53 protein-coding genes and 1 tRNA gene (2 of these 54 running past the window's edge) are annotated in these 55,648 nt (G+C 64.6%); 29 read left to right on the forward strand and 25 right to left on the reverse strand.

Annotation, left to right across the window (positions count from 1 at the left end):
* On the reverse strand, window positions 1-1,239 hold the 5' portion of the coding sequence (pdxR, locus tag P0X85_RS03315; RefSeq protein ID WP_275808405.1) for a MocR-like pyridoxine biosynthesis transcription factor PdxR. 258 nt of this gene lie to the left of the window's left edge; the window shows 1,239 of its 1,497 coding nt (coding positions 1-1,239); the start codon lies at window positions 1,237-1,239; its stop codon lies beyond the left edge, outside the window.
* A 122-nt stretch (window positions 1,240-1,361) separates the two neighbouring features.
* On the opposite strand from pdxR, the gene P0X85_RS03320 reads away from it, so the two are divergent.
* The 9 genes from P0X85_RS03320 to pta all read left to right on the forward strand — a co-directional run bounded on the left by P0X85_RS03320 (window position 1,362) and on the right by pta (window position 10,624).
* Window positions 1,362-2,372, forward strand: coding sequence for a TRAP transporter substrate-binding protein (locus tag P0X85_RS03320; RefSeq protein WP_275808408.1), 1,011 nt, complete (start codon window positions 1,362-1,364; stop codon window positions 2,370-2,372).
* A gap of 63 nt (window positions 2,373-2,435) precedes the next feature.
* Window positions 2,436-2,972: a TRAP transporter small permease gene (locus P0X85_RS03325; RefSeq protein ID WP_275808411.1), complete on the forward strand. Its 537-nt coding sequence runs from the start codon at window positions 2,436-2,438 to the stop codon at window positions 2,970-2,972.
* Window positions 2,972-4,312, forward strand: coding sequence for a TRAP transporter large permease (locus P0X85_RS03330; RefSeq protein WP_338030513.1), 1,341 nt, complete (start codon window positions 2,972-2,974; stop codon window positions 4,310-4,312). Before P0X85_RS03325 ends, P0X85_RS03330 begins: the two co-directional genes overlap by 1 nt.
* A gap of 10 nt (window positions 4,313-4,322) precedes the next feature.
* On the forward strand, window positions 4,323-4,814 hold the full coding sequence (locus P0X85_RS03335) for a universal stress protein (RefSeq protein ID WP_275808417.1): 492 nt from the start codon (window positions 4,323-4,325) through the stop codon (window positions 4,812-4,814).
* Between the two features lie 17 nt (window positions 4,815-4,831).
* Window positions 4,832-5,221 (forward strand): nuclear transport factor 2 family protein, encoded by a 390-nt coding sequence (locus P0X85_RS03340; protein WP_275808420.1) that lies wholly within the window; start codon window positions 4,832-4,834, stop codon window positions 5,219-5,221.
* 29 nt (window positions 5,222-5,250) lie between these two features.
* Window positions 5,251-6,648, forward strand: coding sequence for an NAD(P)/FAD-dependent oxidoreductase (locus P0X85_RS03345; RefSeq protein WP_275808423.1), 1,398 nt, complete (start codon window positions 5,251-5,253; stop codon window positions 6,646-6,648).
* A 25-nt stretch (window positions 6,649-6,673) separates the two neighbouring features.
* On the forward strand, window positions 6,674-8,455 hold the full coding sequence (xsc, locus tag P0X85_RS03350; RefSeq protein WP_275808426.1) for a sulfoacetaldehyde acetyltransferase: 1,782 nt from the start codon (window positions 6,674-6,676) through the stop codon (window positions 8,453-8,455).
* A gap of 108 nt (window positions 8,456-8,563) precedes the next feature.
* Window positions 8,564-9,577, forward strand: a complete 1,014-nt coding sequence (locus tag P0X85_RS03355) for a YeiH family protein (protein WP_275808429.1) — start codon at window positions 8,564-8,566, stop codon at window positions 9,575-9,577.
* A gap of 3 nt (window positions 9,578-9,580) precedes the next feature.
* A complete protein-coding gene (gene pta, locus P0X85_RS03360; protein ID WP_275808432.1) occupies window positions 9,581-10,624 on the forward strand; it encodes a phosphate acetyltransferase in 1,044 nt (347 codons plus the stop codon).
* 21 nt (window positions 10,625-10,645) lie between these two features.
* Here the strand turns inward: pta and P0X85_RS03365 are convergent, their stop codons facing one another.
* From P0X85_RS03365 to P0X85_RS03390, 6 genes are all read right to left on the reverse strand, one after another.
* The gene (locus P0X85_RS03365; protein ID WP_275808435.1) at window positions 10,646-11,149 is read right to left on the reverse strand and encodes a DUF2478 domain-containing protein; all 504 of its coding nucleotides are present in this window, start codon (window positions 11,147-11,149) and stop codon (window positions 10,646-10,648) included.
* Window positions 11,146-11,637, reverse strand: a complete 492-nt coding sequence (gene moaC / locus P0X85_RS03370) for a cyclic pyranopterin monophosphate synthase MoaC (RefSeq protein ID WP_275808438.1) — start codon at window positions 11,635-11,637, stop codon at window positions 11,146-11,148. Before moaC ends, P0X85_RS03365 begins: the two co-directional genes overlap by 4 nt.
* Complete coding sequence (locus P0X85_RS03375) at window positions 11,634-12,422, reverse strand: HesA/MoeB/ThiF family protein (protein ID WP_275808441.1); 789 nt, start codon at window positions 12,420-12,422, stop codon at window positions 11,634-11,636. The genes moaC and P0X85_RS03375 overlap by 4 nt, the downstream gene beginning before the upstream one ends.
* Before the next feature lies 1 nt (window position 12,423).
* Window positions 12,424-12,678, reverse strand: a complete 255-nt coding sequence (moaD, locus tag P0X85_RS03380; protein WP_275808444.1) for a molybdopterin converting factor subunit 1 — start codon at window positions 12,676-12,678, stop codon at window positions 12,424-12,426.
* A gap of 7 nt (window positions 12,679-12,685) precedes the next feature.
* Window positions 12,686-13,735 (reverse strand): GTP 3',8-cyclase MoaA, encoded by a 1,050-nt coding sequence (gene moaA / locus P0X85_RS03385; RefSeq protein WP_275808447.1) that lies wholly within the window; start codon window positions 13,733-13,735, stop codon window positions 12,686-12,688.
* A 92-nt stretch (window positions 13,736-13,827) separates the two neighbouring features.
* A complete protein-coding gene (locus P0X85_RS03390; protein ID WP_275808450.1) occupies window positions 13,828-16,512 on the reverse strand; it encodes a molybdopterin-dependent oxidoreductase in 2,685 nt (894 codons plus the stop codon).
* Between the two features lie 113 nt (window positions 16,513-16,625).
* Between P0X85_RS03390 and P0X85_RS03395 the strand changes: the two genes are divergently transcribed.
* On the forward strand, window positions 16,626-17,330 hold the full coding sequence (locus tag P0X85_RS03395) for a response regulator (protein ID WP_275808453.1): 705 nt from the start codon (window positions 16,626-16,628) through the stop codon (window positions 17,328-17,330).
* Here the strand turns inward: P0X85_RS03395 and P0X85_RS03400 are convergent.
* Complete coding sequence (locus tag P0X85_RS03400) at window positions 17,300-20,101, reverse strand: ATP-binding protein (protein WP_275808457.1); 2,802 nt, start codon at window positions 20,099-20,101, stop codon at window positions 17,300-17,302. The two genes, P0X85_RS03395 and P0X85_RS03400, sit on opposite strands and share 31 nt — an antisense overlap.
* Between P0X85_RS03400 and torT the strand changes: the two genes are divergently transcribed.
* From torT to P0X85_RS03415, 3 genes are all read left to right on the forward strand, one after another.
* Window positions 20,100-21,095: a TMAO reductase system periplasmic protein TorT gene (torT, locus tag P0X85_RS03405; protein WP_275808460.1), complete on the forward strand. Its 996-nt coding sequence runs from the start codon at window positions 20,100-20,102 to the stop codon at window positions 21,093-21,095. The genes P0X85_RS03400 and torT overlap by 2 nt on opposite strands.
* A 324-nt stretch (window positions 21,096-21,419) precedes the next feature.
* On the forward strand, window positions 21,420-22,211 hold the full coding sequence (locus tag P0X85_RS03410) for an IclR family transcriptional regulator (RefSeq protein WP_275808463.1): 792 nt from the start codon (window positions 21,420-21,422) through the stop codon (window positions 22,209-22,211).
* A 10-nt stretch (window positions 22,212-22,221) separates the two neighbouring features.
* Window positions 22,222-23,400: an acyl-CoA dehydrogenase family protein gene (locus P0X85_RS03415; protein WP_275808466.1), complete on the forward strand. Its 1,179-nt coding sequence runs from the start codon at window positions 22,222-22,224 to the stop codon at window positions 23,398-23,400.
* Window positions 23,401-23,435: 35 nt separating this feature from the next.
* Here the strand turns inward: P0X85_RS03415 and P0X85_RS03420 are convergent, their stop codons facing one another.
* The 5 genes from P0X85_RS03420 to P0X85_RS03440 form a co-directional block, all read right to left on the reverse strand.
* Complete coding sequence (locus P0X85_RS03420; RefSeq protein WP_275808469.1) at window positions 23,436-25,268, reverse strand: bifunctional sugar phosphate isomerase/epimerase/4-hydroxyphenylpyruvate dioxygenase family protein; 1,833 nt, start codon at window positions 25,266-25,268, stop codon at window positions 23,436-23,438.
* A gap of 200 nt (window positions 25,269-25,468) precedes the next feature.
* On the reverse strand, window positions 25,469-27,265 hold the full coding sequence (locus P0X85_RS03425; RefSeq protein ID WP_275808472.1) for a thiamine pyrophosphate-binding protein: 1,797 nt from the start codon (window positions 27,263-27,265) through the stop codon (window positions 25,469-25,471).
* Window positions 27,265-28,821 carry an aldehyde dehydrogenase family protein gene (locus tag P0X85_RS03430; protein WP_338030512.1) on the reverse strand — a complete coding sequence of 519 codons (1,557 nt, stop codon included), beginning with the start codon at window positions 28,819-28,821 and terminating at the stop codon, window positions 27,265-27,267. Before P0X85_RS03430 ends, P0X85_RS03425 begins: the two co-directional genes overlap by 1 nt.
* On the reverse strand, window positions 28,706-29,548 hold the full coding sequence (locus tag P0X85_RS03435; protein WP_275808478.1) for a sugar phosphate isomerase/epimerase family protein: 843 nt from the start codon (window positions 29,546-29,548) through the stop codon (window positions 28,706-28,708). The genes P0X85_RS03430 and P0X85_RS03435 overlap by 116 nt, the downstream gene beginning before the upstream one ends.
* Window positions 29,545-30,483: a hydroxymethylglutaryl-CoA lyase gene (locus P0X85_RS03440; RefSeq protein WP_275808481.1), complete on the reverse strand. Its 939-nt coding sequence runs from the start codon at window positions 30,481-30,483 to the stop codon at window positions 29,545-29,547. Before P0X85_RS03440 ends, P0X85_RS03435 begins: the two co-directional genes overlap by 4 nt.
* Window positions 30,484-30,599: 116 nt before the next feature.
* Between P0X85_RS03440 and P0X85_RS03445 the strand changes: the two genes are divergently transcribed.
* The 3 genes from P0X85_RS03445 to P0X85_RS03455 all read left to right on the forward strand — a co-directional run bounded on the left by P0X85_RS03445 (window position 30,600) and on the right by P0X85_RS03455 (window position 33,951).
* Entirely contained in the window at window positions 30,600-31,535 is a 936-nt protein-coding gene (locus P0X85_RS03445) for a LysR family transcriptional regulator (RefSeq protein ID WP_275808484.1), read from the forward strand.
* Between the two features lie 18 nt (window positions 31,536-31,553).
* Entirely contained in the window at window positions 31,554-32,615 is a 1,062-nt protein-coding gene (locus P0X85_RS03450) for a LacI family DNA-binding transcriptional regulator (RefSeq protein WP_275808487.1), read from the forward strand.
* 130 nt (window positions 32,616-32,745) lie between these two features.
* Window positions 32,746-33,951: a CaiB/BaiF CoA transferase family protein gene (locus tag P0X85_RS03455; RefSeq protein WP_275808490.1), complete on the forward strand. Its 1,206-nt coding sequence runs from the start codon at window positions 32,746-32,748 to the stop codon at window positions 33,949-33,951.
* A gap of 5 nt (window positions 33,952-33,956) precedes the next feature.
* On the opposite strand, the gene P0X85_RS03460 is transcribed toward P0X85_RS03455, so the two are convergent.
* The 4 genes from P0X85_RS03460 to aroQ are packed head-to-tail and all read right to left on the reverse strand — an operon-like array spanning window position 33,957 to window position 37,146.
* On the reverse strand, window positions 33,957-34,889 hold the full coding sequence (locus P0X85_RS03460; RefSeq protein WP_275808493.1) for an AEC family transporter: 933 nt from the start codon (window positions 34,887-34,889) through the stop codon (window positions 33,957-33,959).
* Between the two features lies 1 nt (window position 34,890).
* Complete coding sequence (locus tag P0X85_RS03465; protein WP_275808496.1) at window positions 34,891-35,661, reverse strand: HpcH/HpaI aldolase family protein; 771 nt, start codon at window positions 35,659-35,661, stop codon at window positions 34,891-34,893.
* Between the two features lie 4 nt (window positions 35,662-35,665).
* A complete protein-coding gene (locus tag P0X85_RS03470) occupies window positions 35,666-36,703 on the reverse strand; it encodes a Gfo/Idh/MocA family protein (RefSeq protein ID WP_275808499.1) in 1,038 nt (345 codons plus the stop codon).
* A complete protein-coding gene (gene aroQ, locus P0X85_RS03475) occupies window positions 36,700-37,146 on the reverse strand; it encodes a type II 3-dehydroquinate dehydratase (RefSeq protein ID WP_275808502.1) in 447 nt (148 codons plus the stop codon). Before aroQ ends, P0X85_RS03470 begins: the two co-directional genes overlap by 4 nt.
* Window positions 37,147-37,418: 272 nt before the next feature.
* Here aroQ and dctP point away from each other — a divergent pair, with 272 nt between their 5' ends.
* The 4 genes from dctP to P0X85_RS03495 are packed head-to-tail and all read left to right on the forward strand — an operon-like array spanning window position 37,419 to window position 41,113.
* Window positions 37,419-38,417, forward strand: coding sequence for a TRAP transporter substrate-binding protein DctP (dctP, locus tag P0X85_RS03480; protein WP_275808505.1), 999 nt, complete (start codon window positions 37,419-37,421; stop codon window positions 38,415-38,417).
* A gap of 3 nt (window positions 38,418-38,420) precedes the next feature.
* The gene (locus tag P0X85_RS03485) at window positions 38,421-38,936 is read left to right on the forward strand and encodes a TRAP transporter small permease (protein ID WP_275808508.1); all 516 of its coding nucleotides are present in this window, start codon (window positions 38,421-38,423) and stop codon (window positions 38,934-38,936) included.
* 15 nt (window positions 38,937-38,951) lie between these two features.
* Window positions 38,952-40,247, forward strand: coding sequence for a TRAP transporter large permease (locus tag P0X85_RS03490; RefSeq protein ID WP_275808511.1), 1,296 nt, complete (start codon window positions 38,952-38,954; stop codon window positions 40,245-40,247).
* Window positions 40,244-41,113, forward strand: coding sequence for a shikimate dehydrogenase family protein (locus P0X85_RS03495; protein ID WP_275808514.1), 870 nt, complete (start codon window positions 40,244-40,246; stop codon window positions 41,111-41,113). The genes P0X85_RS03490 and P0X85_RS03495 overlap by 4 nt, the downstream gene beginning before the upstream one ends.
* A 21-nt stretch (window positions 41,114-41,134) precedes the next feature.
* Here P0X85_RS03495 and P0X85_RS03500 read toward each other — a convergent pair whose 3' ends face one another.
* Window positions 41,135-41,803, reverse strand: coding sequence for a GntR family transcriptional regulator (locus P0X85_RS03500; protein ID WP_275808517.1), 669 nt, complete (start codon window positions 41,801-41,803; stop codon window positions 41,135-41,137).
* Window positions 41,804-41,952: 149 nt separating this feature from the next.
* On the opposite strand from P0X85_RS03500, the gene P0X85_RS03505 reads away from it, so the two are divergent.
* Entirely contained in the window at window positions 41,953-42,615 is a 663-nt protein-coding gene (locus P0X85_RS03505; RefSeq protein WP_275808520.1) for a GntR family transcriptional regulator, read from the forward strand.
* On the opposite strand, the gene P0X85_RS03510 is transcribed toward P0X85_RS03505, so the two are convergent.
* The 3 genes from P0X85_RS03510 to P0X85_RS03520 form a co-directional block, all read right to left on the reverse strand.
* Window positions 42,612-44,114 (reverse strand): tripartite tricarboxylate transporter permease, encoded by a 1,503-nt coding sequence (locus P0X85_RS03510; protein WP_275808522.1) that lies wholly within the window; start codon window positions 44,112-44,114, stop codon window positions 42,612-42,614. The genes P0X85_RS03505 and P0X85_RS03510 overlap by 4 nt on opposite strands.
* Window positions 44,114-44,626 carry a tripartite tricarboxylate transporter TctB family protein gene (locus tag P0X85_RS03515; RefSeq protein WP_275808525.1) on the reverse strand — a complete coding sequence of 171 codons (513 nt, stop codon included), beginning with the start codon at window positions 44,624-44,626 and terminating at the stop codon, window positions 44,114-44,116. The genes P0X85_RS03510 and P0X85_RS03515 overlap by 1 nt, the downstream gene beginning before the upstream one ends.
* 65 nt (window positions 44,627-44,691) lie before the next feature.
* Window positions 44,692-45,684, reverse strand: a complete 993-nt coding sequence (locus P0X85_RS03520) for a tripartite tricarboxylate transporter substrate binding protein (protein WP_275808529.1) — start codon at window positions 45,682-45,684, stop codon at window positions 44,692-44,694.
* A 320-nt stretch (window positions 45,685-46,004) separates the two neighbouring features.
* Between P0X85_RS03520 and P0X85_RS03525 the strand changes: the two genes are divergently transcribed.
* Complete coding sequence (locus tag P0X85_RS03525) at window positions 46,005-46,157, forward strand: hypothetical protein (RefSeq protein ID WP_275808532.1); 153 nt, start codon at window positions 46,005-46,007, stop codon at window positions 46,155-46,157.
* 127 nt (window positions 46,158-46,284) lie between these two features.
* On the opposite strand, the gene P0X85_RS03530 is transcribed toward P0X85_RS03525, so the two are convergent.
* Window positions 46,285-46,374 (reverse strand) — tRNA-Ser (locus P0X85_RS03530).
* 226 nt (window positions 46,375-46,600) lie between these two features.
* On the opposite strand from P0X85_RS03530, the gene P0X85_RS03535 reads away from it, so the two are divergent.
* Genes P0X85_RS03535 through P0X85_RS03565 form a run of 7 tightly spaced genes read left to right on the forward strand, consistent with a single transcriptional unit; the run spans window position 46,601 to window position 52,990 of the window.
* Complete coding sequence (locus tag P0X85_RS03535) at window positions 46,601-47,503, forward strand: SPOR domain-containing protein (RefSeq protein ID WP_275808535.1); 903 nt, start codon at window positions 46,601-46,603, stop codon at window positions 47,501-47,503.
* Window positions 47,504-47,521: 18 nt separating this feature from the next.
* Window positions 47,522-48,685 (forward strand): D-alanyl-D-alanine carboxypeptidase family protein, encoded by a 1,164-nt coding sequence (locus P0X85_RS03540; protein WP_275808538.1) that lies wholly within the window; start codon window positions 47,522-47,524, stop codon window positions 48,683-48,685.
* A gap of 4 nt (window positions 48,686-48,689) precedes the next feature.
* A complete protein-coding gene (gene tmk, locus P0X85_RS03545) occupies window positions 48,690-49,313 on the forward strand; it encodes a dTMP kinase (protein ID WP_275808542.1) in 624 nt (207 codons plus the stop codon).
* The gene (locus P0X85_RS03550) at window positions 49,310-50,431 is read left to right on the forward strand and encodes a DNA polymerase III subunit delta' (protein WP_275808545.1); all 1,122 of its coding nucleotides are present in this window, start codon (window positions 49,310-49,312) and stop codon (window positions 50,429-50,431) included. Before tmk ends, P0X85_RS03550 begins: the two co-directional genes overlap by 4 nt.
* Window positions 50,432-50,445: 14 nt before the next feature.
* Window positions 50,446-51,249 (forward strand): TatD family hydrolase, encoded by an 804-nt coding sequence (locus P0X85_RS03555; protein ID WP_275808548.1) that lies wholly within the window; start codon window positions 50,446-50,448, stop codon window positions 51,247-51,249.
* Window positions 51,246-52,046, forward strand: a complete 801-nt coding sequence (locus P0X85_RS03560; RefSeq protein WP_275808551.1) for an MBL fold metallo-hydrolase — start codon at window positions 51,246-51,248, stop codon at window positions 52,044-52,046. Before P0X85_RS03555 ends, P0X85_RS03560 begins: the two co-directional genes overlap by 4 nt.
* On the forward strand, window positions 52,043-52,990 hold the full coding sequence (locus tag P0X85_RS03565; RefSeq protein WP_275808555.1) for an AEC family transporter: 948 nt from the start codon (window positions 52,043-52,045) through the stop codon (window positions 52,988-52,990). The genes P0X85_RS03560 and P0X85_RS03565 overlap by 4 nt, the downstream gene beginning before the upstream one ends.
* Window positions 52,991-53,178: 188 nt before the next feature.
* On the opposite strand, the gene P0X85_RS03570 is transcribed toward P0X85_RS03565, so the two are convergent.
* The 3 genes from P0X85_RS03570 to P0X85_RS03580 form a co-directional block, all read right to left on the reverse strand.
* Window positions 53,179-54,090, reverse strand: a complete 912-nt coding sequence (locus P0X85_RS03570) for an ABC transporter permease (RefSeq protein ID WP_275808558.1) — start codon at window positions 54,088-54,090, stop codon at window positions 53,179-53,181.
* An 11-nt stretch (window positions 54,091-54,101) separates the two neighbouring features.
* The gene (locus tag P0X85_RS03575) at window positions 54,102-55,355 is read right to left on the reverse strand and encodes an ABC transporter permease (RefSeq protein WP_275808561.1); all 1,254 of its coding nucleotides are present in this window, start codon (window positions 55,353-55,355) and stop codon (window positions 54,102-54,104) included.
* A gap of 140 nt (window positions 55,356-55,495) precedes the next feature.
* Window positions 55,496-55,648: the 3' end of an ABC transporter substrate-binding protein gene (locus P0X85_RS03580; protein WP_275808565.1), read on the reverse strand. 921 nt of this gene lie beyond the right edge of the window; only the last 153 of its 1,074 coding nucleotides appear in the window; the start codon falls outside the window, past its right edge — the gene reads right to left on this strand; the stop codon is at window positions 55,496-55,498.

The raw sequence follows: 55,648 nt of genomic DNA on the forward strand, positions 1-55,648 counted from the left end.
AAAATCGGTGTCTTGCAACGCGGCCACCAGAACCTCGCGCCGGCGGCGGAACGCCTCGCGCTGGCGGACCACATGCGCGTCGTAATGTCCAAGGGCAAGAAAATACCCGGTCACCCGCTGCATATGTCCCGGTGCATGGCGCAGCATCATCGCGCGCAGCGAACGCGCCTCACGGATGAACGGCTCCGGCGCGACCATGTAGCCGATACGCAAACCCGGAAAGAGCGATTTCGAGAAGCTGCCGACATAGATCACCCGCCCCGACCCATCGAGCGATTTCAACGCCGGAGAAGGCGCTTCGAGGAAGCTCATCTCGTATTCGTAATCATCCTCGACGATCAGGAAATCGCGCGCATTGGCCAGATCCAGAAGCGCCCGGCGGCGGTCAACGGGCAGCGTCGTGCCCTCGGGAATGTTGTGACTGGGCGTCGCCATCACCAGACCGACATCCTCGGGCAACTGCGCCGGATCGAGCCCGCGCGCATCGGTCGGCATGTAACGGATCGGCATCCGGGCGTAATCGAGAGCGGCGGCGAAATCGGGGAAGCCCGGCTCCTCGATCACTGCGCAGCGGTCCGGCCGCGCCAAGAGTTGCACAGCGATCCAGAGCGCATTTTGCGCGCCCAGCGTGATCAGGATTTCCTCGGGGCGCGCCGAAATCCCGCGTCGGGGAAGCGTGTTCTTGCGGATATAATCGAGCAGCAGCGGGTCATCCTGTGCCAGCTGATCGTCGGCCAGGCCGGTGAACTCCCGCACGCTCAAGGCCCGGCGCGCGCAGTCGCGCCACGCAGCATGATCGAACAGGCCCGGATCGACCTGACCGTAGATGAACGGATAGCGATAGCTTCGCCAATCGCGCGGCTTGCGGATCTGACGCCGCGCGCTCAGATCGCGCGGCAACCACTCGCCCCAGTCGATCGGCCGGTCCCCGGTGACCGGCGTCTGAGCCGGACCGATTCGACGCTGCGGAACGCTTGTGGACACCCGCACACCCGACCGCGGCAGGGCCTCGAGATACCCTTGGGCAACTAGGTCCTGATAGACCAGCGTCACCGTCAGACGCGACAGACCCAGATGCTCGGCCAGCTTGCGGCTCGAAGGCAGGCGCGTGCCGGGCTGCGCGCGGGTATCGAGGATCATCGAGATGATCGAAGTCGCCAGTTGCATCTGCAACGACCGCCGGTCCTGACGGTCGATGAAGAACATCTCCGGCGTCATCCGTCCCGTGATGCTCCCCATCCGCGCACAGCCTCCATCTGGACTTAGATCTGATCCAAACTGGATATAACACGGCGAATTTCTCTCTGACAATGTGTCGCAGCGGCGAGGGGAAGAAGAGCGCCGCACACAGGGAGAAAAGCATGAAAATCACCTTCAAGGCGCTCAAGGGCGTCGCCGTCGCCGCATTGCTTGCAACCACCGCTCTTTCGGCCAATGCCAAGGAGTTCCGCATCGCCGTGGGCGATGGCGCGGGCGGCACGCAAGAGGCCCTTGGCCTCGCCTTCATCGAAGCGCTCGAGGCTCAGACCGGCGGCGCGCATACTGCCAAGCTGTTTCTCAACGGTCAGCTCGGCGACGAGCAGGACACCGTCACGGCAGCCGCGACCGGCACGCTGGATTTCTCGATCCTCGCGATCAACAACATCACCCCCTTCTCGCCCTCGGTCGGCACGCTGACCCTGCCCTACGTGATCCTGTCGCTCGAAGAAGCAGAGCAAATCACCCAAGGCGAGATCGGCCAGCGCATGATCGACAAGACGATCGAGGATGCGGGCGTTCGGATCATTGGCTGGGCCTATTCGGGCTTCCGCGTGCTGACCAACTCGAAGCACCCGGTCACCACCGTCGCTGACCTGCAAGACCTCGTCGTGCGCGTTCCAAAGAACGAGATCATGATCGAGACCTACAAGTCCTGGGGCATCAACCCGACCCCGATGGCATGGTCGGAAACCTTCGCGGCGCTTCAGCAGAAGGTCGTTGACGGTCAGGACAACCCCTACATGACCGTCTACGCGATGAAGTTCGACGAGGTGCAAAAATATGTCACCAACATCCGCTACATCTTCTCGATCGAGCCGCTGATCGTATCGGAATCACTGTTCCAGTCGCTCTCCGCCGAAGAACAGGCGCAGGTTCTGGCCGCCGGCAAGGACGCCACGCTCGCCTCGGGCGCGTTCCTGCGCGCCCAGGAAGCCTCGATCAAGGAAGAGCTGGCCTCGCGCGGGATGGAGATTTCGGACCCCGCCGATGGCGAGCAAGAATTCATCGACCTCGCAACCGCTGCGGTCTGGCCGAAATTCTACGACATGATCGGCGGCAAGGAGTCGCTCAACGAGGTGCTGACCGCTCTGGGTCGCCCCGCCGTCGAGTAATGCACGATGGGGGCCGGCCCGATCCGGCACGGCCCCCGACACCCCGAACCCCAAGGAAAAGCCATGTCTTCGTTCTGGCGGCATCTTGACCGGCTGGAGAGCTATGTCTGCCGAGTGCTTCTGGCGCTGTTCGTGTGCCTGCTCTTCGTGCAGATCGTCTCGCGGCAAGTGTTTGGCACCTCGATCACCTGGATCGAGGAACTGTCGGTGATTCTCTTCGTCTGGTTCGCCTATTTTGGCGCGAGCTACGCGGCCCGGATGGCAGCGCATAACCGGATTTCGTTTCACCTGAACCGGATGAACCGCCGGCGCGCGCGTCTGATCGAAGCCTTGGGCGATGCGTTCTGGGTGGCGTTCAACGCGATCTTCATCTGGCAGTCGATCAGCTTCATCTCGATGCTCAAACCCTTCGTGAAGGCGCAGACGCTCGGCTGGCAGATGCGTTGGGTCTATCTGGTGCTGCCGATCGCCTTCACGCTCATGACGATCCGCATCCTCCAGGTCAATTACATGAAACTCGTGCAAGGGCGCGACCCGCGCGACCCCGACAAGGTCGATGTCGTGGCGATGGACGCAGGCCCCGCCGGAGGGTCCAAATGATGGACAGCATTCTCATTGAAATCCTGTTCGGTTGCTTTGCCTTCCTGATGCTGATCGGCGCGCCGATCACGGTGGCCCTCGGGGTTTCCGCGCTGGCGGCGATGTTCTACCTCGGCGACAACCCGATCAAGATGGTGCAGATGGCGTGGTCCTCGGTGGGTTCCTTCCCGCTGATGGCGCTGCCCTCCTTCATCCTCGCCGGCGCCCTGATGGAGGCCGCGGGCCTTTCGCGCAGGCTGATCGCCGTTGCCGAGACGCTGGCTGGCCCCTTCACGGGCGGCATTTCGGCGGCAACCGTGGTGGCCTGCCTGTTCTTCGGCGCGATCTCGGGCTCGGGCCCGGCGACGACAGCGGCGGTGGGAATGCTGATGATCCCGGCCATGGCGCGGGCTGGCTATGCGCGGGGCTATGCCGCCTCGATCACGGCCGCTTCCGGCGGACTCGGCATCATCATCCCGCCCTCGATCCCGATGGTGATCTTCGGCATCTCGGCCATGGGCATGCAGCCCCCCGTCGAAGCCGTCGAGGCCCATGGCGCCTTCCAGACCGTCTCGATCTCCAAGCTCTTCATCGCCGGTTTCTTCCCGGGCTGCCTGATGGCGGGGGCGCTTTTGATCAACAACTACCTGCGCTGCCGCGCGGCGGGCTATCGTGGCTCGGCAGAGTCGCTCTCGCTGCCCAAGATCCTGAACGCAACCTTCAAGGGCTTCTGGGCGCTGATGGCCCCGATCGTGATCCTTGGCGGCATCTATACCGGGCTCTTCACCCCCACCGAGGCCGCCATCGTCGCCATCTTCTACACGCTCTTCGTCGGCATCGTGATCTACCGCGAACTGAGCTTCAAGGCGCTCTTCGACGCGCTCGAGACCACCACCTGGCTGTCGGGCCGCGTGCTGCTCGTCCTGTTCACCGCAACGGTCTTTGGCCGCATCCTCGTCGAGAACGGCGTGCCGGCGGTGATCGCGGACGGGATGCTCTCGCTCACCGATAACCTCTACCTGATCTGGGTGCTGGTGATCGCCTTCCTGCTGGTCGTGGGCATGTTCATGGAGACCCTCGCCGCGATCATGATCCTCGTGCCCGTGATGCTTCCGGTCGCCTACCAGATGGGTATCGACCCGATCCATTTCGGCATCGTGATGATCTGCACGCTTTCGATCGGGTTCCAGACCCCACCGCTGGGCGAGAACCTGTTCATCGCCGCCGGCATCTCGAACGTCTCCATCGAGGAAATCTCGATGCGCGCCCTGCCCTTCGCCCTGACCGGTGCGGCTGCGGTCTACCTGATCGCCTGCTTCCCCGAGATCGCGCTCTGGCTGCCGCGTGTGGTTGGCTACTGAGGAGGCTGAAATGATCAAGGAAATCAAAACGATCCTCTACGCAACCGACCTGAGCAACACCTCGGTTCATGCGTTCCGCTACGGGCTGTGCATGGCCAAGGGTCTGGGCGCGCGACTGCACATGCTCCATGTGATCGAGCCGATGAACGAGGAGGCGCGGATGACGCTGCAACTGTTCATCTCGGACCCCGCGCAACGCAATGCCGCGCTCAACCGCCGCCGCGAGACCGCGCTGGAATTGCTCCGCGAGCGTCAGGAGGCGTTCTGGGCGCAGATCCCCGGCGACGAGCAGGCGCTGCGCGAAAGCGTAGACGAGATCGAGGTGGCCGAAGGCTTCGCCGCCGAAGCCATCCTCAAGCGCGCCGAGAGCCTGCCCGCCGACATGATCCTGATGGGCAGCCACGCGCACGGGATCTCACACACCTTCCTCGGAACGGTCGCCAAACGGGTCCTGCGCCGCGCGCGCATCCCTACGCTGATCGTCCCCTATGCCGAAGATTGACTGAAAGGACCAAGACCATGACCAAGACCCTGACCGCAGATGACCTCAAGGCCACGTTCGACGCGTTCAACCGCCATGATGTGGCGGCGGTGATGACCCATTTCGCCGATGACTGCACCTTCACCACGGTGGGCGGCGCCGAGGAGTTCGGCACCCGCATCGACGGCGCCGAGGCCATCGCCAAAGCCTTTGCCGGGGTTTGGGCCGCGATGCCCGATGCCGAATGGGCCGATCACCGCCACTTCGTCTGCGGCGACCGCGCCGTCTCGGAATGGACCTTCAAGGGCACCGACGCCCAGGGCCAGCGGATCGAGGCGCAAGGCGTCGACCTGTTCACGCTGCGCGACGGGCTGATCGTCGAGAAGCAGGCCTTCCGCAAGCAACGCCCGCCCTTCGCTGCGAAATAACCCCCACCTTTCATTTCGGGATCACGTCGATGCAAGTCACGGCACCACGGCGCAACAGCGCGCCCTACAACCCAAAATACGACCCGATCCGGGACCGCTCGATCGGGCATGGCAGCGCCTATGCGCCGACCTATTGGATCGGCACCGCCGGAACGCCGCCCGAGGATGACGGCCCGGTCCGGCAGGACATGGATGTCGATGTCGTGGTGATTGGCTCGGGCTATACCGGCCTCTCCTGCGCCCTGCATCTGGCCAAGGAATTCGGCATCAAGGCCCATGTTCTCGAAGCCAACGGCGTCGCCTATGGCTGCTCGACCCGCAATGGCGGGCAGGCGCAGATTTCCTCGGGTCGGCTCAAGCGCTCGCAATGGATCGAGCGGTGGGGGCTCGACATCGCCAAGGGCATGCATGCCGAGGTGACCGAGGCCTTCGCCCTGTTTCGCGGCCTGATCGCAGATCACAATATCGACTGCGACCCGCAGGATGGCGGCCACTATTACATCGCCCACAAGCCGTGGATGATGCCCGCGCTCGAAAAGGAAACCGCGCTCCTGCGCGAGACCTTCGGCTATGGCGCCAAGCTGCTCAGCCGTGGCGATGTGCATGACCGCGTCGCCCGTGATGCCGAAGCGCAGGGCGCGATGTGGGAGCCCGATGGCGTCGGCATCCACGCCGCCAAGCTGGCCTTTGGCTACATGCGGGCCGCGCGCGAACTCGGCGCGAAGATCCATGTCGACAGCCCCGTCGAAGGCTGGGAGACCAAGAACGGCATCCACCACCTGCGCACGCCGGGCGGCACGGTGCGCGCCCGCGCCGTGGCTGTGGCCACCGCAGGCTATGCGCCGCGCAGCCTGCATCCCCGCCTGCGCGACCGGATCATGCCGATCATGTCGAACTCGATCACCACGCGGGTGCTGACGGCCTCGGAACTGGAGGCCTGCGGCTTCCAGACCCGCTCGCCGCTGACCGATACGCGCACGCTGCGCCACTATTACCGCCTGCTGCCCGACAACCGGGTGCAGATCGGCTCGCGCGCGGCGATCACAGGCTCGGACGCGGATAACCCGAAACACCTCGCCAGTCTGCGCGAGGGGCTCGCGCGGAAGTTCCCGGCGCTGCGCGGCATCCCGCTGGATTACAGTTGGTGGGGCTGGGTCGATGTCAGCCACGACATGATGCCCCGCATCACCGCGATGCCGGGCACGCCCAACGCCTATTACGCGATGGGCTACGGCGGCAACGGCGTGATGTATGCGGCGCAGGCCGGACGGCGCATGGCGCAGCTCGTGGCCGGGCGCGCCGCCGACATCCCCAAGCTGCCGATCTTTGGCGACGAACTCCCCCATGAGGGCTGGAAAACACCGTTCCGGCGGCTCGGCCAATGGGGCCTCTACAAACTCTATCACTATCGGGACGAACGCGGCTGACCCCGCGCCACAAGGAGAAACGCACATGAAAATGACCACTGAAGAAGCCTTCGTGAAGGTCCTGCAAATGCATGGGATCGATCAGGCATTCGGGATTATCGGCTCTGCGATGATGCCGGTCTCGGACCTGTTCCCCAAGGCGGGCATCAACTTCTGGGACTGCGCCCATGAGACCAATGGCGGGCTGATGTGCGATGGCTACATCCGCTCGACCGGCAAGATGGCCATGGCCATCGCCCAGAACGGCCCCGGCGTGACCGGCTTCGTGACCGCCGTCAAGACCGCCTACTGGAACCATACGCCGATGCTCTTGGTGACCCCGCAGGCCGCCAACAAGACCATCGGTCAGGGCGGCTTCCAGGAGATGGAACAGATGCGGCTCTTCGCAGACAGCGTCTGCTATCAAGAAGAAGTCCGCGATGCGACCCGCATCCCCGAAGTCCTCAACCGCGTCATCATGAAGGCATGGCGCTCCTCGGCCCCCGCGCAGATCAACATCCCGCGCGATATGTGGACCCAAGTGATCGACGTGGACCTGCCGCAGATCGTGAAATTCGAGCGTCCCGCAGGCGGCGAAGAAGCCGTGGCCGAGGCGGCCAAGCTGCTCTCGGACGCGCGCTTCCCGGTGATCCTGTCGGGCGCGGGCGTGGTGCTCTCGGGCGCGATCCCGGATCTGGTCAAGCTGGCCGAGCGTCTGGATGCCCCGGTCTGCTCGAACTACCAGCACAATGACAGCTTCCCCGGTTCGCACCCGCTGGCCATGGGCCCGCTGGGCTATAACGGTTCCAAAGCTGGCATGGAGCTGATCGCCAAGGCGGATGTCGTGCTCGCACTCGGCACGCGCCTCAACCCGTTCTCGACCCTGCCGGGCTACGGTATCGACTACTGGCCGAAAGAGGCCAAGATCATTCAGGTCGATATCAATGCCGACCGGATCGGCCTCACCAAGAAAGTGTCCGTGGGCATCGAGGGCGACGCGGCCAAGGTGGCGCGCGGCATCCTCGCGCAGCTCTCGGGCACTGCGGGGGACGAAGGCCGCGAGGCACGCCGCGCGCTGATCGCACAGACCAAATCCCGCTGGGCGCAAGAGCTGTCGAGCCTCGATCACGAAGATGACGATCCGGGCACCGTGTGGAACGAAGAGGCCCGCGCGCGCGACAACGATCTGATGAGCCCGCGTCAGGCATGGCGCGCGATTCAGGCGGCGATGCCCGAGGATGCGATCATCTCCTCGGATATCGGCAACAACTGCGCGATCGGCAACGCCTACCCGACCTTCGAAAAGGGCCGGAAATACCTCGCCCCCGGTCTCTTCGGCCCCTGTGGCTACGGGTTCCCGGCGATCCTCGGCGCCAAGATCGGCTGCCCCGACGTCCCCGTGATCGGCTTTGCCGGCGACGGCGCCTTCGGGATCTCGATGAACGAGATGACCGCTTGCGGCCGCGACGACTGGCCGGCGATCACCATGGTGATCTTCCGCAACTACCAATGGGGTGCGGAAAAGCGCAACACGACGCTGTGGTATGATAACAACTTCGTCGGCACAGAACTCGACCGCGACACCACCTATGCCGGGATCGCCCGGGCCTGTGGCGCGCATGGCGTTCAGGTGCGCACGACCGAAGAGCTCACCACGGCACTGCGCGAGGCGGTCGAACGCCAGATGTCGGCGAAGGAAACCACCTTCATCGAGGTCCTGCTCAACCAGGAACTTGGCGAGCCCTTCCGCCGCGACGCGATGAAGAAACCGGTCGTGGTGGCCGGGATCGACGCCGCTGACATGCGCCCGCAAAAAGGCGCGCTCTGAGTCCTCCGGCGGGCGGCCATGCCCAAGGTCGCCCGCCGCCCCGGACCCCCGCCCGCTTCCGACCCTGGCGGGGGTCCACCCTTTTACCGACACCCCCGGAGCCCTGCCATGATCGCAGTCACATCCGCCCCCAGCCAACTGCGGGTGCTTTTCCCCGGCTTTCTCGTCTCAGCCCTCGTGGCCGCGACCGCGCAATTCCTGTCCGAGCATTACGGCGCCCCCGCGATGCTGATGGCTCTGCTGCTGGGACTGGCGCTGAACTTCCTCGCCGAAGAGGGCACCCCAACCGCCCCGGGGATCGCGGTCACCTCACGCACCGTGCTGCGGCTTGGCGTGGCGCTTCTGGGGGCGCGGATCTCGGTCGATATGCTCGCCGGGCTTGGCGCGGACCTGATCGCGCTCGTGGTCGGCGGGGTTGTCGCAACTATCGGTTTTGGCCTCTTGATCGGGCGGTTCTTCGGGCGCAAATGGCGTTTTGCACTGCTGACCGGCGGCTCGGTCGCGATCTGCGGGGCTTCGGCCGCGATGGCGATTGCCGCGATCCTGCCCCGCCATGACAAGGCCGAACGCGACCTTGCCTTCACGGTCATGTCGGTCACGGTGCTCTCCACCGCCGCGATGGTGCTCTACCCGATGCTCTCGGGGCTGCTGGGCTTTGATGCCCGCGCGGGGGGCGTGTTCCTTGGCGGCACGATCCACGATGTCGCGCAGGTCGTCGGCGCAGGCTTTTCGGTCAGCACCGAAACCGGCGAGACCGCGACCCTCGTCAAGCTGATCCGCGTGGCGATGCTGGCGCCGGTGGTGCTCACCGCCTCGGTGCTGATCCGTACCTTCGCCGCCGCTGACGCCGGAAGCGGTCCGCGCCCGCCGCTCCTGCCCGGCTTCGTGGTCGGCTTCCTCGTGCTCGCCGCACTCAATTCCTTTGGCGTGGTGCCTGCCATCGTCGCGGAATGGGCGGGGGTGATTTCCCGCTGGGCTCTGCTGATCTCGATCGCAGCCGTGGGGATCAAAACCTCGCTCGCGAAGATGCTTCAGGTCGGCGGCAGCGCCATCGCCCTGATCGTCGTCGAAACCATCTTCATCGGCGGCTGGGTGCTCGCCGGCCTGCATTTCCTGGAGTAAGCGATGAAAGCCCTCGATCACATCTTCGAACGCGCGCGCCAGAACGCGGGGACCATCATCCTGCCCGAAGGCGAGGACCCTCGGGTTCAAGCGGCAGGCTTGCGCGCCCAGCGTGACGGTCTGGCCGAGATCATTCTCTTGGGCGACCCGGCTCAAATCAACCCGGCCCTGACCGCGCTTGGTGCCCGCCCCGGCGAAATCCGCGTCGAGACCCCCGCGGATTATCCCCGGATCGGCGCGCTGGCCTCTGTGTTCCACGCTTTGCGCGCGCATAAGGGGATGACCCCCGAAAAGGCCCATGAGCTTGTGCGCCAACCGCATCTGCATGCCGCGATGCGCGTCTTCACCGGCGATGCCATCGGCACTGTGGGCGGCGCGGTCGCTACCACGGCGGACACGGTGCGCGTCGCCCTGCAGACCATCGGCACAGAGCCGGGCCTTTCCACCGTTTCAAGCTTCTTCCTGATGCTCTCCTGCGCGCCCGGATCGAAGCTCAAGGGCGGGATGATCTTCTCCGATTGCGGTCTGGTCATCGACCCGAACGCGGAAGAACTGGCCGCCATCGCCCGTGCCTCCGCCCGCTCTTGCCGCCAGCTTCTCGACGAAGAACCCCGCGTCGCGCTGTTGTCCTTTTCAACCGCCGGCTCCGCCGAGCACGAAAGCCTGCACAAGATCCGCGAGGCGCTGGCTATCGTGCGCGCCGCAGAACCCGAGCTTCAGATCGACGGAGAAATCCAGTTCGACGCAGCCCTCGATCATGAATTGCGCGCCCGAAAAGCGCCGGGCAGCCGCCTCGAGGGGCGCCCGAACGTCTTCATCTTTCCCAATCTCGCGGCTGGCAATATCGGCTACAAGATCGCGGAACGGCTCGCCGGGATGCAGGCCATCGGCCCCGTCCTGCAAGGCTTGCGTCGCCCCGCCAACGATCTTTCGCGCGGCTGTTCGGTCGAGGATATCGTCGCCACGATCGCCGTGACCGTCGTTCAGGCCATCGACTGCCCCGAGGCACCGAACCGCTTTGCCGCGGGGCATGGCGGCTATACGTGAAAGACCGCTCTTGCGTTCGGCTTAACCGGTTTCGGGCCGGTCGAGCCATGCCATCACCGCGTCCGGGTCCGGGTCGATGGCTTCGGCCAAGCCGCCAGAAAACGCGTCGAAAGCGTCACGGTTGAGCCGGTTCACACCGACCAGAACCGGCAGGTCCCGTTCCAGCGCGGCTGCGATCACCGGCGCAAACCCCCGCCCGCCGGACTCGTGCTTGCCGAACTTGTTGACGATCACCAACTGCGCATCGGCGAGCCGCGCCTCGACCAGCGCCACCGCCGCCTCAAGCGCCCCGCCATCGAGACGGCAGCCACGCGCCAGATCACCACGATCCTCGCTGATCCGAAACACCGGGCCATCGGGCAGCAGTGCCAGATCCATGTCGCATTTCGAGCGCCCGGCCCGCTCCGGATTGAACTGCACGGTGCCGGCCAATCGCAGCCCCCGCGCCCGCGCCAGCTCTGCCACCTCGGCGATAAGCGCATCCGTCCGCGCCCGCCCCTCAACGGTCACATAGCCAAGTTTCATCCGTTCTCACCTCTTGCCCCGGCCTCGTAGAGACCCGATTTGCCACCGTCTTTGCGCAGCAGGCGGATGCCGTCGATCCGCATCCCCTTCTCCGCCGCCTTGAGCATGTCATAGATGGTCAGCGCCGCGACCGATACTGCCGTCAGCGCCTCCATCTCGACACCCGTCGTCCCCCGCGTGGCAACGGTCGCGCGCAGCCGCACGCCGGGCAAGCCCATGTCCACCTCCATCTCGATCGACACATGCGTCAGGGCCAGCGGATGACACAGCGGGATCAGATCAGCGCAGCGCTTCGCGGCCATGATCCCGGCCACACGGGCCACCCCCAGAACATCCCCCTTCTGCGCGGTCCCCGCCTGCACATGGGCCAAGGTCTCGGCCCGCATCATGACACGGCCCTCTGCGACGGCCCGGCGTTCGGTCGGACGCTTGTCGCCCAGATCGACCATATGGGCCTGACCTTGGTCATCGAAATGCGTCAGCGTCATCCTGTCTCTCCGTGAACTGGCCCGCAGACCGGGCAATGGGCGTCCCGGCGCACCGCGATCTCGCGGCTCTCACCCCAGAGCGCATCGTGGATATGCAGCCGACCCCGCAGACCACGCCCGGCGCCTGCAATCTCCTTGATCGCCTCCGCCGCCATGATCGCGCCCAGAATGCCGGGCAAAGCCCCCATAACGCCAGCCTCGGCGCAATCGGGCGCCAGCCCCGGCGCGGGGATCACCGGAAACAGGCAGGCGAAGCACGGGGCACCCCGCGCCGGATCATAGAGCGTCACCTGCCCCTCCCATTGCGAAATCGCCCCGGACAGGAGCGGCACGCCTTGGGCGGTGCAGGCCGCGTTCAGCACATGGCGGGTCTCGAGATTGTCGCAGGCGTCAATCACCAGATCATGCCCGGTCACAAGCCGCGCCGCAGAGCCCGCATCGAGCCGCTGCGGAACCGGCTCCACCGCCACATAGGGGTTCAATCCCGCCAACCCGATCCGGGCCGAGTCAACCTTGGCCAGCCCGACGCGATCCTCGGCATGCACCACTTGACGCTGGAGATTGGAGCGCGACACCAGATCGTCATCGACGATCGTCAACCGCCCGACCCCGGCCGCCGCCAGATACATCAGCACCGGCGAGCCAAGGCCCCCGGCACCGACGACCAGAACCCGCGCACGCTTGAGACGCGCCTGCCCCGGTCCGCCAATCTCGCGCAGCGCAATGTGACGGGCATAACGCGGAAGCTCGTCCTCGGCAAAGAGCGGCGCAGGTATCTTGGTCATCTCAGCCTCCGGTCATCGGCGGGAAGAACGCGATTTCACGCCCCCCGGCCAAGGGGGCATCCATCCCCACCAGATCCTGATCGAGCGCGACCCGCACCGCCGCGAGATCGGCAAAGGCGGCCGCATGGCGCGGGCTTCGGGCGCGCAGCTCGGCCACCAGATCGGCGACGGTCACAGCGGCGCTCTCGACCTGCTCGCGCGGGGTGGCGATGCGCTCGCGCAGCCACGCGAAATAGAGGATGTCATAGCGTGCCATCATCGTGTCAGCCTCCGGTATGGTTCATGCGGCGCGACAGAGCGCCCGAAACGGTGCGGCGCGTATAGTCAAAGTCATGCCCCGCCGGTTTCAGCCCGATCCCCGCGCGGATCGCCGCCTCAAGCGCCGCCGGATCATCGCCCGCCCGCAGCACAGAACGCAGATCGCTGGCGCCCTCCTGCCCCAGACAGGTGAACAGCTCGCCGGTGCAGCTCAGCCGAACGCGGTTGCAGCTTTCGCAGAAATTATGGCTCAGGGGCGTGATCAGGCCGATTTTCTGACCGGTCTGTTCGACCCGCATGTAGCGCGCCGGACCGCCGGTGGTCTCGGCCAGATCAGTGAGCGTAAACCGCTCGGCCAGCCGTGCCCGCAGATCGCCCAGCGGCCAGAACTGATCGAGCCGCTCCTCGACCGGGCTCTCGCCCATCGGCATCACCTCGATGAAGGTCAGATCATGGCCCTCGGCGCCGCACCACCCCACCAGATCGAACAGCTCGTCTTCGTTGAAACCCTTCAGCGCGACGGTATTGATCTTGACCCGCAACCCGGCGCGCCGCGCGGCGGCAATGCCGTCAAGCACCGGGGCAAGCTGACCACGCCGGGTGAGAGCGGCGAATTTTTCGGGGTTGAGCGTATCAAGCGACACATTCACTCGGCGCACGCCCAGCGCGGCCAGATCGGCGGCATGGCGCGCAAGCTGGCTGCCATTGGTGGTGAGCGTCAGCTCGTGCAGCGCGCCGGTGTCCAGATGGCGGCTCATGGCGCGGAAAAACTGCATCACATCGCGGCGTACCAGCGGCTCGCCCCCGGTCACACGCAGCTTGCGCACGCCAAGCTCCACGAAGCCGGAACACAGCCGATCCAGTTCTTCGAGCGAGAGCAAATCGCGGCGCGGCAGGAAGTGCATCCGCTCGGCCATGCAATAGGTGCAGCGAAAATCACAGCGGTCGGTCACCGAAACCCGCAGGTAGCTGACCGTGCGGCAAAAGCGATCGATGAGCGGCTGACAGGCGGGGGCCCCGGACCGGGGCGTGAAGCTGCGCTGGTTCTGGATCATCTTGCGCCTCATCAAAAAGCTGCGCGGGCCCGAAGGGACATTGGGCCCGCGCGTGATGCGGCAGCCGGGAGGTTCGGCTGCCGCGGGGGGCCTCAGTTCGCGCCGGCATCCGATGCGTTGCGCATCAGGAAGTCAGTCACGAGCGCCATCTCGGCCTCTTCAAGCCCGGCACGGGGGAACATCGAGGGCAGGATGCCCTTCCACTGAAGCTGGGTGAAGCCAGCCGGATCACGCGGACCGTGGCAGACCGTGCAGCGTTCGTAGAAGATCTTCTCGCCCGGCTCCATGTTGGCATAAAGCGCCGCCACCAGATCGTAGAGCCGGTCCAGACCAAGCTTGTCATCGTCGATCGCGGCGATCTCGACATCCTCAAGGATCGGCGGCTTGTCATAGGCCATGTTCGGACCTTCCGGGTCCTCGCATTTGCGCAGGCTGACAAGGCAGGTATTGGCCGTGGTCGCCTGGCTCAGGCCCGAGGCACGCTGCGTCGAGGTGATGAAATTCACCAGACCCGAGTTGCACCGCCCCTTGCTGTCAAGCTGCGGCCAGCCGCCCTCGTAGATCGAGACCACGCCCGGCATGATGTCGTCGCTGACAACCGCCCCGGCGATCACCGTGCCACGGTCGTTATACAGCTCGACCAGATCGCCATCCGCAATCCCGCGCGCTTCGGCGTCCTGCGCATTGATGCGCACCGGCTCGCGGCCCTGCACCATGTAGAGATCGCGCAGCCGTTCCGAGTTGCCCATCTGGCTGTGCAGACGGAACCACGGGTGCGGGCTGACGACATGGAGCTGCCCTTCCTTGGCATTGCCCAGATATTCATGCGGCTCCTGCCAGACGGGCATGCCGGGCATATCGTCAATGCCAAGCTTGGCGATGCTTTCGCAATACATCTCGATCTTGCCGGATTCGGTATGCAGGTGGTTCGCCTCCGGGTCGGCATAGAAATCGCCATGGCGCACCCATTGGCGGGCCTCGGTCGGGGCTTTCTGCCACGCGTAGCCTTTTTCCCAGAACTCCTCGAACGAGGTGGTCTCCGCCGCGGCGGTCCGGCCATAGGCGAATTTGAGGATGTCGATATACTCGGGGAATTGTTCCCACTCGTAATATTGGCCCGCCACCCCAAGAAGGTCCGCCAAAGCGCCGAAGATGTCAAAGTCGTTACGGCTCTCGGCCACCGGCTCGATCACCTTCTTCATCGCGTAGATACGGTCGTTCGAATAGGTGCCGCCGACCGAGATATCGTCACGCTCCAGCGACGAGGCCGCTGGCAGCACGATATCCGCCCAGCGCGTCGCCGCCGTCCACCAGACATCCTGGCTGACGATGGTCTCGACCTTTTGCAGCGCACGGATCAGCCGGTTGGTATCTTGCTGGTGCGACATGAAGTTGTTGCCGGCATTGTAGATCATCTTGACGTCCGGATAGACGCCCTTGTTGCCGTTATAAGAGAACTCCATGCCGGGATTTTCCAGCATCTCGGTGATCCGCGAGGCGGGGCAGATGCCTTTCACAAGGTTCTTGCCCTGGCTCAGGCCGGCGGGCGTCGATTTGCCCGATTGCGGCATGCCGCCATTGCCATAATGCCAGCTGAAGCCCACGCCCTCACCGGGCTTGCCGATCTTGCCGGTCAGCGCGGCGAAGTTGACGATGGCCCAATAGGGCATTTCGCCATGATGCGCGCGCTGGATCGCCCAAGACCCCGCGATTTCGGTTTTCGAGGTCGCCAGCAATTCGGCCAGTTCGCGGATCTTGTCCGCCGCGATCCCGGTGATCGCCGCCGCCCAGTCGGGCGTCTTCGGCGTGCCATCGGTCTCGCCTTTGACATAGGCGATCCACTTGTCCGATCCGACGGTGTATTTCGCCATATAGGCATCGTCCTGAAGACCCTTGTCCAGCACATGGAAGGCCATCGCGGTGAACAGCGCGGTATCGGTGTTCGGGATGATGCGGATCTGCTCGGCATTCAGGAATTCGTCGGACGCCGTGCGCTGCGGGTTGATCGAGATGAACCGGCAGCCATTGTCGCGGATCTGTTCCCAGGGCTGATACATGCCGTGGTCCGCAACCGTGTATTCGACCCGGTTGTTCTTGATCGGGTCGCAGCCGACCAGCACGAAAACTTCGGTATTGTCGCGGATAACTTCCCACGCGGTCTGCGCCGAATAGACCTCCATGTCGCCGATGATACGCGGCATGACGATCTGACCGGCCCCGGCCGACCAGTCGCCTTGCGTGTTGGTGCAGCCGCCGATCAGGTTGAACAGCCGCCCCTGCAACACGTTCGGGCGCATCAACCCGGCATGGCTCCAACCGCCATAAGAGGACGAGAAGATCGCCTGATTGCCATGATTGGCAATCGTATCGACGATGGCCTTGGCGGTCAGTTTCAGCGCGGTGTCCCAATCGGTGCGGACATATTCTTCCTTGCCGCGCAGTTCCGGCTTGGTGTCGCCGCTCTCCCAGCCCTCGAGGTAGGATTTGCGCACCATAGGATAATTGATGCGGGTCTTGTCATAGGTGCGGTCCAGCACCCCATAGGTCAGCATCTCGGTCGGGCGCTGATCAAGCTCGATCATCGGCGACAGGCCCACAAGCTTGCCATCGCGCACAATGGCCTCAAAGGGGCCGTAATGCGTTGCGTGGAAAATGCGGCCGCTATGCGAGTTCGGGTCCACCGCGGCAAGGGCGGTGCTGCCCATCAGGCCACCGACGCCGAATGCAGCGGCGCCACCTTGCAAAAAGGCGCGGCGGGTGGGTTTTGCGAATGTCATGGTTGCCTCCATTGGCTGCGCGTCTGGCGCGACATTAGTCCCGCGACACCGTGCACCCGTTGACACGGCGCAATTCCCGTTGTGACAAGATGTAAAGAATTGTAAAAAGCCCTATGCGCCATCACATCCTGATCGTCGAAGATGACCGCGTGACGCGAATGCGGCTCGCCGGACACCTGCGTTCACTGGGTTACCGGGTCTCGGAAACCGAGGATGCCGAGGCGATGGAGCACATGATCGCCGTCGATCCGCCCGAGCTGTTGCTGGTCGACATCAACCTTGAAGGCAAGGACGGGCTGACGATCACCCGCGAGCAGCGGGCCAAATCGAAAGTCGGGATCATCCTGCTGACCTCCCGCTCGGATCAGGTCGACAAGATTGTCGGGCTTGAAATGGGCGCCGACGATTATGTCACAAAGCCTTATGACCCGCGTGAACTGGCCGCACGGGTCAAGAACCTGCTGATGCGGATCTCCGATCTGGGCCAAGCCCCCGAAGGCCCCGCCCCCACCGACCTGGTCGGTCCGTGGCGGCTCGACCGTATCCGGCGGCGGCTCGTCTGCGCGGTCAATACGCTCCCGCTGACGCCGCAGGAGTTTCAGGTTCTCGAAGTGCTGGCGAACCATCCGGGCCTGACGCTGAGCCGCGCGCGGATCGCAGAGGCGCTGGGCCGGCCCGATCTGCGCCCGAACGACCGGATGATCGACGTGGTGGTCGGGCGTCTGCGCAAGAAGATCGAGACCGACCCGGTCAACCCGGACTGGCTCCTGACGATCCATGGCGAGGGCTACCGGCTCGTGGCCTCCGACGACAGCTGAAGCCCCAGATCGCGCGCGGCACAGATCACCGCCTCGCGCGCAGCCGCGACCAGTTCCGTCAAATCATCGACCGATTGATCGGGGGTTTGCTCGATCTGCACGAGACGCGCACAGAGCGCATGCAGCGCGAAATTCGACGCCGCCCCCTTGAGCCGATGCGCCGCGCGGCCGCGGGCCACCCCCTGCGCCGCCTGAATGGCCGCCGCGCCATCAGGCGCATCCACGAGGAAGGCCTCGACGATCTGCGCCACCGTTTCGCGCCCCATCGTCTCGATATCGCCGCGCAGCACCGCGCAGACCGCCTCATCGACCAGTGCCCGCTCTTGCGGCAGCGGTGCGACAACCGGACCCTCTGGCGCTTTCGCCGCCGCGACCGACGCCAGCAGCGCCATGAGCGCGCGCGGCGCGACCGGCTTGCCAAGGATCGCATCGACCCCGATCCGCGCGCGCTCTTCGGGCGTGTCGTCGATCAGATGCGCGGTCAAAGCGGCCAACACGGGCCGATCGGGCCGCAGCTGCACCGCGCGCGCGACCTCCTCCCCGTCCATATCGGGCAAACCCAAGTCGATCAGCACAAGGTCGAACCCGCGCCGGTCGACACGTTCCAGCCCCGCCTGACCGTCCCGCGCCTCGCTCACCCGGCATCCCAGTTTCTCCAGCAACCCCCGCGCCACCAGCAGATTGACCGGATGATCCTCGATCACCAGCACGTCGAGATCGAACTGGCGGGTCATCTCGACGATGCTCTCCGCCTCTATCTGCGCAGGGTCGCCAAGCCGCATGGGCACCGTCAGCACGAACCGTGTCCCTTGCCCCGGCTCGCTTTCGAAATGCAGCCCGCCGCCGATCGCTTCGGTGAGTTGCCGCGCGATCGCCAGCCCCAGACCGACCCCCTCCGTCCCCGCCCGCCATGCGGCATCGGCGCGCCCATAAGCGTCAAAGGCACGCCGCGCCGCCTCGGGGCTCAGCCCGATGCCGCTATCCTCGACGACGAAACTCAGCACCACCTCGCCCGGCTGAACGCCCGCCGCGTGCTCCACCAGCAAGCGGACCCAGCCGCGAGGCGTATATTTCACCGCATTGGAAATCAGGTTGATGAGGATCTGCCTGATCTTGACCACATCGCCAAACAGCACCGGGGGCGCGTCCTCGGCCAGATCGACCTCGGTCTGCAACCCCTTCTCGCGCGCCAAACCCTGCGCCTGCTGCCCGAGCTGACCAACCAGAGTGCGCAGGTAGAAATGCATCGCCCCCCGCCCCGGCCCGCTTTCCTCCGTGCTGGTGAAGGTCAGGATGTCATTGGTGATGTCGAGAAGCTCGCGCGCCGACCCCGACGCCACCGCGATCCGGTCCTTCCCCGCCCCCGAGGGCGTTTCCAGCGCGAGAAGATCAAGCATACCGATGATCCCGTTCAGGGGCGTGCGGATTTCATGGCTCATGCGGGCCAGAAACGCGGTTTTCTTGCGGTTGGCCTCGACCGCCTCGGCGCGGGCCGCATCGGATTCCTGCATCTCCTGGAGCACGTCACCCGTGCGTTGCAGGACTGCCTCCTCCAGATGGCCGCGCAGCCGCGCCGCCTCAGCAGAGCGCCGGCGCAACACGTTGAGCGCCTTTTCCATCCGGCCGATCTCATCCTGACCGCTGATCGGAACCCGCGTCTCGAAGTCGCCCTCCGCGACCGCCACGATCCGCTGTGAGACCGCACCGAGCCGGGTCACCAACCGCTTGCGCGCATAGGTCCAGACCAATGTCGCGACTCCCAGCGCAATCAGCACGAACACCAGCAACGCCACCGAGAGCCAAAGCAGCACGCGGTCCGCACGCGCGATCTCGGCCAGACTGCGCGCCTGCGCCTGATCGCGCAGCGATCCCGCCTCGGCTACCAAGTCATCGACATGCGAACGCAGGGACCGGGCATCCTCTGCCAGCCGCATCCGGGCCTCCCCAAGCCGCAGTTGAAGATCGAACGCACCCTCCGGGGCCAGCGCGGCCCCATATAGCGCCAACAGATCCGCCACTTCGGACCGCGCCGAAACGCTTGGCAAATAGCTCGAACGGCGCTGCGCGATCTGCAACGCCTCGGCGATCTCGTCACGGCTGCGCGCCACCTGATCCGCCGTCATCGGGCCAACTTCAGAAGGGATAAGCAGGCGCAATGCATCAACGACACGCACCAGCTCTGCCAGACGATCAAACGCAAAGAAGTAACGATCCGCCAGACCGTCGATGCGGGGGTCCGCGCCATCGAATGGCTGCGCGTATAGCTCGGCAAGGCCCGCCGTCATCCGTAAACGCGCCAGATCGACCTGTGCGGAGATCAGCTCCTCAAGCCGCCCGCCCGCCGCACCGATCCGTGCGTAGCGGCCCTGAAGGCCCGCTTGAATAGCGGTCGCAAGCTGGGCCGTCTCGACCATCCGCTCCAGCCTCTTCTGCGGCGGCTCGTCCGCCGGGGCGGCGGGGCGCACCGCACCAAGCTGCTCGAACCCCGTTTCGATTTCGGCCAGAAGCCCCGCCATCGCCCCGGCAGCCCGCGACAGATCGGCATCGCTTTGCGCAATCGCCAGCGCATCCGTCAACGGGCCGATCAGCCCCGCCTGTGTATCCACCCGCGCAGCAAGTTCCCTTACCGGCAGATTTCGGTCTATGATCCGGTCATGGGTGCGCACAAGATACCAGTTCACGGCCATCGCAAGCCCCCCGACCATGACCGTCAAGGCTACAAGAATGGCAAAGACCAAAAGAAGCTGGGTATCGAAGCGCGCCTTTCGCATGGCTCAGTGTTACGGACACTCGATCCGCCGATCAATCGCGCTTTGGGCCGCAGCCGTCATCGTGCTGGCCAGCACCGCCGCCGCGAACGCCACGGAACCGGCGCGGCTTTGCGTGCTGGTGCCGCATTTCAAGGACGAATACTGGCTGAGCGTGGGCTACGGGCTGGAGACCGAGGCCGCCCGTCAGGGCACCGAACTTTTGTTCTTCGAGGCCGGCGGCTACAATGCGCGCGGCTCTCAGATATCGCAACTCTCGGACTGCCTGACACGCGGCGTGGATGCCATTCTTATCGGCACGGTCAGTTCGGACCACCCGGACCTGCTCGACGCCGTCGCCCGCGCGGCGCAGCAACGCCCTGTCTTCGGCCTTGTAAATGCGCTCGCCTCAGCGGAGTTGTCCGGACGGATCGGCGTTGATTGGTTTGACATGGGGCACAGTGTCGGCCGTTATCTGGCCGCGCGCCATCCCGCTGGCAGCCCCCCGGTCTCGGCGGTGCTGATCTCCGGTCCGCAAGAGGCTGGCTGGACCGGGCCACTGGAAACGGGGTTACGCGCGGCAGTGGACGGCAGCAGCCTGACGATTAGCGCTGTTTTGGGCGCGGATACGGGCCTGCGCGAGCAGTTGCGACTGGTCGAGGACGCATTGGCCGCCTGGCCGCAAAGCGATTACCTGATCGGCTCGGCCCCCGCCATCGAGGCCGCCATGGGCCATTTCGCGCAACATGATCTGGGCGCGACCGACCACCCCAAGCTGATCGCCACCTATGTCAATCACACCATCAAGCGGGGCCTGATCGGGCGTCAGGTCATGGCCGCCCCGTTCGACGATCCGATGGAACAAGGCCGCATGGCCTTGCGGCAGGCGCTCGGCGTGTTGGAAGGCAGGGATGTCGCGACCTCGGACGGACCCCTGATCCGCCTGATGGAGCCGGGATCACCGGAGTTGCAAACACTCCAGATGTCGCCGCCCACCTATTTCCCGACGATCGAATAGACTTGCCGCGGCACCTGCCGCGCGAAACCTAGCCGTGCAGGCGCCATGCCCGACGCCACACACACCGCCCGCCAAATGGTAACATGCCCCGACAACCCGGCGGATTTTTCCCCTAGGATCGCCTTGGGGGGCGGCAGGGCGAGCTAGGGGCTGTCGGTTTGAACGAACACCGCCGACACCTGAGCATGCAGATGCTGCACAGCGTGAGGCCGCTCGCTCTCAGAAATCACACAAGCTGTTGAAGGCCCGGCCCCTGCAATCCTGCTGGACATGCTCGCAAACAATCTATAAAACTGGAACGGCATTCCAGTTTTGGGGAGTCGGATGTCTTTCAGCCATACAGAGCGCAGCCTGCGGGCTTTGGAGCTTTTGGCGCAAAGCGCGGATGGGCTGGCCTTGGCCGAGATCGCCGAAGCGCTCGGGATGCCGAAATCGGGGGTCCACCGCCTGCTCGCCGAACTTTCGCGGCTGGGCTATGCCACGCAGGACGCGCGCGGCACATATCACCTGACCCCCCGGCTGATTTCGGTGGCCTTCCGGCATCTCGCCTGCCTTGGCACGGTCGATGCCGCGCAGCCGGTGCTCGATGCGCTGGCCGAGCTTTCGGGCGAGCTTGTCCGGCTTTCGGTCACCGATGGCGACCGGCAGGTCTTTGTCGCCAAGGCCCAGGGCGCGCGCGGCGGGCTGATCTACGATCCGCAAATGGGTGAGGCCGCGCATCTCGCTTCAATGGCGACGGGGCTTGCGTGGCTTGCCCAGCTTGGCGAGGCCGAAGCGCTGGCGCTGGTCGCGGCGCAGGGGCTGGTCGCCCCCGGCACCGGGCCGAACGCGCCCCGCGACCTGCCCGAACTGCGCGACAGCCTTGCCCGGACCCGCGCGGCCGGGCTTGCCCAAGCCATAGACAGCTCGGCCCCCGGCATGTCAGCGCTCGCCGCAGCGATCCTCCACCCCGCAACCGGCGCCTGCCTCGGCACGGTCTCGATCGGCGGCCCAAGCGCAAGGCTTACGCCAGAGCGGATGGCGGCGCTGAAGCCCCCGCTCCTCGAAGCGGCCTCGCAACTTTCGGACCGCGTCGCCGGCTCCAGCTATTTCACCCCCGCCCGCGCGGCGATCTGAGGAGACCCCCATGGATATGGACCTGAGCCACGAACAGCGCCTGCTGGTCGACACCGTGCGCGATTTCATCGCCACCGAACTGGCACCGCTTGAAGAGGGCATCGAACAGGCTGGCGCGCTCGATCCCGCACAGGCCGAAGCGATCTTTGCCAAGAGCAGCGCGCTGGGGCTCTATGCGATGAACATCCCCGAAGCGCATGGGGGCGGCGGGCTTTCGGCGCTCGATACGATGCTGGTCGAGGAACAGTTCGGGCGCACCACCGATATTCTGATCCGTCGCGCCTTTGGAAATGTCTACGAGGTTCTGCTGGCTTGCGAGGGCGCGCAGGTCGAGCGCTGGCTGCGCCCCAGCGTGCGCGGCGAGCGGATCTGCTCCATCGCGATCACCGAGCCGGGCGCAGGCTCGGACGCGGCCTCGATCACCACGAAGGCCACCGAAGACGGCAAGGGCGGCTGGGTGCTGAACGGCGCCAAACATTTCATCTCGGACGGGCTGGTCTCGGATTTCTTCGTGGTCTCGGCCGTCACCGATCCGGGCAAGGGCGCGCGGGGGATCTCGCTTTTCCTCGTGGACAAGGGGACGCCGGGCCTCACTATCGGGCGCGATCAGCCGATGATGGGGCTGCGCGGCACCAGCCATGTCGAGCTGCATTTCGACAATGTCGCGCTTGAGCAGATCAACATGCTGGGCGCGCGCGGCGAAGGGTTCCGGATGGCGCTTGGCGTGCTTGGCCGGGTGCGGCTGGCTCAGGTGGGCGCGCGCGCCATCGGCAAGGCGACCAAAGTGCTCGACCTGATGGTCGACTATGCGCGCGAACGCAAACAGTTCGGCCAGGCGATCGGCGAGTTCCAGCTGGTGGGCCAGATGCTCGCCGATTCCGCGCTCGAGATCAATGCGGCGCGGCTGGCGCTCTGGCAGACCGCGATAGAAATCGACGCAGGCCGCGACCCGCGCACGCGGATCAGCCTCGTCAAGGTCCAAGCCGCCGAGACGCTGGGCCGGGTCGTTGACCGCGCGGTCCAACTGTTCGGGGGCATGGGCTTTTGCAAGGACCTGCCGATCGAGCGCTACTACCGGGACGCGCGCATCTACCGGATTTTCGATGGCACTTCCGAGATCCACCGCACCGTCATGGCGCGCAGCCTGATGAAGGGCGAGGCCTCGCTCTACGACCCGTTCATCGGCTGAGCGTAAAGACGCGGGGCCCCGCGGCCCCGCGCGCCTCACATCAGGAACAGCGCATCCTGCTCTTCGAGCACGCGCAGTTGCGCCATCATCCGCACCGGAGCATTGACCGCCCCCATGCCGCGATAGCCGCGCCGCTCGACGATCTCGAAGAAGACGCCGTTGATCGTGCGCGTGTAGAGCTGGAAATACTCCCCGCCGGCATCCCGGTCATAGAAGATGTTCAGATCGCGCATCTCGGCGATCAGCGCGGGATCGAGGTCATAGCGGCAGGCCAGATCCTCGTAATAGTTCGGCGGTACCTGCAACACATCCTCGGGCGGCAGCGCGCGCGCGCAAGCAAGGATATCGTCACAGGCGAAGGCAATGTGGTGCCATGGCGCGAAGCCCGACTTTTCAAGGAAGCGCTGCGTCGTGGTCCCCGCCCCGAAGGAGGAGTTGAGCGACAGCCGCACCTGCCCGTCATCATTGGCCAGCGTGCGCGAATGCACCGTGCCATGCGGGTCGAGCACGTCGCGCGCCTCTTCCGAGCGCATGTTGAACACAGCCCGGTAGAACATAAGCCCGGACAGGAACAGGTTCGGCTGAAGCGCCTGCGCGCAATGGTCGATGCGCAGGACATGTCCTGCGGGTTGCTCGCCCGTCGGCTCGAACCGTGCAAACCCCGGCGCGCTTTCGATCGGCCCGCCCGCGAGATAGAAGACCGAGCCCCCGGGCCCGCGCACGACCCGCAGCCCATAGGGCGATGGGCCATCGAGCGTCGCATCCTCGCCGTGGAACAGGCCAAGCCGCTGGTCCATCTGGTCGAGATCATCGACCTGCAACCCAATGCCCGACACCGAAAGCCCCTGCAAAAGGTAAATCGAGTGGGCGAGTCCCTCTTCCATCCGATTGAGCGCAATCACCGCCTCACCCTGCCGCCAAAGCTCGACCTTGCCCGCGACATGGGTGCGCGCAAATCCCATCGCGCGCAGAAGCTCCGCGAGATCGTCCGCCTCATCGCCCTGCCCGGTGAACTCGATGAAAGCGGGGGCAACGAGGTCCGAATGGGTATGCGATTGCTGGCGATGCGCCTCTTCAACGAGGTGGAAGGCCCGCATCCCGTCCCGCGCGATCTGCGAGGGTGGCAGCGAGCGGATCTGGTCGTTGAAAATCTCGAGCGACATCGGCGCCTCGATCCCCATGGCGCGCAGCCGGGTATAGAGCGCCGCAACCGGCATCATGCCCTGCCCCGGAAACAGCCGGAAGGATTGCGCCAAAAGCGCCCGGTCGATCCGGCCGGTCGGCGCATCCGCCAAATGAACAAGGAAAATCTTCTCGGGCGGGATCTCGGCCAGAACCGCCGGATCGGTCTCCATCGCAAAGAGGTGCACCGCCCCGATCACCAGCCCCAGATTGTCCGCATCGACCCGGTTCACCACGTCGAGCGCATCGGCCACCGTGTTCACATGGGCCGAGCTTGCCAGCGCTTCGTAGCCAAGGCGCAGCCCGCGTTCAGCGGCCATCGCGGCCAGATCCGACAGATCTGCGGCGATCTGGCCGCGATCCGCGTTCGACTGCGGGTCGGTATTCGCGCAAATGATAAGCATGGGCGCGCCGATCCGTTTGGCCAGATCAAGGAACCGCGCGGCACGCCGAAAAGCCGCGTCGCGCGCGGGCCCGTCGAAGCCCTCGAAATCGCGCAGCGATTGCAGCGAGACGATGCCGATCCCCTCACCTTCGGCGAAGCGGGCGATCTCCTCGGGCGGTCCATCGAAGCCAATGATATCCTCGCGGAACACCTCGATCCCGTCGAAGCCTGCGCGGGCGGCCGCTTCGATCTTGTCTTCGAGCTGACCCGAGAAACTGATCGAGGAAATCGAGCGGAACATGTCTTCTCTCCTGCGAAGATATTGCGGCAAGCCCTTGAATCGGCTGGTCACCGGCGGGGCGCCGCCTGATGCGAGGTTAGCCCTCGCGGACGGGCCGCGCAAACCGAAAGCGTCATCCCGCCGCGCCGGGGAGTGTCGGCGCGGCGGGCCGTTCATGCGGGCCTGATTGGCCCTGACCCGCATGAGAGCGCGGACCGATCTCAGTCGGTCGAGACATGCCCGACCCCGCCCTCGGGCGAGTAGATGTCGAGAATGTTCCAGTGCCCCGAGGTCGGCGTGGGGTTGTTGATCATCGCCACGTCGATGACCGTCGGGCGACCGCTGGCAATCGCCGCTTCCAGCGCGGGCTTGAACTCGGCCGCCGATCCGATCCGCACCCCGTCCACGCCATAGGCGCGCGCAATGGCGGCATAGTCCGGGGTCTGCTCCATGACGCTGTTGGCCTTCTGGAACGTGGTCCCGTAGGTCAGATCGTAATGCGCCTTTTGCAGGCCTGCGATGGTGCCGAAGGCGTTGTTGTTCATCACGACCCAGATCACCGCGAGGTTCTCCGCAGCCGCCGTCGCCAGCACTGCCGGGTTCTGCCCAAATCCGCCATCGCCGACGAGCGAGATCACCACCCGATCGGGTGCGGCCACCTTGGCCCCCACGGCGGCGGGCGGACCAAAGCCCATCGTCGCAAACCCGCCCGGGATCAGGATCGAGCCCGGCGTGTAGATGTCGAATTGCTGCGCCACGCCGTTCTTGTTCCAGCCCACATCCGAGGTCAGGATCGCGTCGCGCGGCATCGCCTCGCGCAGGTCGGCAAGGATGCGTTCGGGCATCATCGGGAAGGCGTCCGACGTCTGCATCGCGGCGTTCTTCGCCTTGAAGCTTTCGCGGAAATCGCCAATCGCCTTGACCAGATCGGGGCGCTTGACGCCTTCGGGCGCCATTTCGCGCGCGACCCGCACGAGCACCCTGAGCGCGGCCTTCAGGTCCGCCACCGCGCCGATCTCGACCGGGTAATTGCGCCCGATTTCCTGCGGCTCGATATCGATATGGATCAGCGAGGTCTTCCCCTGCCCGATATCGAAAGTGTATTCGGGATACCACGAAGAGCTGTCCGCCTCTTTGAAGCGGCTGCCCAGCGCGATGATCCAGTCGGCATTGAGCGTCTGCTGATTGGTGAACTCGGTCCCCCAGAAACCCGTCATGCCGAGCACCAGCGGGTGATCGTCGGGCAGACACCCCTTGCCCATCAGCGAATGGGCAACCGGGATTTGCAGATGATCGACCAGCGCGCGAAGCTCATCCCAGGCCTTCGCCAGAGCGACGCCGCCGCCCGCATAAATCACCGGACGCTCGGCGCCAAGCAGCGCGCCGATGATCTCCCGCGCGGTCTCGTCGTCAAGCGAGGGCTTCTTCAGCGCCTTCGTATTGGCCGATTGCTTTTCCCAAAGCGCGTTCGGGACCTGTGCCGAGAAGAAATCCATCGGCACATTGACCAGAACCGGCCCCGGCTGGCCGCTTTCGGCAAGCTGGAAGGCCTTTTCCATGATCTCGGGCAGAAGCTCCGGCGTATCGACGCGCCAAGCGCGTTTCACGAAGGGACGATAGATTTCATATTGCGAGCCGTCCGCATGCAGGTTCACCTCTTGGTGCGGGTGCTTGCCGTAATAGTAGGACGGGATATCGCCCGCGATGACAACCATCGGGATGCAGTCAAGCGCCGCATTCGCAACGCCCGTCGCCGCATTGGTCAGCCCGGGCGACAGGTGCGAAAGCACCACCGAGGCCTTTCCCGTCACCCGCGCATAGCCATCCGCCGCATGGGCCGAGATTTGCTCGTGACGCACATTGACGAATTCGATCCCCGACTCCGCCATCGCCGCCAGAACGGCGATATTGGTGTGTCCGCAGAGGCCAAAGACATGCTTTACCCCCCGCCCCTCGAGATAGCGGCAAAGCTGGTTCGAGATCAGATCCTTGCCCGGTTCGATAGTCTTCGTAACCATCACATCACCTCGGTGTTGTAGAATTCGCCGAACAGCTCTTCGTCGGACGGACGATCCGCCGGGATCGGGCGCGCGACCCAGGTCACATTCATGTAATGCTTGAGGCTGACATTCTCGTTGGTGATGTTGCCCCCCCAGATGCCGCACCCAAGCGAAGAGGTCATCGGCATGCCGTTCTCGAAGCTGCCCGCATTCGCCTTCGATTGCGGCTGGCGCACCATGACCCGGCTGACCGGCGCGTTCATCGCGTGCTGAAGGATATGATCTTCGTTGAACGAATAAATCCCGCAGGAATGGCCCTTGCCGCCGACATTATAGATCGCGCGGACCTTCGCCATCGCGTCGTCGAAGTCCTTGGCCTTGTAGAGCGCCATGGTGACCGAGAGTTTCTCGCCCGAGAATTTATGCTCTTTGCCGATCTCGTCCTGCTCGACCATAATGAACTTGCGGTCCTCGGGGATCGAGAAGCCCGCGAATTCCGCAATGCGCTGCGCCGAGATGGCGACGGTCTCGATCCGGCGCGACCCATCTTCTTTCCAGAGCGCCTCGGCCAGCTTCGCCTTTTCATCGGCGTTGCACAGGTAGCCGCCCTCTTTGATGAGCGCCTCTTTCATCGCGTCATAGATCTTCGCGTGAATGACAAGGTTGCCATCGGCCGAGCAGCCCGACCCGAAATCCGAGGTCTTCGAGATACGCGAGTTCATCGCGGCCTCTGCGATATCGGCGTCCTCGTCGATCACCATGGTCGCATTGCCCGCGCCCACGCCATAGGCGGGCTTGCCCGAACTATAAGCCGCCTGCACCATCGGCTTGCCGCCGGTGGCCATCGTCAGATCGCAATTCGCCATCAGGTAATCGGTCATCGGGATCGAGGGGTTCTCGACGCATTGGAAGATATCGCGCGGGGCACCCAGTTTGGCGAGGGTTTCACGCATCACGCGGACCATTTCAAAGGTCGTAGCCTTGGCGCGCGGGTGCGGCGAGAAGATCACCGCATCCTTGCACTTGATCGCATAAATCCCGGTGACGGGCGGGGTGAGTTCGGGGTTCGTCGTCGGGATCAGCGAGGCGATGACACCCGCAGGCTTCGCAATTTTCGTCAGACCTTTGACCGGGTCCTCCTCGATCACGCCGACCGATTTGCCGCGCAGCGCATCGCGCAGCACGCCGAGTATCTTGAAGCGTTTGCCCGCGCGCCCCGCGCGGTCGCCGATGCCGCTTTCATCCACGCCCATCTGAGCGATGCGCACAAAGGTCGTCTCGTTTCCGCAGTTCCAGCCAAGCGCGCGCGCCAGCCGGTCCACCTGCGCCTGATCGTAATCCTTGATCTCCTCCATCGCCGCACGGGCGCGGGCGATCATCGCATCGGCAATCGCCACTTCTTCGGGGGTAATCTCACGGGCCATTTGTCTTCTCCTCGGGGATATCTGGGATGCCTGTTCAGGCAGCATGGCCGGGGCGCGTGTCCTGCGCCTCGGGGTCAAAGAAACGCTTCGCGCCTTCAAGGCATCGCCGCGCATGTTCGGTGCGGCCGTATTTGGCCATGCGTTCCGCATTGGGCAGTTCCAGCGAAATCGCCGCATCCGGGATCGCCGCCGCGATCAGCGGGAAAGAGATCACCCCCTCGCCCGGATAGAGCCGCGCATCGCGCGCGATATGGATCATCTCGTCCTTGTTGTAGGCAACGTGATCGGTGTCGCAGACATGCAGGAAATTGATCCATTTCTTGGGCACACGCGCCAGATCGGCCAGCGTGCCGCCGGTGAAATGGTGATAGAGCGTGTCGATCAACAGCCCCTGATTGGGCCGGTTCGCAAGCCGCAAAACCTCGAGCGCATCGTCGATGCAGCACAGCCGCGAGAAGGCCGGATATTCGAGATTGACCGTGAGCCCATATTGCGCGGCCAGATCGCAGATCTCGCCAAAGCGTTCGACGATGAAGCTCTTGTCGTTGCGCACATCGGTCCAGGCCGAGGATATGACTTGCCGCGCGCCCAGTTCCGCTCCGGCGGCAAACGCGCGTTCATAGGCGCTTGCGGGCGTTGTCCGCAGCACACGCGCAAGTTCGATATCGAGGCATTGAAGCCCGGTGCGCTCCAGCGCGTCACGGGTTTCACGAACCATCTGCGGCGCGCAGGGGTCGATGTCGGGCTCACCCGCGACACCCATCTGGATCAGGCGGAAACTCGCGGCATCGTAGCCTGCGTCATGGGCGATCTGGACCTGCTCGGGCGGCGTCACGCCCGGCACAGTGAGATAGGCCAGGGAGTAGAGGCGGCTCATGCGCAGGCCTCCTGATCGGTCGTTTCATGTTCGCCGGGCTGACGGATATGGCCCATCCGCCCCGGCAGGCGACGGCCCAGAAGCACCTCGGCCTCGGCAATGGCCGGACGCAGCGCGCGCCAGTCGATCCCGGTCTCGACGCCCATCTCGCTCAGCGCGAAGGCCGCATCTTCGGTTGCGATATTGCCCGTGGCCTTGGGCACGAAGGGGCACCCGCCCAAACCGCCAAGCGCCGCGTCGAAAATGCGGACGCCCGCCTGCAGCCCCGCAAGCATATTCGCAAGCCCCAGCCCCCGCGTGTCATGCAGATGCAGCGACAGCGCCACCTCGGGCCGGATCGCGTCGCGCACCGCGCGGCTGAGTTCAAACACCTGCTTGGGATTGGCGAGCCCGGCCGTGTCGGCGAGGTTGATCTCCTGCACGCCCAGATCGGAATAGCCGCGCGCGATCTCGATCACCCGCGCCGGATCAATCCGCCCCTCGAACCCGCAGCCAAGCGCCGACTGAATGCCCGCACGCACCGCGATCCCTTCGCCAAGCGCGCTCTCGATTAGCGGCATCATCTTGGCGCGGGCCTCATCGACAGTCCGATTGAGGTTCTTCATCGAATGGGTTTCCGAGGCCGATACCGACATCGACAAATGCCGCAGCCCCACGGCCCGGGCCCGTTCAAGGCCCGCCCCGTTCAGGATCAGCGCGGTATAGGTCACGCCTTCGGTCTTGGGCAGATGCGCGCACAACTCATCGGTATTGGCCATCGCGGGCACCCATTTGGGATGCACGAAAGAGCCCACCTGAATGCGCTTGCAGCCCGCCGCTTCGAGCGCCCGGACGAAGCCAAGCTTCTCTTCGACCGAAAATAGTCGCGCCTCGTTCTGCAGACCATCGCGCAGGAATTCGTCCTCGATGACGACACTTTCAGGCAGATCGAACATGAAACTCCTCCCCTGCGCAGGTTCAGAGAAACTTTAGCTCCGCAATAAAATAACTGCGAATACCCATATAGACGCACGGGATACCTTGATGTTAATTTATCAAAAAGAGTCCCATCATGCTCACGTTGCGACAGATCGAAGTCATCCGCGCGATCCTCATTACCGGCACAGTCAAGGGCGCCGCCGATCTGCTGGGCGTCTCGGCCCCGGGTATCAGCCGTGTGATGAAGCACACCGAAACCCAGCTTGGGCTGCGGCTCTTCTCTCGCGCGCATGGCCGCTTCGCCCCCACCGAAGAGGCGCGCCACATTTTCACTCAGATCAACGAGGTCTTCGCCAAGGTCGAGAACCTGCAACATTCGATCGACATGCTCAAACGCGGTGAAAGCCGCGTCTTTGCCTTTGCCTCGGTGCCCTCAATCGCACAGCGGATGCTGCCCAATGCGGTGAGCCGTCTTCAGGCGCGGTTTCCCGATTTGCGGATGACCATCGACCAGACGAAGATTGAGGAATCCATAGACTACCTGCTGCTGCGCAAAGGCGAGCTGGTCGCAAACTCGTTCAAGATTGACCACCCCGGGCTGATCTCGCTGCCGATTGGCGTGGGGCGTGTTATGGCCCTCCTGCCCGAGGGGCACGAACTCACGCAGCAGACGACGGTCTCGGTCCGTGACCTGGCCCGCAACCCGATGATCGGCATCAGCCCGAGCGACCCCTATGGCAACATCGTTGCACGCCCCCTGCGCGATGCCGATCTGCCGGTCGATTTCACCATTGAGGCGCGCTTCGGTCAGACCGTTCAAGCCCTGGTGCGCAAAGGGATGGGCGTCGCCTTGATCGACGAGTTCTCCGTGGCCGATCAAGAGTTGCCCGGCCTCGAAGTGCGCCCGCTGGCCGAGCCCACGACCTTCCGCACCTATGCCGTGGTCAACGCTGAAATCCCGCGGTCGATCTTTGCCGAGACACTGATTGATCTGCTCAAGCAGGAGATGCGGGCCGTGGGGCAAGGGGGCCGCGTGACGCGTGAGGCCTTGGCATCACCCCCAGTTTGATGCATCAATTTTTGCACTATGGAACCTCAGGACAGCAAACCCAGAATCATTGATATCGCGTTGCAGGCCGGGGTCGGCACCGCCACAGTGGACCGCGTTCTCAATGGGCGTGAAGGGGTCAAGCCGAAGACCGTGGAAAAGGTTCTCGAGGCTGCGCGCTTCCTCGCCGAGAGTGGCGGACGCCCGCGCGTGCTCGCTCCCAGAGCCGAAGGCCTCAGGCTGCGCGCCCTCATCGGCGGGCGGCCCGGCTTTGCCAACGAACTTCTCGGACAGGCCCTCCGCGAGAGCGCCCGCGCCAGCGGGACGCCGCTCCAGCTTGAATTCGTCTGCCGCACCGATCCCGCCGCCTTGGCTGCACGGCTGCGCGCATGCCGCGAGGACAGCATCGGCGGCGTCATCGTTCAACCGGTCGAACATCCCTTCGTGCGCGATGCCATCGCCGAACTGATCGCCGACGGCATTCAGGTTGTCACCGTGCTGAGCCAAATGCCCGGAATCGACCCTTTGGGCCATGTAGGGTTGGATAATCGCGCTGCGGGACGGCTTGCTGGTCAGATCCTCGGATACCTTTGCGGCGGACGCGGGACAGCCACGATCTTTCACTCCAACGCGATTTATCGAAGCCACGAAGAGCGCGAGGCAGGGCTGCGCTCGATCCTGCGCGAGGAGTTCCCGCAGATCGAAATCGTCGAGACGATCTCGACGGATGACGACCCGGCGCTGTGTTTTCGGCAGGCGTCAGATGTGCTCGGGCGGCGTCCGGACCTCTCGGCGATCGTTAACCTCGCCGCTGGCAATCGCGGGATCGAGCGGGCGCTGCTTGACGCGGGACGGGCGCGCTCCGTGCAATTCGTCGCGTTCAACTTGACGCCGCTCAGCCGCAACGCGCTGATCGAACGCAGCATCAACGCGGTCATCCATCAGGACATGACGCGCATCGCCCAAGAGGCCATCGGAGCGATTTGCACCGGGCATCAGGGCCGCCCCCTGCCGCATGTAACGATTCCCTGCGAACTGATCCTGCGGGAAAATCTACGAGACATCTCAGCCGGCCCTCGCCATCCTGATGCATCAATCTGAAAATTGATGCGCAGAACGGATTTGATCTGCTCCGCGCCGCTCTCCGTGACCGCTTTCCGAGAGGACAGGCGCGCGTGAATGGGTCAGGTTCAAGCCGGAACCATTCACGCGCGCCTGAGGGAGACCCGCCATGTCCAACCTGCCGCTTACCGGAATTCGTGTAATCGACTACTCGCATTTTCTGGCCGGCCCTTTCATGAGCCGGACGTTGGCCGCCCTCGGCGCGGATGTGATCAAGGTGGAGCGTCCGAAGACCGGCGATGCCGGACGCGCCTCGCCAACGCAGCGCGACGGAGTCTCCGGCTATTTCCTGCAACAGAACATGGGCAAGCGCGGGCTCTGTCTCGATCTGCGCCAGCCGCAGGCGGCGGACCTGATGACGCGCCTGACGCGCACGGCGGATGTCTTTGTCGAAAACTACCGCCCCGGTGCGCTTGAAAAGCTGGGGCTGGGCTACAAGGCGCTCTCGGCGGAGAATCCGGGGCTCATCTACGCCTCGGTCTCGGCCTTTGGACATACCGGCCCGCTGTCGGAACGCCCCGGTTTCGGCCTTATCGCCGAGGCCATGTGCGGCGCGATGTCGATCATCGGCAAACCCGGCGAGGCCCCGCCGCTGTTCCGCATGCCGCTTGCGGATATGTATACCGGCATCCACGGCACCGCCGCGATCATCGCAGCACTCTACGGGCGGCAAAAGACCGGGCGGGGGCAGCATATCGACCTCGCCCTCTATGACTGCATGGTTTCGATGCATGACTACGCGCTGCAAGGCTATCTGATGTCCGAAGGCGAGGTGCTGCCCGAGCAAACCGGCGACAACCTGCCCGACTCGACCGTTTATGGCTGCTTCGCCGCGCCCGATGGCTATCTGGTGATTGCGGCGCAGGTGGATGACACATGGGTCCGTCTTGCGCGGCTGATCGGCGGTCCGGCGCTGGCCGAGGACGCGCGTTTCATCGGCGCGGCCAATCGCAACGCGCATAATGCCGAAGCCATCGCGCTGGTGCGCGACTGGTGCGCACGCCAAGAGAGCCGTGCCGCGATCTTGCGGCAACTCGACGAGGCGGGCGTGCCTGCGGCCCCGGTCCAGACCATCGACGAGGTCGCCAACGACCCCCAGATCGCGGCGCGCGGCATGATTATCGAGCAGGATCACCCAAAGCTCGGCAAAGTGCGTCTGCCCAACCTGCCCTTCAAGTTCTCGGGCTACAGTTTCGACGTGCCCAAAGCCGCGCCCGAGCTTGGCGGCGACAATGTCAGGATCGCAGAGGAGTTGGGTTTCTCCCCCCAAGAGATTGAGGACATGGTCGCCTCGGGGGCGCTCTACTCAGAATGAGGCCCCTAGCCCCCCGCGAGGTAGATCACTGCGGGCAGGCTCAGGATGCTCAGCGCAGTTGCTACGATCTGGGCCGTGGCGCTCATGGCCGCGCGGCCGAACCGCTGGCCAAAGATCGCGTAGATCGACATCATCGGCACGCCTGCGATCAGCACTGCCGTCAGGCGTAGCGCGTCCGGCATCGCCGTCCCGCCCCCGACCAGAAGCAACGCGAGAGCCACCATTGACGGGTGCAGCAAAAGCTTGCCCGCGACGACGCGCATCACCCCTCCGCCCACGCCCCGAAGCGAGAGCTGCGCAACAGTGCCCCCAATCATCAAAAGCGCCAGCGGCGGCGCGACAGGGGCCATCATCCGCAGCACCCGCTCTGCTACAGGCGGAAGCGCGAGCCCCCCTAGCGCCCATGCCAGCCCCGCCCCCGCAGCCAAAAGCAGCGGGTTCAAAAGCAGCCTTGGGATCATCCGCCAAAGCGCCGCCCCCGCGCGCCCTTGACCAATCTCGCAGATCGTGACCGCCATCGGGATCATCAGCAGGTTCTCGATCAGGATGACCAGCGCGAAGCCCTGAAGGGCGAGTTCGGGCCCCACAACCAGCGTGGCCACGGGCAGTCCGAAAAAGGCCGAGTTCGAACAGGACATGCCCATCGCCTCGATGGCCGCGCCGCCTGTCGCCTGCCCGCTCAGCCGCGCCAGTGCGAACCCCAGCCAGTAGGTCGCCACCGAACCGCCCGCATAGGCCGCCACAAAGGCCCAGCTTAGCGTGTCCGAAATCGGATTGCCCGCGATCGCCAGAAACAGCATCGCGGGCATGAAGACGCGCAGGATGACGCTGCCAAGACTGGCGAAGGCATCCGCCTCGAGATAGCGCAGGCGGATCACCCCGTAGCCGAGCCCGATCAGGATATAGATCGGTGCGATCAGGACGAGGATGTCGAGCATCTCAGCCGCGGGCCTTCCACTCCGCCGAGAGCGCGCGCGCCGCGCGCAAGAGCAGGTCCTGATCGACCGCAACAGCCGTAAAGCCTGTCCCTGCCGCATGCGCCGCGGCGAGGAAATCGGGGTTGAGCGTCAGGATGCCCGCAGGTTTGCCACAGGCCCGGATCCGCGCGATCGCGTCGAGCGCGGCCGCTTGCACCTCAGGATGCGCGCCCTGCCCGGGATAGCCCATCGAGGCCGCCAGATCGGCCGGTCCAATGAACACCCCATCGACACCGTCAACCGCGCAGATCTCTTCGAGATTGGACAGCGCCTCGACACTCTCGACCTGCACCAGCACGCAGAGTTCCTCGGCGGCGCGGGTCGCATAGCCCTCGACCAGCCCGTAATGCGTTGCGCGTGAAATGCCCGCAAACCCGCGCAGTCCCTCGGGCGCGTAGCGCGTCGCGGCAACGGCGCGGCGGGCCTCATCGGCGGTGTTGACCATCGGGATCAACAGCGATTGCGCGCCGATATCCAGAAGCCGCTTGATCTCGACCAGATCGAGCGAGCCCGGACGCACCACGCAATGCGTCGGATGCGGCGCGGCGGCCTGCAACATCGTGTGCATCGTCTCAAGGCTCATCGCGACATGCTCACTGTCGATCAGCAGCCAGTCGTAGCCGCACAGCGCCATCGCCTCGGCATGGCCCGCATTGGGGATCGTGCACCACAACCCGATCTGCTGTTGCCCCGCCCGAAGCGCGGCTTTGAACCTGTTATGCGGAACCTTCATGGCCCTACTCCTGAAGATGAATACGTTTGCCGGACTCGATGCTGCGCAGGATCGCATCGAGCAACTCGATTGTCCGAAGCCCCTCGCGCCCGGAGACCAGGGGCGCTTCGCCCCGACTGACCACCCGCGCGAATTGCTCCGCCTGAAGGACCAACGGGTCGCCTCCCGCGCGCGGGCTCATCCGGGCTTGGATCGGCTCCCACCAGCTGCGCTTGCCGGGATGGCCCCAGATCCGTCCAGAGGGCAGATCGAGCGCGCCCTGCGTGCCGCCGATCTGGTAGCAGCTCTCGCCCGTCACCGGATAGGCCGGGTTCTCGCCCGCCGTCATTTCCCACGACCACGGCGCCACGATACTGTCCGAGATATTCGCCGTGCCAAGCGCGCCATTGGCGAAGGCGAAGCTCACGACGCAGGTTTCCTCGACCGCGTGCCCCCGGATCGCATTGGAGCCAAGCGCCTCGACCGAGGCGACCTCGCCCACGAGGTGCCGCATCAGGTCGAGATCATGCGCGAGATTGGTCAGGATCGGGCCGGCACCGGGCGCACGCCGCCATGGCACATCGAAATAGTCGTCAGGCTTCATCAGCCAGAACATCGCATGGGCCGAGACGATCCGACCCAAGGCGCCGTTTTCAATCTCGGATTTGGCGGCGGCGATCAGAGGGTTATGGCGGCGATGATGCCCCGTCAAAAGCGGCACGCCCGCCGCCTCGGCCTCGGCGACCATGGCGCGCGCGGCCGGGATATCGCTTTCCAGCGGCTTCTCGACGAGCACCGGAAGCCCCGCCGCGATACAGGCCCGCGCACCCTGCCCGTGCATCGCGGTCGGCGTGCAAAGATAGACCGCATCGCAGATCTTCGCATCAATCAGCGCGTCAAGCGTATCGAATTGGGCGACGCCCAGCGTCCGAGCCAAAGCCGCAGCGCCGGGGGCCGGATCGGCGATGGCGACCAGTTCCGCCTCTTCGGCCTGCGCGATCGCCTTTGCATGGCGCGCGCCGATCAGACCCGCGCCGACAATCGCAAAGCGAACAGGCGTCATTTCCCGCCGAGCAGCGTGCAGACCCGGCGCACGCACAGCTCATAGCCCTGCACCCCAAAGCCCGCCATAACGCCATCGGCGCGCAGGCTGACATAGGAATGATGCCGGAAACTCTCGCGTTTGTGGACGTTGGAGATATGGCACTCCATCACCGGGCCGTCGAAGGTGTTGAGCGCGTCGAGAATGGCAACCGAGGTGTGGGTATAGGCCCCCGGGTTGATGATGATGGCGCAGGCTTCCTCGCGGGCCTGATGGATCAGCTCGACAATGCCGCCTTCGAAATTCGACTGGAACAGCCGCATCTCGAAACCAAGCTCACCCGCCAGCGCCGCGCAATTGCGCTCGACATCTTCCAACGTGTCGTGGCCGTAGATCTCCGGCTGACGCTTGCCCAGAAGATTGAGGTTCGGGCCATTGAGAATGAAGATCGGTTTCTGGCTCATATGCCCCTCCCGGAAATGATGCCGCAAACGGCTTTGTCAACTTGCTAGCGCGTTTCGCTCCCCCTGACGAGTGTTCTTGCGCGATTTCAGGATGCCATGATGTTACGCTTGATACCGTCTAAAAACGATTATTCTAAAATTACATTATGAAATGTCAGAAAATGCTTTTTTGAAATCACATAAGGTATTCATGGACAGGCGATGGCGAATCTCTCACCTTTCCCCCAGCCCCGGAGGAGGGGAGCATACTGATAGGACTAGGGAGGAGACCCATGACCACGACCTTTACCCGCCGCGCCATTCTCGGCGCGACCGCTGCGCTGACGCTTGCCATCTCGGCAGGTGCCGCACTCGCGCAGGATAAAATCCAACTGCGCCTGTCCTCGGTGAACTCGGAAACCGATCAGCGCGCCATCGCGCTTCTCGAGAAGTTCGGCCCGGCCGTCTCTGAATTCGCCAGCTTCGAGCCGCACTGGAACGGCACGCTCTTCAAGCAAGGCACCGAACTCGAAGCCATCGCGCGCGGCAACCTCGAAATGGCGATCACCTCGGCACAGGAACTGGCCGAATTCTTCCCCGAATTCTCGATCTTCTCGGCTGGCTACGTCCACCAGTCGGCTGAGCATCAGGTCAAGGTCTTCAACGACCCGCTGATGGACCCGTTCAAGCAGAAAGTCGAAGACGAGCTGGGCATCAAGCTGCTGGCGGTCATGTATCTCGGCAAGCGCCAGCTCAACCTGCGCGGCGACAAGCAGATCAACACCCCCGCCGATCTCGAGGGTGTGAAGCTGCGGATGCCGGGTTCGGAAGCGTGGCAGTTCCTCGGTCGCGCGCTTGGTGCCTCGCCGGTTCCGGTCGCCTTCACCGAGCTTTATACCTCGCTGCAAACCGGCGCTGTGGACGGTCAGGACAACCCGCTGCCGACCGTGGTCGATGCGAAATTCTACGAAGTCACCGACCAGATCGCGCTGACCTCGCACCTCGTCGACCTGAACTACATTGCGATCTCGAAGGCCGCCTTCGACGCGATGAGCCCCGAGCAGCAAGCCGCCACCCAAGCCGCCGCCGTCGAGGCCGCAGAGTTCGGGCGTCAGAACCAGCTCAAGAAGGAAGAAGAGCTCGTCGCCTTCCTTCAGGAGCAGGGCATGAACATCTACACGCCCGACGTCGCGGCCTTCCGCGCGAAGGTGCAGGGCGACTATCTCGCGTCGGAATATGCCGCGAACTGGCCCGAGGGTGTCCTCGACCAGATCAACGCTCTGGGCGAATAATCGATGGAGCGCCTTGCCCATATCTATGGACGAGGTGTGAACGTGGTGGCGGCGGGCATGCTCGCCGCCATCTTCATCACCTTCCTGATCCAGATCGCCGCACGCTATGTGCTCACTCATTTCGGCTGGAAGCTGGAACTGGGCTGGACCATCGAGCTGAACCTGACGCTCTGGCTCTGGCTGGTGCTGTTCACCTGCGCCTTCGTGCTGCGTGAACGCGATCATGTGAAATTCGATCTGATCTACAGCCATGTGAGCCCGGCCAAGAAGCGCGTCTTCGCGGTCCTCGCGGCCAGTTCCATCGTCGTCGCGCTGGTCGCGGCGATGCCGGACACATGGGACTATGTGAGCTTCTACAAGATCAAGAAGTCACCGACGCTGCGTATCCGGCTGAACTATGTCTTTGTAATCTATCTGGTCTTCGCCGCCGTGCTGATCCTGCGCTACGGCTGGCGGATCGTCGATGTGCTGCGCGGGCGTGACCTGTCGCGCGACGAACGTGACATTCTCGCGGACTGAGCAGAGGACCCCCCGATGAGCCTTGCCTTCGCCATCTGTCTGGCCGTTCTCTTCACGATTGCCGCCATTGGCGCGCCGATCGGGTATGCGATGCTGGTCGCCTCGATCGCTTACCTGGCGGTCACTGGCGCGGACCTCTCGCTGGCCGCCGAACAACTGATCCAGAACATCTATTCGGGCTACATTCTGCTCGCCGTGCCGCTCTTCATCGTGGCGGCGAACATCATGAACGCGGGCTCGATCTCGGACCGGCTGCTGAGCTTCTGCATCGCGCTGGTGGGGCGGTTCCGGGGCGGCATGGGCTATGTGAATATCGTCGTATCGCTGATCTTCGCGGGCATGTCGGGCTCTGCGGTCGCGGATGCCGCCGGCCCCGGCAAGATGATGATCTCGATGATGACCAAGGGCGGGCACTACACCAAAAGCTTCGCCGCCGGGATTACCGCCGCCTCGGCCACGATCGGGCCCATCGTGCCGCCGTCGATCCCGATGGTGATGTATGCGCTGATCTCCAACCAATCGATTGGCTACCTGTTCCTCGCGGGCGTCATGCCGGGCCTCGTCATGGCGTTGATGCTGGCGCTGATGAACTTTGCCCTCGCCAGCCGTGCCGAGAAGATCCGCGAGGCCCCGGTGCCGCTGCGCCAGCTTCCGGGCCTGACCCTGCGCGCACTGCCGGTTCTGTTCATGCCGGTGATCCTGTTGGGTGGGATCTACGGGGGCGCCACGACGCCGACCGAAGCCGCCGCCATCGCTGCCTTCTATGCGCTGATGCTGGCCATGCTGTTCTACCGCCAGCTTTCGTTGCGCGGGCTGGGTCAGGTCTTCAGCGAGAGCGCGCGTCAGGCGGGCACCGTCGGTATCGTCATCGGCGCCGCGCTCATCTTCAACTACATCGTCGCCGCCGAGCGCATCCCCGATACACTCGCCACCTTCCTCGAAGGCCGTGAGATCAGCGCGCTCGAATTCATGATCGGCGTGAACATCCTGATCCTGCTCTTGGGGATGCTGCTGGACGGGGGCACGATCATCCTTGTCGTGCTGCCGCTCTTCATCCCCTCCGCCCGTGCGCTCGGGATCGACCTGATCCATTTCGGCGTGGTCACCGTGGTCAACACGATGATCGGGTTGGTGACGCCGCCCTACGGCATCCTGATCTTCGTGATCAACGCCGTCACCGGCATCTCGATCAAAGAGATCATCAAGGGCATCCTGCCCTTCCTCGCGGCGCTGATCTTCGCGCTGGTCGTGCTGGCCGCCCTGCCCGACCTCGTTCTCTTCTTCCCCAGACTGTTCGGATATGACGGATGAATAGCCAAGCCCCCAACACCCCGCCCAGCCGAAGCGTCCGCCTCGGCCTTATCGGCGGCAATATCACCGAAACCCGGTCGCCGGTCCTGCATGCGGCCTGCGGGCTGTCATTGGGTGTGAACGTGACCTATGACCTGATCATCCCCGCCGAGCGGGGCCAGAGCTTTGCCGAGCTCCTTGCGCAATGCGAGCGTGCCGGCTTTGACGGGGTGAACGTGACCTACCCCTACAAGGAAGAAGCCGCGCGGCTCGTGCCAGCCGGCACACCCGCCGTCGCCGCGATGGGCACCTCCAACACGGTGCGTTTCACCCCCGAAGGCCCGCGCGCTTTCAACACCGATTATTCCGGCTTCATCGCGGGGTATCGCGCGCAATTCGGCGCAGCCGCGCCGGGCCGGGTGCTGGTGCTGGGAACTGGCGGCGTCGGGCGTGCCATCGCCTTTGCGCTGGCCGATCTGGGAGCAGACGCCATCGCGCTCTACGATACGGATCAAAGCAAGGTCGAGAGCCTTGCCGCGGCACTTGAAAAGCATTGCCGCGCCGAGATCATCCGTGCCGCGCCCGACATGCTGTGCGATCTGTCGTCCTTTGACGGCGTGGTGAACGGCACGCCGCTGGGCATGATCGGCCGCCCCGGAAGCCCCTTGCCCGCCAGTGCCACCGGCTCTGTACGCTGGGGCTTTGACGCGGTCTATACGCCTGAACATACCGAGTTCCGTGCCCGGATCGAGGCGATGGGTGGCGCCTTCATGAGCGGCTATGAGCTGTATTTCCACCAAGGCGTCGATGCGTTCGAGATCTTTACCGGGCGACAGGTGACCGAACCGGACTGGGTCCGCTCGATCATCACACATAAGCCACTCTGAACTTGGGGCGACGGCGGCGCGTCAGCCTGCCGCCGCGCCCTGCCCCAGCTGTGCAGCCAGCGCATGCTCGACGCCGCCCGCGATATGGCGCGCCAGAATATCCTTTGCCACGTCAATATCGCGCGCGAGAGCGGCCTCCATCAACTGGCGGTGCTCCAGCGCGGAAACTGCCCCGCGATAGGTCAGGAAAAGCATCTGGTAGCGCAGGTATTTGTCGAAGACCATCGCATGCACCGCCATCAACTCGCGTGAGCCGCAAGCCGAGATCAGGGCCTGATGAAAGCCCCAGTCGAAACGCTTCCACTGATCGCGCAGGACGGCATCGGCGGCAGGATCACGCCCTTCAATCCGCGCAAGCTTATGATGGGCCGCGACTACACGTTCCTCCCACGCCATATCGCCCGCCTCGAAGGACTTTTCGAGCGCGTCCATCTCGACGAGTTGGCGCAAATTTGCGAGTTCGTGGAGATTGGCGACCGAGACTGGCGCCACCGCGAAGCCGCGCTGACCTTCTGCAATCACGAAACCGTCGCCCGCAAGCCGGTTGAGCACCTCACGCAGCGTCGGCACCGACGCCCCGTAAACGCCGCGCAAATCCTCAAGCCGCAGCCGATGCGACGGAAGAAGCCGCCCGAAAATGATATCCGCGCGGATGCGGTCATAGACCTCTTGCGACAGGCTTTGTGACATTGCGCCTCCTTTGAGAAACTGTAAGTGAGAGAGCAGAAGCTCGCCACTGTCTTCTGCGGTGTTCCGTCCGAAAATCGACGATCGGCCGATCCATTGATGATCTTCGCGCGCACCCCTATGCTCGGCCCATCACGTTCCGGAGGAGGCCCATGAGCAAGCGCCCTACCCCCAAGGCGACCCTCTCGACGCGCATCGCGGATCAGTTGCGCGCGCAAATCGTGAGCGGCACGCTCACGCCGGGCTCCAAGATCAATCTCGATCACTTGCGCAGCCAGATCGGTGTCTCGATCAGCCCCCTGCGCGAGGCGGTGGCGCGGCTCGTGGCGGAGGGGCTCGTTGAATTCGAGGACCAGCGAGGCTATGCGGTCTCGCCCCATTCTCTGGCCGATCTCGATGAGATCACCAATCTGAGGGTGCTACTGGAAACCGAAGCGCTACACGCGGCAATCACCCATGGCGATCTCGATTGGGAGAGCAAGGTCATGGGGTCGATTCATCGCCTGGAGCGCACGCCGCGCGCGGGTGCCGTCGACTGGGAGGCCGCGCACAGCGCCTTTCACATGGCGCTGATTTCAGGGTGTGGGCGCCCAAAGCTGCTGGAATTCTGCACGCTCTTGCGCCGCCAGCATGACCGTTACCGCCACATCCGGATGAACGCCGAACTGCGCGCGGCGCAGGCGGACCGAGTCGACACGGAACACCGCGCGATCGCAGAAGCGGCCGTTGCGCGCGAGGCGGAGCACGCCACGGCGCTCTTGCGCGCCCATATCGAAGCAACCGCCACGACCTTGCGCGCGCAGCTTAGAACCTAGCTGCGCCCGCGCGACAGCCGGCGCTTGCCCCAAGCCCAAAGCGGCGTGTTGGACACGAACACAAGGATCACCGCGATCATCAGAACCGCCGACAGCGGCGAGGTGAAGATGCCGTGGAACAGGCGCGGCAGGCTCTCCTGCTCCGAAATGATCGCCCTGCGCCAGTTGTCGTCGATCAGCCGCGACAGGATCACCCCAAGGATCACCGGCCCGACCTGATAGCCATACATCTTCATGAAATAGCCCAAGACCCCGAAGCCCAGCATGAAATAGACGTCTATGATCGAATTGTTCACCGCGAAGGCGCCGACGATCGACAGCAGCAAGATCAACGGGAAGAGAACCGCGCGGGGCAGCTCGACGATCTTCACGAAAAGCCGAATGCCAGTCAGCCCGAAGACCAGCATGAAGAAGGTCGCCAGAACCAGCGCGCCGAGGATGAACCAGAACATCTCGGGGCGTTCGATCATCAGCATCGGACCCGGATTGAGCCCGTGAATGAACATCGCACCAATGATGATCGCGGTCACCGCGTCGCCCGGAATACCGAGCGTCAGCATCGGCACGAAAGCCCCACCCACGGCCGCGTTATTCGCCGCCTCGGGGGCAATTAACCCCTCCTTCGCGCCTTCACCGAAGGGCGTTTCGGGGTTCTTGGTCACCCGCTTGGCCTGATCGTAGGCCATCAGTGCCGCGATATCCCCGCCGGTGCCCGGCAAGGCGCCGATGATGACGCCAATGGCAGAGCTTTGCAGCGAAAGCGGCAGGTATTTCACGACTGAACGCCATTCCGGCACGATCCGGCGGATCACCTGTTTCACGGCCGCGGTATCGACATGCTGAAGCTGCATGAGCGCCTCGGACACCCCGAACAACCCGATCATCACCGCGATGAAGGAAATCCCGCCCCACAGCTCGATCTGGCCAAAGGTGAAGCGTTCTTGCGCCGTCAGCGGGTCCAGACCGACACAACCGATCGTCAGTCCAAGCGCGCCCGCGAAGATGCCTTTGACAAGGCTTTCGCCTGAGAGCGATCCCACCAGCAAAATGCCGAGGATCGCCAAGAGCAGGTAGTCGCGCGGCTGGAAGCGCAGCGCGAACTCGGACACGGCTGGCGCGCCGATACCCAGCACCACGATCCCCACCAGCCCCCCAAGCGCCGACATCGTCGTCGACAGCCCGATCGCCTCACCCGCAAGGCCTTTCTTGGCCAGCGGGTAGCCGTCAAGCGCCGTCGCAATGGCCGAGGGCGCACCCGGAATATTGAGCAAGATCGCCGTGCGCGACCCACCATAGACCCCGCCCATATAGATGCCGATCATCAGCGACAGCGCATCGAACATCTCCCATGAGAAGGTAAAGGAAATCAGGATCGAAACCGCCATCGTCACCGACAGCCCCGGAATCGCGCCGACATAGATGCCCGCGAATGTCCCAAGCGCGACCAGCATCAAGAGTTGCGGGTCGATCCAGGACATGAAGAAATGGGTCCAGTCCATCACTCAGCCCCTCCCGATAGCAGTCGGCGCATCGCAGAGATGAGCTCACGTTCGGGCACGATACCCTCGGGCATGAGCACCGAGAAAACCAGCCGGAACACGACATAGACAAGGATCAGCGACAGCGCGGCAATAAGTGCCGCGCGGGCAATGCTGGTGCGCATCATCACCTTGGTCGCAATCAGCAAGAAAACGAACGAGGTCGGCAGGAAGCCCACCGGTTTCAGCGCCAGTGCATAGAACAGCATCAAAACCGTCATGAAGATGACAAAGCCCGGCAGGATCGCCTGCCAGCCATGCTCCTCGCTGTGGGGCAGCCGCAAGGTGCGCAGCGCCACCAGCGCCGAGGTAATCACCATGCAGCCCGTGGAGAACAGCGGGAAAGATCCGGGCGCCGATAACGCCTCGAAGCCCGAGATTTGCGTGGCCTGATAGAACAGGAACAGGCTGATCCCCGTGAGCAGGAGCGAGAACACCCCCTCCCCCGGAAGCCTGCGAGCCGGATCGTGCATGGTATTCCCTCCCGGTAGACGAACGCCGCCCCCTGCGGGGCGGCGCCGATGGATTTCACGCAGCCTTACGGACGCGGAATGCCAAACTCTTCGGGCGACGCCTTGGCGATGCCCGCGTCATAGACCAGCCACGAGGTGACCGACTGCCACTTGTCGAGGAAGGCGCGAGCCTCATCTCCCGACAGGTTCAGCATGGAGAAGCCACGGCCTTCGATCAGGGCGACGAAATCCGGGTTCTTGACCGCCTCCGCATAGGCGCCGACCAGCTTCGAAACCGCCTCATCGGGCGTGCCGTTCTTCACGAAAATGCCGAAGAACGGACCCCAAGGCAGGAATTTCTCATAGCCCGGATAGTCGACGGTGATCGGCGCAATGCCCGGAAGTGCCGGGTTCTCGGCGCTGTCGACCAGTGCGATGACCTTCATCCGGCCCGCTTTGACACCCTCGATCGCGGCGCCCAGAACGGCAGGCATCACGTCGATCGCGCCGCCCTGAAGCGCGGTCAGCGCCGGGCCATCGCCGTCATAAGGCACGAAAGTCACGGGCAGCTCCACCTCGGAGGTCAGCATCGCAGTGACCACCGACGGCAGCCCGCCCGGCCCGGTCGAGCCAAACTTCACTTCATTCGGATGTGCCTGAACATACTCGACCATCTCTTTGAACGTGTTGAAGGGCGCGTCATTATTGGCCACGATCAGAGGCACGCCACGCGCGATCACGTTGATCGGCGTGAAATCGGCATAATCGCTGTCGCCAAGCCCCATCACCTTGTAAAGCTGCGGGTTTTCCGCACCCATCAGCAGCGTGTAGCCATCAGCCTCTTGCGCGCCGACAAATTTCGTCGCAATCGCCCCCACGCCCCCGGTCATGTTCTGCATGACGACCTTGGCGCCCAGCATCGGTTCGGCATGCGGGGTCACCGCACGCATCACCGTATCGGTCGAGCCACCGGCCCCCCATTGAATGACACCCTGAATATCCTTTTCGGGATATTCCGCCATCACCGGGGCCGCAGCCACGAGCAGCGCGGCAACCGCGCCAAAGAGTTTGATTTTCATGCTTTCCTCCCGCATTCAGTCGATGCCTTGAACTGCGGAACGGGGCTGAACCCTCCTCGGCCCCGACCGCTACATCACGCACGAGTTAAGCGGCCACGAGGTGGATGCGTCAAATCATTTGAGGCACCTACCACATAACCCAATGTTAATTTTATCGCAAAATACTACCATGACGGTCTGCCCCACAAGAATGATGCATCAGATCAAACGGGGCAGCTCAACTCAAGACAGTGAGCCCGACACATTTGACGCAGCCTCGGGAATTTTGTCCGCACTCACCGAAGTGATCCGCCGTTATGCTAAAAAACCGGAGGATCGAGATGGCTAAGAAACGATATAAACCCAAAGAGATTGTATCGAAGCTTCGGCAGGTTGAAGTTTTGCAAGGGCAAGACGCGACGATTGCCGACTCGATGCGCCAAATCGGCGTGACGCAGCAGGGCGATAGCTCCGAAGACAGGCTCACTCTATGAGACCGGGAAAATGCGCCAAACCGGCAGGCAAGAAGGCTGTCGACCGCACATGCCAACCGCCAAATGGTAACATTCCCCGCAAATGCCAGGGAAAGCCAAATCAGATGAACCACATGGGAAGCCAGTATGGCGGAGGAGGTGGGATTCGAACCCACGGTGGACTTTCACCCACGTCGGTTTTCAAGACCGGTGCATTAAACCACTCTGCCACTCCTCCGACGCCGCTGCCCTAGCCCGGATCACGCGATTCTGAAAGGGTTTCGCGCGCCGAAAACCGCCAGCGGCCTGCCGGAGTGCTTTTCTTGTGGACGGCGACACGGTAATGTCTCGGGAAATCGCGGCTTCAGGCCGCAAATCGCCGTGGCACAACGCATTGCCGCGGCACCTGTATCAGACGCGGGGGGCACCCGCGCAGGAGTTGGGCAAGGATGGCGGGGCAGCGCATGGCTTATCGTAACGGTTCGAAATTCACTCTGCTCGCGGCATTGCTTGGGGCGAGCGCGCTTCTCGCGGGCTGCGAAGAAGGCGCGCAGCCCTTTGGCTTCCTCAAGGCAAAACCCGCCGCCGAAGAGGGCGCAAGCGCCGAGACCGCCGCGCCACGCACCGTCGAGCGCGATTTCGAAGCCCCCGATGTGTTCTCGGTCGAAGAACCCGGCCTGTGGGACGGGCGTCCGTCGCTGGGTGGCGTCTGGGTGGCACACCCGACCGTCAAGGACCCGGAACGCGTCATGATCCAGAACCCGGCCAACGGTAAATCGGTCGTGGGCGCACTGTTCCGGCGCGAGCGCGACAATCCCGGCCCGAAACTTCAGGTCTCCTCCGATGCCGCCGATGCGCTGGGCGTTCTGGCTGGCGCGCCGACCGCGCTCAGCGTCGTGGCGCTGCGCCGCGAAGAGGTCCCGGTCGAGGCGCCCAAGCCCCTCGTCGAGGACCCTGTCATCGCCACGCCCGAAACGATCGAGGCGACCCCGATCGACGACATCACCAAGGCCGCAGCCGGCGCGATTGCTGCCGCCGAAAGCGGCACGAAACCCGCCGCCAAGCCGACCCCCGAGGCGAAACCCGCCCCCGCCGCGCCCGCCCCGGCCAAGCCGGTCGCGCCGAAAGCGCCCACCGGCAAGATGTATGTGCAACTCGGCATCTTCAGCGTCGAATCCAACGCCAAGAACGCCGTCACCCAGATGTCGAAATCCGGCATCATCGCTTCGATCCGCAAAGAGGAAAGCCAGGGCAAGACCTTCTGGCGTGTCGTCGCGGGTCCCGCCGCCAGCGCCTCGGACCGCGACGCGCTGCTCAAGAAAGTCAAAGGGCTGGGCTACTCCGACGCCTATGCCGTCTCGAAATAAGGAAAGACCGGTCTCCCGATGCTTCACCTGCGCCTGATCGCCCTGCTGTGCCTGTCGCTGCTCGCAGCCCTGCCCGCCCGCGCCTTTGAAACCCGCGCCAGCGCCGCATGGGTCTATGACATGACCACGCAGACGGTGCTCTTGGAAAAGAACGCGGACATCCCGCTGCCGCCCGCGTCGATGTCCAAGCTGATGACCGTCAACCTGCTGTTCGAAGCGCTCAAGGACGGCCGCGTGACCATGGAAACCACCATGCCGGTTTCCGCGACCGCGCAGGCGATGGGCGGCTCGACCATGTTCCTCAACACGACCGACCGCCCGTCGGTCAGTGACCTGCTGCATGGCATCATCGTGAACTCGGGCAACGATGCCTGCGTGGTGGTGGCCGAAGGGCTGGCGGGCTCGGAAAGCGCCTTTGCCAACCTGATGACCGAGCGCGCCCGCGCCCTTGGCATGAACGACTCGATGTTCGCGAACGCCTCGGGCTGGCCGCATCCGGGCCAACGCATGTCGATGCACGATCTGGGCGTCTTGGCCGTCCGGCTGATCTCGGAATTCCCCGAGCATTACCCGATCTTCGCGGAGACCACCTTCAACTACAAAGACCGCGCGCCCGCCAACGCCAACAACCGCAATCCGCTCCTGAAACTGGGCGCGGCGGACTGGCATGCGGATGGGCTCAAGACCGGCCACACCGAAGAGGCGGGCTATGGCCTCGTCGGCTCCGCCATCATGGGCGAGCGCCGCATCGTCTTCGTGATCTCGGGCCTTGGCTCCGAGACCGAGCGCGCACAGGAATCCGAGGCCATCGTGAACTGGGCCTTCCGCCAATTCGTGCTCAAGGACCTTGCCGCCAAAGGCACCCGCCTCGCAGAAGCGCCCGTCTGGCTGGGCGCTTCCGAAAGCGTGGGGCTGGTCCCGCAAGAGGATCTGCGCCTGCTGATCCCCGCCGCCGCGCAAGACCAGATCAAAGCCGAAGCCGTGTTCACCGGCCCGATCGCCGCGCCGATCGCGGCGGGCGACCAGATCGCGGAACTCGTCATCACCATCCCCGGCCTCGACGCGCCGAAAACCGTGCCGCTGGTCGCGGAAAGCGATGTCGCGGCGGGCGGCTTCATGGTCCGCGCGAAGGCTGCCTTCGCCCGCCTCACCGCCCGCGCGATGCAGGCGGCAGGCGTCTGAGCCGATGTTCATCACCTTCGAGGGGATCGACGGTTCGGGCAAATCGACCCAGGCCCGCCTGCTGAGCGAGGCGCTCCGCGCCGCCGGCCATGACACCGTGCTCACCCGCGAACCGGGCGGCTCTCCGGGCGCCGAAGAAATCCGCCGCCTCGTCCTCGAGGGCGACCCCGACCGCTGGTCCGCCGAGACCGAGCTGCTGCTCTTCACCGCCGCGCGCCGCGACCATCTCGAACGCACCATCGACCCCGCGCTCTCTGCGGGCAAGATCGTGATCTGCGACCGCTTCGCCGACAGCACGCGCATGTATCAGGGCCTATCGCGGGGCGACCTGCGCGCCACCGTGGACAAGCTCCACGCCATGATGATCGGGCGCGAGCCGGACCTCACCTTCCTCATCGACATCGACGCCGCCACCGGCCTTGGCCGCGCCAAGGGCCGCCAAGGCTCCGAGGAACGTTTCGAGGATTTCGGCCTCGAATTACAGGAAAAGATGCGCGCAGGGTTCCTTGCGCTGGCGCGTGAATTCAGCGCCCGCTTCCGCGTGGTCGAAGGTGACCGCGCCTCTGAGGCCATCGCTGCGGATGTGCTCGCCATCGCGCAATCCGCCCTTGCCGAGGCCGCCGCATGAGCCTCGAAGACCTGCCCGATCCGACGCAGGTCGAAGGTGCGCCGCACCCGCGCGACACGGTTCGGCTCTTGGGGCAGGCGCGTGCCGAGGCGGATTTTCTCGACGCCTACAACACCGGACGGATGCATCACGGCTGGATGCTGACCGGCCCTCGCGGCGTCGGCAAGGCCACGCTCGCCTGGCGCATCGCGCGTTTCCTGCTGACCCAGGCGCCCGACGATGGTGGCGGGCTCTTTGGCGCGCCCCCGCCCCCCGAGACCCTCGACACCGACCCTGAACACCCCGTTTGCCGCCGCATCCATGCAGGCTCGGAACCCGGCGCCTTCCTGCTCAAACGCGGCCCCAACGACCGTGAAACCGCGCTTTCGCAGGACATTCGCGTCGATGAGGTCCGCAAGCTCAAGGGGTTCCTGCACCTCTCCTCCGCCGAGGGCGGGCGCCGCGTTGTCATCGTGGATGCCGCTGACGAGATGAACGTGCAGGCCGCCAATGCGCTCCTGAAACTGCTCGAAGAGCCGCCCGCAGGCGTGACCTTCCTTCTTGTCACCCACCAGCCCGCGCGGCTCTTGCCGACGATCCGCTCGCGCTGCCGCGAATTGCGGCTCTCGACACTGCCCCCCGAGGACATGGCCGAGGCCCTCGCCGCCGCCGAAGGCGATGCGATGCCCGAGGTGAACACCGCCGCGCTCGCCGCGCTCTCCGGCGGCTCCGTGGGCGAGGCGATCCGGCTTTTGAATCTCGACGGGCTGAAAAGCTACGAAAGCCTCGTCGCGCTGATGGCCACCCTGCCCCGCCTCGACCGCATCCGCGCGCTCGCCCTCGCCGAGAGCATCACCGGCAAGGCAAACGAGCCGCGCTACGACCTGATGCTGGGCCTTTTTGACCTGTTCCTCGCCCGCCTCGCCCGCGCGGGCGTCGCAGGCACCCCCGACCCCGAGGCCGCCCCCGGCGAGGCGCAACTCTTCGCCCGCCTCGCCCCCCATGAACAGGCCGCGATGAAATGGGCGAACCTGCACCAGACGCTCGGCGCGCGCGCGCGCCACGGGCGGGCGGTCAACCTTGACCCTGCCGCGCTGGTCATGGATATGGTTCTGGAGATCACGGCAGCCGCCGCCTGAGCCAAGGACCCCCGATGACCGACCTCCCCCAGATCGTCGACAGCCACTGCCATCTCGACTTCCCCGATTTCGACGGCGAACTGCCCGAGGTGATCGCCCGCGCCCGCGCGGCCGGCGTCACCCGCATGGTCACGATCTGCACCCGCCTGCGCAACGAACCGACCGTGCGCGCCATCGCGGAAACCTACCCGGAGGTCTTCTACGCCGCCGGCACCCACCCGATGTCCGCAGCCGAAGAACCGCTGGCGACGCTCGACGAGCTGATCGCGCTCGCGACCCATCCGAAATTCGTCGGCATCGGCGAAACTGGCCTCGACTACCACTACACCGCCGACAGCGCCGAGGTGCAGAAAACCTCGCTGCGCACCCATATCGAGGCCGCGCAGGAAACCGGCCTGCCGCTCATCATCCACGCCCGCGCCGCCGATGAGGATATGGCTGCGATCCTGACCGAAGGCATGAAGGCGAAACCCTTTGCCTGCGTGATGCATTGCTATTCGTCCGGGCCGGATCTGGCGCGCACCGCCATCGACCTTGGCTTCTACCTCTCGATGTCCGGCATCGCGACCTTCCCCCGCTCGCAAGAGGTGCGTGACATCTTCGCCGCAGCCCCCGTGGAGCGCATCCTCGTCGAAACCGACAGCCCCTATCTCGCCCCGCCGCCCCATCGCGGCAAGCGCAACGAGCCCGCCTATACCGCGCTCACCGCCAAGATCGGCGCCGATGTCTACGGCCTGCCCTTCGAAGACTTCGCGCGCATCACCACCGAGAATTTCGACCGCCTCTTCGCCAAAGCCGCATCCTGGAGCCAGGCATGAGCCGCCTTCGCTTCACCATCCTCGGCTGCGGCTCTTCGGGTGGCGTGCCGCGCATCGGCGGGCATTGGGGCGATTGCGACCCGACCAATCCGCGCAACCGCCGTCGCCGCTGCTCGATGCTGGTCGAACGCACCGGCGCGCAAGGCACCACCCGCGTCCTGATCGACACCTCGCCCGATATGCGCGAGCAACTGCTCGATGCGAATGTCGGTGAATTGGATGCCGTGGTCTTCACCCATAGTCACGCCGACCACGTCCACGGGATCGACGACCTGCGCCAGATCGTTTTCAACATGCGCACCCGCCTCGACGTCTGGGCCGACAGCGACACGACCGACGCGCTCTTGTCCCGCTTCGGCTATGCCTTCGTGCAACCGCCCGGCTCCGACTACCCGCCGATCTGCAACCTGAACCTGATCCGCGCGCCCTTCGAGATCGCGGGCGCGGGCGGCCCGATCCCGTTCCAGCCGATCGAGGTCCAGCATGGCAGCATAGACGCGCTCGGCTTCCGCGTCGGCGGGCTGGCCTACCTGCCCGACGTGAACGAGATCCCCGAGACCTCCTGGCCGCATCTGATGGGCCTCGATTGCTTCGTCATCGACGCGCTGCGCCGCACGCCGCATCCGACACACGCGCATCTCGACCTCGCGCTCGACTGGATCGCCCGCGCGCAACCCGCCTCGGCGGTGCTGACCAACATGCATATCGACCTCGACTACGCGACCCTCGCCGCCGAGACCCCCGACCATATCCACCCCGCCTATGACGGCATGGTGCTGGAGTTCCCCGCGCCATGAGCGCGCTGCTCGACGTCATCCTGCCCGTCTTTCTGGTGATCGGCTTCGGCTACATCGTCAGCTGGCGCGGCCTCTTCTCCGAGGCGGCCGTCGATGGGCTGATGCGCTTTGCCCAAAACTTCGCGGTGCCCGTGCTGCTTGCGCGCTCCATCGCGCGGCTCGATCTGGGCGCAAGCTACGATCTCGGGCTGATGGTCAGCTTCTATGCCGGCGCGCTGATCTCCTTCGCGCTCGGCATGGCAGGCGCGCGCGCGCTCGGCCGCACCGGCCCCGAGACGGTCGCCATCGGCTTTGCCTGCCTGTTCTCGAACTCGCTGCTCCTCGGCGTGCCGATCACCGAACGCGCCTATGGGGCCGAGGCGCTCTCCGGCAATTTTGCGATCATCTCGATCCACTCGCCCTTCCTCTATACGGTCGGCATCCTCGTGATGGAGGCGGTGCGCTCCTCGGGCACCGGCGCGGGGCTCGGACGGGTCGGGCGCAACGCGCTGATCGGAGTGCTGCGCACGCCCCTCGTGATCGGCATCCTTGCAGGCTTCGCGATCAAGGCCTTTCAGACACTCACCGGGCAGGACCTTCCGGTCCCCGTCTGGGCCGCCATGGACATGATGGCCAGCGCGGCCCTCCCCGCCGCGCTGTTTGGTCTGGGCGGCGTGCTCTTCCGCTATCGCCCCGAAGGCGATGCGAAAGCCATCGCCATGGTCACCGCGCTCTCGCTCCTGCTGCACCCCGCAATCACCTATGCGCTTGGGCGGTTCGGCTTTGGCATCGGCACCGACGCGCTGCGCTCGGCCACGCTGACCGCCGCCATGGCGCCCGGCGTCAACGCCTACCTCTTCGCCAATATCTACGGCGTCGCCAGGCGGGTCGCCGCCTCCGCCGTGCTGATTGCGACAGCGCTCTCGATCCTCAGCGTCTGGCTCTGGCTCGCGATCCTGCCCTGAGCCAAACCGCGCAGGGGGCGCTGCCCCCTCTGGCGCTGCGCGCCATTCACCCCCGGGATATTTGACGCGATTGGATGGGGGGAACCGCTCTCGCGTCCAATCGCCCGAAATATCCTGGGGGGTGAATTTGCGGAACGCAAAGAGGGGGGCAAAGCCCCCCTCCGCTGTGTCTTCTCTGGAGCCGTGGCTCAGTGCGGGGTCACCCCCCGCAGCCGTTCCGAACGGCGGCGCAACAGCTCGACCGTGGTCAGAAGCGCAATCGAGATGATCACGAGGATCGTCGCCACCGCAAGGATCGCCGGGCTGATCTGCTCGCGGATGCCGTTCCACATTTGGCGCGGAATGGTCTGCTGGCTGTGATCGGCCACGAAAAGCACCACCACCACCTCGTCGAACGAAGTCACGAAGGCAAACAGCGCCCCCGACACCACCCCCGGCAGGATCAGCGGCATGATCACCTTGAAGAAGGTCGTGCGCGGGTTCGCCCCGAGGCTCGCCGCCGCCCGGCTCAGGCTGTGGTCGAAGCCGATCAGCGTTGCCGTGACGGTGATGATAACGAAGGGAATACCCAGCGTGGCATGGGCGAGGATGATGCCCGGATAGGAATTCGCCAGCCCGGTCTTCGAGTAGAAGAAGAACAGACCCGTCGCGGTGATGATGATCGGCACGATCATCGGCGAGATCAGCACTGCCATGATCGCGCGGCGGAACGGCATCTCGGGGCGCGACAGCCCCAGCGCCGCCAGCGTGCCCAGAATGGTTGCGAGCAGCGTCGAGAAGAAGCCGATGATCACCGAGTTCTTCGCCGCCTGCACCCATTTCGCATTGTGCCACGCATCCGCCCACCAGCTGCCGTCACGCACCGCATCGGGGGCGATCATGCCGAAGGTCAGCAGGCTGTCATACCAGCGCATCGAATACCCCTCGGGGTCGAAAGCCAGCATCTTGTCGCTGAAGGTGAAATAAGGCTCCGCGTTGAACGAAAGCGGCATCACGATCAGGATCGGCGCGATCAGGAACAGGAAGATCAGCGCGCAAATCACATGATAGGTGTAATACCACGCCTTCTCGAGCGGACTTGCATAGGTCGGAAGTGCCATTCTCTTGCCCCTCAGCCGAGCTTCATGTTGTCGATGCCCACCAGCCGGTCATAGAGCCAGTAGAGGATCAGGATGCCGCCCAGCAGCAGCGCGGCAAGCGCGGCAGCCAGCGACCAGTTGAGCGATTTCTGCATGTGGAAGGCGATCAGGTTCGAGATCAGCTGACCATCCGCGCCACCGACAAGGGCGGGCGTGATGTAATAGCCGACCGCGAGGATGAACACCAACAGCGCGCCCGCGCCGATCCCCGGCAGGGTCTGCGGCAGGTAGATGCGGCGGAACGCGGTCCACGATGTCGCCCCCAGCGAACGCGCCGCGCGCACATAGCTCGGCGGGATCGTCCGCATCACCGAATAGAGCGGCAGCACCATGAAGGGCAGCAGGATATGGGTCATCGCGACCACCGTGCCGATCTGGTTATACATCATCTGGATGCGGCCATCGTCACCCACGATCCCGGCCCAGACCAGGAAATCGTTGACCACCCCCTGGCTCTGCAACAGCACCATCCACGAGGTCGTCCGCACCAGAAGCGAGGTCCAGAACGGCAGCAGCACGAGGATCATCAGCAGGTTCGACTTGGCCATCGGCAGCGTCGCCAGCATATGTGCGATCGGGAAGGCCAGCGCCATGCACATCACCGTAATCAGCGCCGACAGAAACAGCGTGCGCCCGAACAGCATCTTGTAGACCGCCTGCCCTTCCTTGACGCCGACGATCGAACCGGTCTCGTCGCGGGTCATGTCGAGCGCGGCGAGGTAGAAATCGATGGTAAACGGCGAGCTGGCCGAGCGCATCGCGCGCCAGACATCGGGATTGTCCCACTTCTTGTCTTCCGCAAGCACCGCCTCCTTGTAGGGCGGCTCCAGCTTGTCGGCCTTGCGCGCCATGCCCGTGAACATCGAGCGCGTGCCGGAAATATCGTAATTGATCCGCGTGCCGGCGGCCCCGGCGCTGCGCTCCTCGCGCATCAGCCGCAGGTCGCTCACCAGCGCGGCATAGGCGGCCTCGTCAGGCTCGGTGCCGGGCGGGTTCTCGTCGAACCATTGCCGCAGCGCGGGGGCGGTGGCGCTGAACGTGTCGTTATAGACCGACTGGAACAGCATCTGACCGATCGGGATCACGAAGGTGATGACCACGAACAGGAACAAGGGCGCGACCAGCATAAACGCCTTGCGGCGCGCGCGGGCCTGACTGGCGGCAAGCGCCGCCTTGAGCGGTTTGCCATCCGCTGTGGTCAGAATGGATGCTGAGACATCGGTCATGACGGTTCTTACCCCGTTGAAAGTCGTCGGGCCGGCCCGGAGGATGCCAAAAGGCGTCCGCGGGTGCGCAGGTCAGCGCACCGGGCCGGACAGAAGTGACGTGCGGCGGGACGTTTCCGCCCCGCCGCGCATGTCTGCGATCAGCCTGCGAGCCAGGCGTTGAACAGCTCGTTCAGCTCGACGTCATGGTCGGCCCAGAATTCCGGGTCGTCCAGAACGGCGTTCTGCATGTTCTCCGGGTTGGTCGGCATGTGCGGGGCCATGTCGGTCACGCCATCCTTGTATTTACCCAC

The sequence above is a fragment of the Pseudothioclava nitratireducens genome, assembly GCF_029210495.1.
Classification (GTDB): domain Bacteria; phylum Pseudomonadota; class Alphaproteobacteria; order Rhodobacterales; family Rhodobacteraceae; genus Pseudothioclava; species Pseudothioclava nitratireducens.

Excerpts from the sequence above, each read along its gene's own strand:
- P0X85_RS03320 (WP_275808408.1), top strand. The coding sequence starts at position 1,362 with ATGAAAATCACCTTCAAGGCGCTCAAGGGCGTCGCCGTCGCCGCATTG.
- P0X85_RS03325 (WP_275808411.1), top strand. The coding sequence starts at position 2,436 with ATGTCTTCGTTCTGGCGGCATCTTGACCGGCTGGAGAGCTATGTCTGC.
- P0X85_RS03330 (WP_338030513.1), top strand. The coding sequence starts at position 2,972 with ATGGACAGCATTCTCATTGAAATCCTGTTCGGTTGCTTTGCCTTCCTG.
- P0X85_RS03335 (WP_275808417.1), top strand. The coding sequence starts at position 4,323 with ATGATCAAGGAAATCAAAACGATCCTCTACGCAACCGACCTGAGCAAC.
- P0X85_RS03340 (WP_275808420.1), top strand. The coding sequence starts at position 4,832 with ATGACCAAGACCCTGACCGCAGATGACCTCAAGGCCACGTTCGACGCG.
- P0X85_RS03345 (WP_275808423.1), top strand. The coding sequence starts at position 5,251 with ATGCAAGTCACGGCACCACGGCGCAACAGCGCGCCCTACAACCCAAAA.
- xsc (WP_275808426.1), top strand. The coding sequence starts at position 6,674 with ATGAAAATGACCACTGAAGAAGCCTTCGTGAAGGTCCTGCAAATGCAT.
- P0X85_RS03355 (WP_275808429.1), top strand. The coding sequence starts at position 8,564 with ATGATCGCAGTCACATCCGCCCCCAGCCAACTGCGGGTGCTTTTCCCC.
- pta (WP_275808432.1), top strand. The coding sequence starts at position 9,581 with ATGAAAGCCCTCGATCACATCTTCGAACGCGCGCGCCAGAACGCGGGG.
- P0X85_RS03365 (WP_275808435.1), bottom strand. The coding sequence starts at position 11,149 with ATGAAACTTGGCTATGTGACCGTTGAGGGGCGGGCGCGGACGGATGCG.
- moaC (WP_275808438.1), bottom strand. The coding sequence starts at position 11,637 with ATGACGCTGACGCATTTCGATGACCAAGGTCAGGCCCATATGGTCGAT.
- P0X85_RS03375 (WP_275808441.1), bottom strand. The coding sequence starts at position 12,422 with ATGACCAAGATACCTGCGCCGCTCTTTGCCGAGGACGAGCTTCCGCGT.
- moaD (WP_275808444.1), bottom strand. The coding sequence starts at position 12,678 with ATGGCACGCTATGACATCCTCTATTTCGCGTGGCTGCGCGAGCGCATC.
- moaA (WP_275808447.1), bottom strand. The coding sequence starts at position 13,735 with ATGATCCAGAACCAGCGCAGCTTCACGCCCCGGTCCGGGGCCCCCGCC.
- P0X85_RS03390 (WP_275808450.1), bottom strand. The coding sequence starts at position 16,512 with ATGACATTCGCAAAACCCACCCGCCGCGCCTTTTTGCAAGGTGGCGCC.
- P0X85_RS03395 (WP_275808453.1), top strand. The coding sequence starts at position 16,626 with ATGCGCCATCACATCCTGATCGTCGAAGATGACCGCGTGACGCGAATG.
- torT (WP_275808460.1), top strand. The coding sequence starts at position 20,100 with ATGGCTCAGTGTTACGGACACTCGATCCGCCGATCAATCGCGCTTTGG.
- P0X85_RS03400 (WP_275808457.1), bottom strand. The coding sequence starts at position 20,101 with ATGCGAAAGGCGCGCTTCGATACCCAGCTTCTTTTGGTCTTTGCCATT.
- P0X85_RS03410 (WP_275808463.1), top strand. The coding sequence starts at position 21,420 with ATGTCTTTCAGCCATACAGAGCGCAGCCTGCGGGCTTTGGAGCTTTTG.
- P0X85_RS03415 (WP_275808466.1), top strand. The coding sequence starts at position 22,222 with ATGGATATGGACCTGAGCCACGAACAGCGCCTGCTGGTCGACACCGTG.
- P0X85_RS03420 (WP_275808469.1), bottom strand. The coding sequence starts at position 25,268 with ATGTTCCGCTCGATTTCCTCGATCAGTTTCTCGGGTCAGCTCGAAGAC.
- P0X85_RS03425 (WP_275808472.1), bottom strand. The coding sequence starts at position 27,265 with ATGGTTACGAAGACTATCGAACCGGGCAAGGATCTGATCTCGAACCAG.
- P0X85_RS03430 (WP_338030512.1), bottom strand. The coding sequence starts at position 28,821 with ATGCGGAACGCATGGCCAAATACGGCCGCACCGAACATGCGCGGCGAT.
- P0X85_RS03435 (WP_275808478.1), bottom strand. The coding sequence starts at position 29,548 with ATGAGCCGCCTCTACTCCCTGGCCTATCTCACTGTGCCGGGCGTGACG.
- P0X85_RS03440 (WP_275808481.1), bottom strand. The coding sequence starts at position 30,483 with ATGTTCGATCTGCCTGAAAGTGTCGTCATCGAGGACGAATTCCTGCGC.
- P0X85_RS03445 (WP_275808484.1), top strand. The coding sequence starts at position 30,600 with ATGCTCACGTTGCGACAGATCGAAGTCATCCGCGCGATCCTCATTACC.
- P0X85_RS03450 (WP_275808487.1), top strand. The coding sequence starts at position 31,554 with ATGGAACCTCAGGACAGCAAACCCAGAATCATTGATATCGCGTTGCAG.
- P0X85_RS03455 (WP_275808490.1), top strand. The coding sequence starts at position 32,746 with ATGTCCAACCTGCCGCTTACCGGAATTCGTGTAATCGACTACTCGCAT.
- P0X85_RS03460 (WP_275808493.1), bottom strand. The coding sequence starts at position 34,889 with ATGCTCGACATCCTCGTCCTGATCGCACCGATCTATATCCTGATCGGG.
- P0X85_RS03465 (WP_275808496.1), bottom strand. The coding sequence starts at position 35,661 with ATGAAGGTTCCGCATAACAGGTTCAAAGCCGCGCTTCGGGCGGGGCAA.
- P0X85_RS03470 (WP_275808499.1), bottom strand. The coding sequence starts at position 36,703 with ATGACGCCTGTTCGCTTTGCGATTGTCGGCGCGGGTCTGATCGGCGCG.
- aroQ (WP_275808502.1), bottom strand. The coding sequence starts at position 37,146 with ATGAGCCAGAAACCGATCTTCATTCTCAATGGCCCGAACCTCAATCTT.
- dctP (WP_275808505.1), top strand. The coding sequence starts at position 37,419 with ATGACCACGACCTTTACCCGCCGCGCCATTCTCGGCGCGACCGCTGCG.
- P0X85_RS03485 (WP_275808508.1), top strand. The coding sequence starts at position 38,421 with ATGGAGCGCCTTGCCCATATCTATGGACGAGGTGTGAACGTGGTGGCG.
- P0X85_RS03490 (WP_275808511.1), top strand. The coding sequence starts at position 38,952 with ATGAGCCTTGCCTTCGCCATCTGTCTGGCCGTTCTCTTCACGATTGCC.
- P0X85_RS03495 (WP_275808514.1), top strand. The coding sequence starts at position 40,244 with ATGAATAGCCAAGCCCCCAACACCCCGCCCAGCCGAAGCGTCCGCCTC.
- P0X85_RS03500 (WP_275808517.1), bottom strand. The coding sequence starts at position 41,803 with ATGTCACAAAGCCTGTCGCAAGAGGTCTATGACCGCATCCGCGCGGAT.
- P0X85_RS03505 (WP_275808520.1), top strand. The coding sequence starts at position 41,953 with ATGAGCAAGCGCCCTACCCCCAAGGCGACCCTCTCGACGCGCATCGCG.
- P0X85_RS03510 (WP_275808522.1), bottom strand. The coding sequence starts at position 44,114 with ATGGACTGGACCCATTTCTTCATGTCCTGGATCGACCCGCAACTCTTG.
- P0X85_RS03515 (WP_275808525.1), bottom strand. The coding sequence starts at position 44,626 with ATGCACGATCCGGCTCGCAGGCTTCCGGGGGAGGGGGTGTTCTCGCTC.
- P0X85_RS03520 (WP_275808529.1), bottom strand. The coding sequence starts at position 45,684 with ATGAAAATCAAACTCTTTGGCGCGGTTGCCGCGCTGCTCGTGGCTGCG.
- P0X85_RS03525 (WP_275808532.1), top strand. The coding sequence starts at position 46,005 with ATGGCTAAGAAACGATATAAACCCAAAGAGATTGTATCGAAGCTTCGG.
- P0X85_RS03535 (WP_275808535.1), top strand. The coding sequence starts at position 46,601 with ATGGCTTATCGTAACGGTTCGAAATTCACTCTGCTCGCGGCATTGCTT.
- P0X85_RS03540 (WP_275808538.1), top strand. The coding sequence starts at position 47,522 with ATGCTTCACCTGCGCCTGATCGCCCTGCTGTGCCTGTCGCTGCTCGCA.
- tmk (WP_275808542.1), top strand. The coding sequence starts at position 48,690 with ATGTTCATCACCTTCGAGGGGATCGACGGTTCGGGCAAATCGACCCAG.
- P0X85_RS03550 (WP_275808545.1), top strand. The coding sequence starts at position 49,310 with ATGAGCCTCGAAGACCTGCCCGATCCGACGCAGGTCGAAGGTGCGCCG.
- P0X85_RS03555 (WP_275808548.1), top strand. The coding sequence starts at position 50,446 with ATGACCGACCTCCCCCAGATCGTCGACAGCCACTGCCATCTCGACTTC.
- P0X85_RS03560 (WP_275808551.1), top strand. The coding sequence starts at position 51,246 with ATGAGCCGCCTTCGCTTCACCATCCTCGGCTGCGGCTCTTCGGGTGGC.
- P0X85_RS03565 (WP_275808555.1), top strand. The coding sequence starts at position 52,043 with ATGAGCGCGCTGCTCGACGTCATCCTGCCCGTCTTTCTGGTGATCGGC.
- P0X85_RS03570 (WP_275808558.1), bottom strand. The coding sequence starts at position 54,090 with ATGGCACTTCCGACCTATGCAAGTCCGCTCGAGAAGGCGTGGTATTAC.
- P0X85_RS03575 (WP_275808561.1), bottom strand. The coding sequence starts at position 55,355 with ATGACCGATGTCTCAGCATCCATTCTGACCACAGCGGATGGCAAACCG.